We start from the raw sequence: 57,671 nt of genomic DNA on the forward strand, positions 1-57,671 counted from the left end.
ATTTTCCATTAAATTCTCCCCCGAGAGTGTTGCTTTGCAAGTATTAAGCGATTTTTGTGCCATATTTTAAAATTAGCTTAAAAACAATTGCTTGCTATAGTTAAACTACATCCCCTAGTTTAATTGAAGCCGGAGGCCAAATTTGCAAAGTACTAATACTCAATTTTTTGGCTTACTTGTCGTTGCCGTTATTTTTGTGTGGTTTTTTAAGCGCATCGGTTTGCCGCCAATTTTGGCGTACCTAGCAACAGGTGTTTTAGCTGGCAGTCATGGCGTTGGATGGCTTGAACATACGCACGAAATAGACTTTGTTGCAGAGCTTGGTATTGTATTTTTGCTTTTTAGCTTAGGGCTTGAGTTTTCAATATCTCGATTAATGGCCATGCGTAATATTGTATTTGGCTTAGGTTCACTGCAGGTGATTGTAACAAGCTTAGTGCTTATTATAATTTTGTACTGTTTAAACTTCAGTTTGCTTACCAGCTTTACTATTGGTTCGATTATGGCGCTGTCTTCAACGGCGGTAGTCGTTAAATTGCTCAAAGAAAGTGGGGAACTTAATCAGCGTAGAGGGCAATTAGCAATCGGTGTATTGTTGTTTCAAGACATTGCCGTAGTCCCTTTACTTATTATTCTTCCTTTATTTGCCACAAGCGATTCACAAACAATTGGGTGGGCGTTAGCATTTTCTCTGACTAAAGGCGCTTTTGTTTGCGTATTACTGTGGGCTATTGGTAAATGGTTACTGCCTAAAGTGTTCAGCGAAATAGCCTTAGTGCGCACTGATGAGCTGTTTGTACTTACTACGCTACTGGTTGCTTTGTTTGCGGGTTTACTAACCTATATGTTTGGCTTATCAATGGCGCTAGGTGCATTTTTGGCCGGGATGATGCTTGGTGAAAGTCATTACAGGCACCAGCTTGAAGCCGATATACGGCCATTTCGCGATATCTTAATGGGGCTTTTTTTTGTTACCGTAGGCATGCAGCTCGATTTACTCTATGTGTTTAGCAATGGTCTTATTATTGTTGGCGCATTATTTGGATTATTGGTTTTAAAAATAGCTGTGGTTGCCATCAGTGCACAACTTATGGGTGAGCGAAAGCAGGACTCATTAGCGTGTGGCATTATGCTGTGGCAAATGGGTGAATTTGGTTTTGTATTAATTGCCTTGGGTAGGCAGCATCAATTATTAACCAGCGAACACATTTCATTTTTAATTGCCCTTGGTGTGTTATCGATGGCGTTAACACCATTTTTAATTGAAAAAACACCCTATATTTTAAGGCGTTTAGGGTTATTAAATAGCCCAAGCATTGCATGGGAAGGTGAGCCACAAGTAAGTGCACTTTACACAAACCATGTAGTCATCTGTGGTTTTTCGAGGGTAGGGCAAACTATAGCGCGCTTTTTAAAGCCAGAAGCTATTGAATATGTTGCTGTTGAAAGTAACCCCATACTTGTTCAAGAAGGTAAGGCTGCAGGTGAGCCTGTAATATTTGGCCACGTTAAACAAAAAGATATTTTAAAGTGTGCGGGCGTAGAGCGAGCGCGGTTGGTGATTATTACATTTACCGAGTTTGAACAAACACAAATAGTGATAGATGCAATAAAGCAAATAGCTCCAGAGGTAAAAATACTTATACGTACCCGAGACGATAGCCAGCTTGAAAAACTACGAGAGCTTGGTGTCACTGAAGTTGTACCAGAAACGCTTGAAGCAAGTTTAATGATAGTCTCGCATGTTTTGTCTATGTCGGGTGTACCCATGAGCCGAATTATTAGGCGAGTGAGTGATGAGCGAAGAAATCGTTATCAATTTTTGCAAAGTTTTTTTACAGGTGAGCATATAAGCAACGATGAAAGTAATTCAGATAAATTAGAGTATTTGCATGTGGTTGCTCTGCCCGATAAAGCACATGCGGTTAATAAAAGTATAAATGAGCTTAATTTAGTAAAGCGCAAGGTATCTATTAAGGCATTACGACGCCAAGACCGAGAAATAGACGCCCCTTCAGATCAAATCATTTTGCTTGCCAACGATATACTCGTTTTACAAGGTAAACCAAGGCGTGTGGAACGCGTAGAACATTTTTTATTAGACGGCATTGAATAAATTAATCGAGCCCTAAAAAAGCTCTTATTTCAGGTAGCTTAGCCATGCCGTCTTGATACCCTATTTCCATTAAGTGCTGGGTATAGCGTTTTTCAAATAATAAGTAACTCGTTAAACTTGATTGAGAGTGCTTTTTAACACCAATAGTACGCAATAATACTTTTATCGCCCATGGCATATCGTTGTAATACTGTGCTGCAATGACATTAAAGTTTTGTGAGGGGTTAATAATAAAGCTATCTATTTGCTTTAGCTCTTGGTGTTTATCTCGTGCAGGTAAAAGCCCCAAAGTGCGGTTTATTCTATCTAAGCGTTCTAAATCTGACTGCATGGTGTCGGTAAATACACTATCAAGCAAGTGTCCGGCTACAGCAGAAAGCCCAGGATAATGCGCAGTATATCCCGGTAGATGCGGCTCTTTAGGTTCATCTACACCAATGATAAATATTTTTTCGGCACCCAAATGTATTGAAGGGCTAAGTGGCGATAGTTGATGTATAGAACCATCACCAAAGTAATGATTATGAATATTCACGCTTGGGAACACCATTGGAATAGCACTTGATGCCATTAAATGCTCAACATTAATGCGTGTTGGGCGGCCTTCTCGTTTAGCTCTTTGCCAAGCTGTTTGTGTATTTGACTGAAAAAAAGCGACTGAATCACCTGTGGTATAGCTTGAGGCTGTAATCGAAAGCGCTTCTAAATAGTTTCGGTGTAAATTACGCTCTATGCGATGCAAGTCTAAAATTTCGTTAAGTAAACCACGTAAAGGGCGGTTGTTAAGCAAGCTTGCTGGTGGGTGGTTAATATGCTCTGATTGAAAGCTAGTTAAAATATTACGCGCAATATGGCCAAATACACTTAAAAAATCACTTTTATACACCATTGAGGTCGAAAAGTTTTTCCAAACAGATTCTAATTTTCGCACTGCTAAGTGCGCACAAGAGGCATAACAAGCCAAGGCCGCAGAGTTTATTGCGCCTGCAGACGTACCATTTATTATTCTAAAAGGAAGAGGTGCCGTACGTGGCATACTATGCGCTAGCGCTTTTAAAACACCTACTTGATACGCCGCTCGAGCACCACCACCAGTGAGTAATAAGGCTGTTTTAGGTTTTTTGGGATCTATTTGCTTAATTTTCATATTGGTGGTTAAACTGTTCAACGTCTTTACTTTATTTATTAACTGTAAGTCTTTAAGCTAGAAGAATCAAAGGTTAACTGTTCATAGAGTTATAACTGTATAATTTAATGCTGAATTCAGCATGTCTAACTTAAGATAACTATTGATTTAATAAAAAACTCGAACAGAATGAATTTAATCCACTTAGCCCACTCTAAGTGATACCGCATTTTTATTTTTTATGGAGTTCGTATGTCAGACTCACCAGATGTTCAAAAACGCTCAACAAACAGTAACTTACTTCTTGCCATTATTACGCTAATTGTTGTTGCTTGTGTGGTTGCATTTGTATTACTCAAACCAAGTGACGAACCGGTTGCGCGCATAGAAGCAACAGAGCCCGTTAAAGAGCGGCCAATAATGGAACTTAAGCCATTAAATGAACCAGATATAATTGAGCCAGAAGAGCCAACAGCAGTTGAACAGCCGGCAGAGCTCGAAGTGCCAGCGCAGCGCATAGTTGAACCCGAACCAGAAGTAGCTACGTTACCTGCCTTAAACGATAGTGATACTATGGTTGTTGCCAAAATTGACGAGTACCTAAGTGACTCTGTGATGAGCCTATTAGTCACTGATGATGTTATTCGTCGAGGTGTTGTTTTTATTGACAACTTAGCTCAAGGCAAAGTAGCTAAAAAACACAACCCTGTTATTAAACCCCAAGAAAGCTTCAGTGTTACCGAAGGGGATATTTTAACAATTGATCCAAATAGTTATGAGCGTTACACACCGTATGTAAAAATTTTTACTAGCATGAGTGCAGCGCAAGTGGTCCGTATGTTTGAAGAGTACCAGCCACTTATTAACGATGCATACACTGAAATTGGTTATGGCGATGACGAGTTTAAACAAACATTGAACGACGCTATCGATTTACTACTTGATACTCCGGAGCCTGAAGGCGCCTTACCACTTTTACGTGACTCAGTAACTTATCAGTATGCGTTTTCAGAGTGGGAGCAACTTCCTGCTGCTCAAAAACAGCTTTTACGCATGGGTCCAGACAACATGAAAAAAGTAAAAGCAGCACTTCGTAATATAAAAGCGCAATTAGAGAGCAAATAACAGTCACAAATTAAATTTAAAAGCCGCGATTGTATATGAAGTATGCAATCGCACCTTCTTTTTTGATTATCCCTTGAATAACACAGTAAAAGTAGAGATAATCTCTTCCGCGCCAACCAAGGCCCTCAATGGTAGTCTTATTGGTCCTCTCGCAACACTAGCAGGCGAACCTGGTCAGGCCCGGAAGGGAGCAGCCACAGTTTGTGACGTGTGTGCCGAGATGTGGCTGGTAAGACTGCCACCCAAATTCCTCATTTGGGTGACTACAGCTAATCAATTTAAAAAACTTTAACCAAATACACACAAGTTTATTTTCTGATATTCCCTATATTTCTGCCATATAGACAACACTTAGATATTGCGCAATAATGAAATAATACGTTAACGTTAACGCTACACATGTTAAATCAGATGCCCAAGGGTTGTTGTAATGTCTCAAAGAAGTAAGTGGGCACTAGCTATTTTATTAGGGTTAATAGGCGGGTTGGTTAACCTTTTACCCCTGTATTTTTTCGATAGTTCTGAATTTTTATTTGGACAATTTTTTGTTTTATGCAGCTTAGTATTCACTGGGCTGCGTTATTCCTGCCTTACGCTCGCAATTGTCTCAAGCTTTTTACTCTATAGGTGGGGGCACTGTTGGCCCAGCATAGTTTATTTGTTGGAGCTTTTATGGCTTTATATTTTTTGTTTAAGACGCTTTAAACCTATTTTACCCTTAGGTGCCGTATTTTGGTTTTTAGTTGGGCTGCCTATCATTTGGGGTATAGGCCAGTTTGTAATGGATTTAGCATCGCTAACGCTTATTGTTGCAGTGTTTAAATACCTGGTAAATGCATTAATAAGCTTAGCACTCGTTGATTTGATGAGCATATTTGTTCCCTTTGCTAGTCGTGCTTATCAAGGACGCCCACTAGCCCGTATTCTTAGCTATGTTGTCAGCGTAATTATTGTTTTGGTTGTCCTTATTACAAGTGTTTTTTTGGTGAACGATCATCACTCACGCATAGAGTATGAGGTAAATGCTCAGCTTGAAGAAAAAGCAAAATCAATTAGCACACAGTTGAATGACTATTTACAGTTTCATAAAAACGCGGTGGTAATGAGCAGTGATGCCATAGGTGGTGGAATTACTATACAACAACAGTTAACGCAGTTAATGGATTTATACCCAGGTTTTACTACAAGCTTATATGCAATGCCAAATGGCTATGTTGCTAAAAGTATTCCCAGCACATTATTAGAAGGACTTAGTGAAGAAAAGCGTTTTGTTAACGACCGCCCTTATTTCTCTCAAGCTAAACAGTATCCTCAAGGTTATAGCAGTGGTGTGTTTCAGGGGCGTGGCCTTGGTAATGAACCTATAGTTGCACTTTCTGCCCCTATTTACAGAAATGATGAGTTTTATGGTGTAGTGGAAGGGTCGTTAAAGCTTGAACGTTTAGAGCAATATATACCGAATTTGTTTAACCAAACTGGTGAGCTAATTATACTCGATGCTGAGCAAAGGATTGTTTTTAGCTCATTAGCACAATTTGACATTTTGGCTGACTTTAAAACTTTAGATTTTACGATAAGTAACTTGGGCGATAATCAACTGTTCCGTTCTGTTAATAATGAAGTATTTCATACCAATCAGTATGTTGATACTGTTAGTAAATGGCAGGTCATCACGTTTTACAATCGTAAGCACTTAACAAAGGTAGTAGCAAGTGCTTGGTTACCAACAATATTATTTAGTGCAGTGTTGATATTTTTAGTGGTGTTGTTTATACATCATTTGTCTAACTTATTAGTTCAGCCAATTATTGGTTTAACTAACTTAATGCATGGTTTTGATAAATCAGAAAAACAACATTTTAATACAGAGTCTAGTTGGTACGAAGTACTGCAGCTACAAGAGCAGTTTAAGATGCTGGGAAGTGCGTTAAGGGACTCAATAGAGAGCTTACAAGCGTCTAATATTAAAAATCAGGATCTAAATAAACAGCTAAGCCAATTTAACCAGCAATTGGAAGTTAAAGTGGCAGAGCAAACAGATGAGCTAACAAAAGCAGTTAAATCTGCTAATGAAGCTAATAAAGCTAAGTCACAGTTTTTGGCCAATATGAGTCATGAACTGCGCACGCCTATGAACGGGATCTTAGGTATGGGTGAGGTATTACTTCGTGATACCACCCTTACCGATGAGCAGCGTGACCTTCTTGAAACACAACAAAAAAGCTCAAAAAATTTACTACAAATATTAAATGATATTTTAGATTTTTCTAAAATTGAAGCTAACGCTATGCAAATAAGCCCCCGTGCTACTTTGCTTGCTCCGTTTATAGAAAATATACACTCGTTATTCTCACCCATTATTCATTCTAACAATGTTGAGTTTATTATTCAGCGCAGCCCAGACTTGCCTGATTGCTTAAATGTAGATGACTTACGTTTAAATCAAATAATTATTAACTTATTGTCAAATGCACAAAAGTTTACTCAGGCTGGGTTTGTGCGTTTATCGTTTGATTACAAAGATGAGCAACTGACGGTAAGTGTGTCTGATAGCGGAATTGGGATTGAAAAAGAGCAGCAACTATTACTTTTTAGTGAGTTTACCCAAGCAGATGCTAGCGTAGCTCGTAAGTATGGCGGTACAGGGCTTGGGCTGGCTATTTGCCAAGGTTTGATTAAAAAAATGGAGGGTGAAATAACCCTCAATAGCGTGCCAGGTTTGGGCAGTACGATTAAGTTTTCGATACATGCACCTGAAGCGAAAATTGTCGATTTAGCAAAACGTGTACAAGAGCAATCTTTACCAGATTTGATCAATAAGCATATTTTGCTAGTAGAAGACAATCCGATAAATCGCCAAGTAATTGCAAAAATGCTAGAGCCAACAGCTGTTACTATTACAATGGCAAACGACGGTTTAGAAGCGCTTAAAACATTAAAAAGTAATGTGTTTGATTTAATTTTAATGGACTGTCAAATGCCTAATATGGACGGTTATGAATGTACTATACGCATTCGCGAAAATGAAATAGGGGAAGATAAAAGGGTTCCAATTATCGCTATTACAGCCAATGCATATGAAGAAGATAAGCAGCGTTGTTTAGATGTAGGTATGGATGACTTTATTTCAAAACCGGTTAACTCTCAGGGGCTATATAGTGTTATTGCTAATAACCTTACAAAGATAAGTTAAGTATAATTGATAAAGGCCAGACAAAATATGGCCTTTATGAATGGCGCTTTAATTTTATATAAAATCGAGAGTAAGCAGTAACCTAGGGGCGCTATTAGTTCCAGCCAACGGTGGCGAGCGATGCACTAAACCTGCGCCTTCGTTTTCATCCCAGTATTCGCCTTTAAGCAGTGCAACATCGCCTTCTGTTAGCTGGTTAATATTATTTAGGCTTTTAATTAAGCCAGACTCCTCATCAGGCTTACCTAAATTACCAGTACCGAGCTTTGAGCGGCTTACATCGCTGTGATTTAACCACTGCGTTGCAACGCCGTGATAAGTAGTCACTAGCCGACACGGAATTTTGTCTACGTGAAAGCGCGGGCACATGGGTCTATCTAATATTTTTAACCTCAAACCGGCGTGTTTTAAATCAAATAGGCAGCAAAACATTTCAACCAACAGTGTGATGTCTTCACACAAAGCTTTAATTTAATCGCGGTTATTATCTTCTGGCTTAAGCGCTTTTATTAATTGATCAAACGCATCATCGGGCGATACCGCAAGCTCAATTGGTTTTAAAGCATTAGCGCTAATGAGTGTATTAACGGCACTTGTTAATGTTTGCTCAAGGTCTCTTTGCCAAATAACAATGTTAGTATCTTGGTTATAAATTTGTGGCAATACATTGGCATTACTCTCTATAGCTGCTCTTCGGTATAGCGGTTCAGCCGGTTTTACTTGGGCTGTTATTGGGGCTAGGGCATTCATTACTCTTCCTCCCAAATAGGAAACGGGTCATTAAAGGTTTTCCAAAAATCTTTACCTTTTAGAACAGCATCTTCTGGGAGTAGGCAGTCATCAAGCGCTTTAATCATGGCTTTTTTATCTAACGACTGACCAATAAAAACAAGCTCTTGGCGCATGTCACCAAAGGGCTCTAACCACTTACTGTTTATATCAGCAAGTAGTTCGGGCTCTGTGGGCCAGTCTTTTTTAGGAATTGCTTTATAAAACATGCCTGCAAACCCGTAATGCGCTATACCGCCAGCTTGGCTCCACTGCGCGCAAAATAAAGGGCGCGTTGCGAGCCAAAAATAACCTTTAGAACGAATGAGCTTGCCAAATTGCTCGGTATTGTGCAAAAAGTTATAAAACTTTTCTGGGGCAAATGGGCGGCGCGCAGTGTAATTAAAGCTGCTAATACCATACTCTTCGGTTTCGGGAATATGTTCACCACGCATTTCTTTAAGCCAACCCGGTGCTTGTTGGGCACGTTCAAAATTAAATAAACCGGTGTTTAGCACTTCGTTAATATTAATATGGCCGTTTGAAATAGGAATAATGTTAGCTTGAGTATTGAGCGTATTTAAAATGGCAGTGAGTCTATTTAATTCATCGTTTGTAATTAAATCAGTTTTACTAATTAAAATAACATCGGCAAATTCAACTTGGTCAACAAGTAAGTCGGCAACGCTTCGCTCGTCGTCTTCTCCTAATGATTCGCCGGTATCTTGTAAATCATTTGCTTGCTCGTAGTCGTTTAAAAAGTTAACGGCGTCAACCACTGTTACCATGGTATCGAGGGTGGCAACATCACTAAGTGAAACCCCGTTTTCGTCGGCAAAGGTAAATGTTTCTGCAACGGGGAGGGGCTCAGATATGCCTGTAGATTCAATGACGAGGTAATCAAAACGCCCATCATTGGCAAATTTGCCCACTTCAATAAGTAAGTCTTCTCGTAGGGTACAGCAAATACAACCGTTACTCATCTCGACCAGTTTTTCATTACTGTAATTGAGCGATACACCACTTTTAATAGTGGATGCATCGATATTTATATCGCTCATATCGTTTACTATAACGGCGACTTTTTTACCTTGTCTGTTATTAAGAATATGGCTAAGAACGGTTGTTTTACCAGCCCCCAAAAAACCTGATAACACTGTGACGGGCAGTTTATTTATCATTTAATAATCTTACTAAATTGCAATTTGGATATGTTATATTATATCAATACCGTATTCCAGTAATGCTAATTAATTTATTCAAAACTGAGCTGCAGATTTAGTGTATTGCTCAAAACTCTTCATACGAAAAATAAAGGTGAATATGAAATTATTCACATTGCACATAGCAATGATAGTCGTTATCATTTGTATTGCCTTGTAATTATCTTCTCTGGATCAACATGTTTAACCAAAAATATTTGGCGCTCAGTATTGCTGCGTCTTTTTCTGCTTTTTCTAATGTGGCATTTGCCGAGCAAAATAACGAAATTGAAACAATTGAAGTAACAGGCCGTGCTCAGCAGTTTTACCTAGAAACCGAAAGTAAAATTGGGACTAAAACGGATTTAGATCTTATTAAATTACCGCAATCTGCGCAGGTATTAACCGAGCAACTTATTATTGACCAAGCCGCGCGCGATATTACCGATTTATACCGCTCAATAGCCGGGGTAAGTGAGTATAGTTATTCAGGCGTTACTTTTCGTGGTTTTAGAGACGATGCCAATGTATTTTACGATGGCGTACGTGGCGATCCGTACTCGGGCTTTGGTGTACCGCAATTATTTAATGTAGCGCGTGTAGAAGTATTAAAAGGCCCAGCCTCTGCGTTATATGGTGGTGGTGAGCCAGGCGGTATGATCAACTATGTGACTAAAAAGCCTTCGTACACGCAAAGCAAAGAGCTAAAAATAACGCTTGGCAATTACAACACGCGTGGTGCCTCACTTGATATGACCGGCGGTTTAACCGACACCATGGCGTATCGTGTAGGTGGTTATTACGAAGAGCAAGACAGCTTTCGTAATAATGCAGATTCAAAAAACAGTGAGTTTACCGGTGGTTTATTATTTGATTTAACAGATTCAACCACACTAACCACCACTGTTGACTACATCAAACAAGACTTAGGCGGTAACCGTTTACGTGGTGTACCGGTAGATGACAACGGTAATTTTTTAGTTGACCCTAGTTACAACGCAAATGAAGCATTTGACTACCAAGACATGGAAGCGTTAGTGCTGCAAGGTAAGCTAAAGCATTACTTTAATGATGATTTTTCTGTAAGTAGCACACTGCGTTACATGGATAACGAACGCGACCAAGCTTATCATGAGTCGCAAAACTGGGTAGATGTAAACGGCGATGGTGAAGCCAACATTGATGACGAAACCATTAAACGCGAATACCGAAAGCAATACCGCGCCAACGAAGAAACAAGCTTAACCACCGACTTTGTTTATAGCTTTGAGCAAGGCCAATTAGCGCACCAAGTATTGTTTGGTGGCGACTACCACATAGTCGATACCGAGTACGATTACTTACGCGCCCGTTATGAAGCAGACGGTGTGGCTAACTTAAACATATTTGACTTAAATTACGGCGAAACCGACCCAAGTACTTATAACCTGACAGACATGAACCGCGATGGTGTTGATACTGACCGTTTTGGACTATACGTACAAGATGTTGTAAGCATTAACGAGCAATGGACAGTTATTGCAGGCTTGCGCTATGACCATTTTAAAGAGCTAAACAAAGAAACCGGTTACAGTTACTCAGATAACGATGTAACACCGCGCGTGGCTGTTACATACCAACCTGTTGAAAACACATCGGTATACATAAATTACTCAGAAAGCTTTAACCCCGCATCATCAGGCGATCAAGAAGATGTAGAGGGCGAGGGCAATTTAACCCCAGAAACCGGTAAACAAACCGAAATTGGTATGAAAAACCAATGGCTTAATGGCAAAATTATGAGCACCTTTGCTATTTACCAAATTAATAAAGAAAACGTAGTAATGAGTAACCCAGACGACACTGGCGCGGGTGACGGCATTGCAGCGCTTTTAAATATAGGTGAGGTAGAAAGCCGTGGGTTTGAAACAACGCTGGTGGGCGATTTAACCGAGCACTGGACGCTAACTGCTAACTACGCATATAACGATACACTGGTTGTTGAGGGTGTAACGGGCGATACTATTTCAAGCACCTACGGTGATGGCTCTCGTTTTGCTAATGCCCCGCGCCACCAAGCTGGTTTATGGTCGCGTTTTGCGCTTGATAGCATCGACTCGTCTATAGCATTTGGCGCAAATTACGTAAGCGAGCAAATAAGCCAAGACGGCCAAAAAGTTAAACCCTTTACCGTATTTGACATGAGCTGGAGTACCCGCTTTGACGATGTGTTATTAAGCGTAAATATTAATAATATATTTGATAAAGAATATGCAGTAAGTGGCTTTAGTGAGCGTAACGGCCACTTCCCGGGCAGCCCACGTGAAATAGTAGGCCAAGTAACCTATAAATTTTAAAGTAAATTAAGCGCGAGCTTATCTCGCGCTTAATTTTTATCACTATTAAAATTAGCGGCTTCTTGCGCTGTGTTAATAGCTGTAATAGGAAAGGGGATCACAATACCTTCTTGGTTATAGCGTTTGTGCAGCGCTTTAATAAAAGCAGATTTAACCCAAAACCGATTAAAGTACTCTTTTGCGCGCAGCATTACGGTAAAATTAATACTTGAGTTATCAAAGGTGTGATACACCACAAAGGTATTGTAATCATCAACGCCCCACTCATGGTCAATCAGTATTTGGCGCGCAACTTCAAGCGTTACTTGTTCTACAAACTCTAAGTCTGAGCTGTAGTGAACGCTTACATCAACAGGTACACTCAGCTCTTTTTCGGGGTAAAAGTAATTAATAATACGCGATTTAGAAAGCTGACTATTAGGAATAATAATCATATTATTTGGCAGCATTTTAACCCACGTAGAGCGCCAACCAATTTTTTCTACAAAGCCTTGCTCCTTTGACTCAAGCTCAATAAAATCACCTACGCGTATGGGTTTATCTATAACGAGCTGTACGCCCGAAAAAAAGTTTTCAAGGGTGGGTTGCAGAGCAAGTGCCACCGCCAATGACGTAATACCAAGAGATGCAATAATAGGTGTAATTGAAATACCCAATGTGCCTAATAAAACCAACAACCCTACTGAAAACAATGTAACGCGAATAACCCCCTTAATAATACTTTGAGAATTGAATATAACGGCAGATTGTTTAGCGTAGTGATTAACCGTGCCAATAATAAAGTGATTTAAAAAGAAAATAAGTGCAAGTAAAGCTAATACAATATTGATGCTGTTGAACGGAATTCGGTTCGCTAACTCGGGGTCAATAACGAATGTATCGTGCTCCAAAATGGTGATTAGCACAATAAATGTGCAAAGTGTGAGTGGTTTAGATATTGAATCAAGAAGTAGGGTATCGAAGGTAAAAGTGGTTTTTGATGTCCACTTTTGTAACCAATACATTATAAAAAAACGAATAAAAAACAAGAGTATAGTTATGATTGAAAGGTAAGCTACTGTACTCAACCAAGGGGTGTTATTAATAACATCAAGCGTATTTTTGAGCATAACTTAAACCTAATAAATATATTTATATTTATTACAGCAAGTTATGTACCTATGTTTAGAATAAAAAAAGTGTATTGCCGAGACAAGCTCGGCAATAGTCGCTTATATTTTTTTAGCCAACCACATTCCACTCAACACGGAGGCAAAAAACAGCCAAAACTCCATTTTGAGTGACACTAACTGAACCAAGCCTGGGCCTGGGCAAATACCACTCAATCCCCACCCTAAACCAAACAAAACAGAGCCCGTAATTAATCTACGATCTACATTTTTTAGATTACTCAGGCTAAATGTTTCACCAAATAAAGGGCTGTCTTTTTTAGAAACCCAAAACCACGCCAACATCATTATTCCCATGGCTACAGCCATTACAATAATTAAACTGCCATCCCAGTTCTCGCCAAAGGTTAAAAAATTGAGTACTTTATCAGGGTTAGTCATTCCACTAATAATAAGACCAATGCCGAAAATAAAGCCTAAAAACACCGATGTAATTGCTTTCATGTTTTATCCAATTAAGTTAGCAGTGATAACGGCAACAAGCATAAACACACATGTTGAAACCCAAGAGCGAGTAGAAAAACGCGACATACCACACACGCCATGCCCGCTTGTACAACCATTAGCAAGTGAAGTACCTACACCCACTAAAAGTCCCGCTACAATAATTAACCAAGAGGGTATATTTAAATCGCCCTCTAATAATTCAGGTGCAATAAATGAGGTAGCAACGCCTGCAATTAGTAAGCCTGCAATAAAGCATACTTTCCATACATTATCGGATTTTAATGGGGTGAACAGCGATTTAACTAATCCTGAAATACCGGCTACTTTGCCAAATAAAACCAGTAATAGTGCGCAGGCTATGCCTATTAAAGCACCGCCTAAAGCGGCTGAAATGGGCGTAAATTCGGTTACCATTTTAAATCCCCCAAACAATAGATACACCAACACCAGACTGCTGCATTTCAATTGATAATTGTTGGTTAGGCGCTAAAAAGTTTGCACCCGATACTTTTTTAGCTGGCGAGTAAAAAGCCATAGCGTTTAATTGTACTTTTTCGCTAACTTCATGACTAAAACCCGTTGTAAAATGCCACTCTTGTACACCCGGCGCTAAAATATTAAATAACACCTCAGACGATGGAATAGGCTGTTGCGTGTATGAAACACCAAAGCGAATTTTTTGTTTTGCAGTGCGCTGCCACTGATAGCCTAATTTATATATATCCATATCTTCCCAGCCAAACCCTGCACCTGCGCTTGCACCTAAAGGTGCAGACATTAAGTTACTCATTGGATTGGCAATGCTTTTAACTTCACTGTAGTTTATTTTTTGCCAATCAAATACAACTTGGTTTGTAGGCGTTAACTTATAAGCGGCACCAATTTGAATCGAGCTTGGTAAATCAAAGCCACCGTTTTCTGCGAATAAACCTTTATAGCTATCAAACTCTTCCATAGACACCGATGAGCGGTAACTGGCACCCCAGCTAAACGATGTGCCTACGGTTTGAGTTATACCTACTTGTACACCTAAACCTGTGCTGGTGTCGGTGTCATTATTTGTAAGCGCTTGGGGCGATTGCGAAAAAGGCGCAAAGTTTCCAAGGCCTGTCGCTTTAAACTGTTGCACAACATAAATAGGTGAACCCCCACTTTTGTTTGCTCATTTAACTGGTAGTTAATAGTTGGGCTAATAAACATCTGCTTTAAATCAACGCCAGTCGTGCCAGCATAAAATGTGCCTTCGGGTTCTGACTCGGCGTTGTAGTCGGTGTTCATGCCGCCATTGCCGTAAACTAATAAGCCAATATTTATTTTGTCATTGAGCTGGTGGCCAATGGCAAATTCAGGAATGGCAAATAACGTGTTATCACTTTTTTGGGTTTTTGCTTCAAGATAAAGCGCATTAGGATAAAACGTATCTACAGATGAAGCTGTGTATTTTCTATCAGGTGAAAATAACTCTAACCCAACTGAAATTTCAGTGTCATTTACATTAAAGCTAGCAGGATTATTTGCACCCGACATCAACTCTTCCGATAGCGCAACACCCGCACCTGCCATGCCTTTGTGGGTCATGCCATAACCATGAGTAAAATACCCATTGGTAGCAAGTACGTTAAAAGAACCTAGGGTAAAGGTTAGGGCCAAACCAGATACTAACTTATTTTTCATTTTGACAGACATACGTAGTTGGAAAAGGCGGACAATAGCTAATTTTCTATATTCAAAAAAGGAATTTAAATCGATTACTTATAGTAAAAAAGAATATTAAGGGTGGGTAGTGAATCCAATATTTAGCGCAGTAACTTCTTAATCCTTGCATACAACTGTTGAATCAATCATTTAACTAAAAAACACAAAGCGGTGAGAGGGTTCACCGCTTTTTATTGGGCTAATTACATAGACTCAAGTGTTTTACCTCGGGTCTCTTTAATGTATTTAACAACAAAAAATATACTAATAAGTGCCGATAACGCATAAAAGCCGTACGCACCTGCAAGGCCAATATTAGCCAGCATAATAGGGAAGGTCATGGTAATGGCAAAGTTAGCAATCCACTGTGCGCTTGCAGCAACAGCAAGCGCTGCGCCGCGAATACGGTTATTAAACATCTCGCCTAATAACACCCACACAACCGGGCCCCAACTTAAACCAAAAAATACCACAAATAAGTTAGCCATTATAAGCGCAAACGTACCCATGTTATCGCTAAGTGCAAGCTTGCCTGCTTCATCAAGGCCTGCGCTGCCAAATATATAAGTAAGCGCACTTAAGCTAATAAACATACCCACACTGCCCACAAGTAAAAGTGGTTTCCGACCAATTTTGTCAACAAGGGCAATAGCAATAAAGGTCGATACAATATTAGTAGTACCCGCTAATACATTTATAAATAGCGATTGCGACTCGTCAAACCCAGCAGCTTGCCAAAGCTCAGAGCCGTAATAAAATACCACGTTAATACCTACAAATTGCTGAAATACACTCAGCGCAACACCCGCCCAAACAATTGGGTGTACTTTTTTACTGCCATCAATAAATAAATCACGAATACTCGGCTTTTTATCGCTATGCAAAGAGCTTTTAACATCGCTTATTTGCGCATCAGCACTGTCGTTCGAAATTTTACTAAATACCGTTTTTGCATCGTCTACTTTACCTTGCGCCACTAAATAACGAGGCGACTCAGGAATAAACAACACACCCACTAAAAACAGTATTGCAGGCACAAGCTCAACCCAAAACATCCAGCGCCAAGCGGCTATATCAAGCATTAAAATGTTTTGCGCACTACCTGCCGCATCAGCAATTAAATAATTACTTAAAAACGCAGCAAATAAACCCAATACAATAGCGAGTTGTTGTAATGTAGCTAAACGACCACGAAGGGCTGGTGGTGCAACCTCTGCAATATAAGCTGGCGCCAATACCGATGCAGCACCAATACCTAAACCACCAAATAAGCGGTAAAAAATAAACTCGCCCGAGCTTTCGCTAATGCCCGAGCCAAACGCACTAATGGCAAAAATAATCGCGGTGATGATCATAATTGCGCGGCGACCAAACCTATCAGCCAGCGGCCCCGCAGCAAGTGCCCCCACGGCGCACCCTAATAATACCGATGCCACATTGAAGCCCGTAGCCACACTGCTTGAATTAAACGCATTGCCGAGCGCCGACACCGTGCCGTTAATAACGCCCGAGTCAAAACCAAATAAAAAGCCACCAATAGCAGCCACGGCCGATATAAAAATTACATAAAAAAGAGAGCATGTGCCCAATGTGTGCGCCGAGCTATTACTGCTCGGCGAGATAGGTGATGTCATAATTGTGTGTCCTGGTTTTTATTATTGTGTACTTTACTAAATTGAGACGTGTGGTGCAGCGTATTTTAGGCGAATTTTATCTGGGCTAACTCTCTCATAATCAATATTAAAATTATTGTTTAATACTTCTAATAGTCCTTTAATATCGCCCGTTTTGAACATGCCAGCTACTTGTACTTGTTTGAGACGGTCATCTTCTGAAAGCTCAAAATCTATGTTTGTATAGCGGCTGATTTCAGCCATTGCTTCAGCAAGTGATTCACCTCTAAATATTAAGCTACCTTTGCGCCACGATAATCTAGCGGCTACATCCATAGGATCAACTTTTTCGACCGCTTTAGCAATTTTACCTTTAAAGCTTAAATCAAGTTTTTCTCCCTTTGACACCGAAGTTGAATTATTTGATAAATACTGTCCTTGTTTATTAGTCCCCAGGGAAAGGTTGGGTAACGATTCGGCTTTTTGCTCTGCAACAAGGACTTTGCCATCTGTCACAATGAGTTCTATTTGCTTTTGACCTACTTCTACATTAAATGCAGTACCAACAGCCTGAATAACTTTATCACCAGCGATAACACTTAAAGGACGCGTTTTATCGTGAGCTACGTCTATATGAATTTCGCCACGCAGTAAATTTATTACGCGAGAGTGTTGGGTATACCTCACTTGAACGAAGCTATTTGTGTTTAAGGTGATTTTGCTTTTATCAGAAAGCAGTATGTCCTTACTTTCACCTACGTCGGTTTGAAAATTAAGTTGTTTAGCAACCACTGCTGACTGATTAACTGGGTAAAAAAATGAAAAGTTAAACGCTTCTTGAAAAAGGCTAAGTACAACAGCTAATAAAATAGAAGCAGCAGTTGCACCCAACCACATAGGGAGACGTTTTTGTTTTATTGGTGTTTGTGGAAATAAATCTGACAAACGACTGAGATCGTCCATTTTATCCCACAGCTTTGCTACCTCAAGTAACACTTCTACATTTTTATAAGATTGTGCTAACCATTGCTTTAGCGCTTGCTCTTCAGATTTAGTCAATCCACGATCAAGTTTAGCCAGCCACTCACTGGCTTCATCAAGGCGCGAATCGTCGCTAGTGTTTCGCTCGTTTATGTGATGAATATTAGTCATTCCTACCTCCTGCATTTAGCTGGGAAGAAGTATTTGGTTGCTCATAAACACTTTTTTTAGATTGACGCATAAATTGCGTACAACGTTTCATGCCTGTTGCTATATGTTTTTCCACGGTACTTTCACTAAGGTTTAATTGAGCAGCAATTTCTCGCTGCGAATAACCATACACTTTTTTTAATACAAACACTTTGCGGCACTGCACAGGTAAAAGCCGTATGGCTTCACAAAAATTAGAAAACTCACTATCGGTTAGTGCTTTTTCATACATTTCGTCTTGCTGATGCTCCGCTAAGAGTTGCTCTAACGCTTCCATGTTGTCGATCCCATCGACTAGGCGTATATTGGCTTGCTTTTGGTAATCGAGCGCTAAATTTCGCGCCGTTTTATAAATAAAAGATTTTGGTGAGCTTATGTTTTCAGTGTTTTTAATCTGACAAATTCGCACATAAGTTTCTTGCACTATATCTTCAATTTCATGTGGCGGCACTATGCGTGCAACTACATTTGAGAGACTTTTGCGCGAGGCCAAATAGACCTTATAAAAAAGTGTGTCTTTCGTCATTTAGTGTGTGTCTCGTGTGTGTGTTTACGGCAATTATTGTTATTGTTTTGCCACTACAAACTAAGACGAATGGTAAGAAAAAATCCGCCATTAAATTTAAAAAATAAATCAGCATTTTATTTTTTAAATTTAATGTTCATTAACCGCACGGGGCATAAAGCTTGTAATGTAATGGCGAAGTGTACTACAGTTTTTTTCATTACAAATACCTCACCAGGTACTGATTATTCATTTTAAAAACTTTAACTTTTTAATTAATAAGTAAAAAATGGCAATTTGGACTGTATTTTTAATCGTTTAAAAATACAAGTAAACGCGCTAACAATAAAAATAATCAAGGCAAAAACAAATTAGCATGGCAAGTCAAAAAAATAATTTATTTAAAAAAAATAAAAAATATTTATGGAGGAAAATAAAAAGTCACTCGTCTTTGTTCAGTGTATGGCCAAAAACTATACACAAGGAATATGTGCATTTGCCGCTTTGTTTACCAATTTATGTGCTGGTTTTTAGCTTATTCACCACCGAGTTAAAAGCGAGCCCTGTAAACGACAAAGCAGTGTTTAATATTCCCAGACAAAGGGCCGATTTATCGCTAATAAATTTTGCCGAGCAAGCCGATATTACTTTGCTTTTTCCGCTGGATAAAATTCAGCAGTTACAAACAAATACTATTGCTGGCGAGTATTCAATAATAAACGCATTACAGATTTTACTCGATGGCACAGGGTTGCAACCGCATGTTAGCGAAGATGGGCAAATATCTATTTTAATAGATCCAAGCTTCGAGAGAACTGACAACATGGCTAACTATAAAAAAAATGGCGTGTCGAGTGCTGTACTAGCTGTACTAAGCACAATGGCAACGCTCCCTGCAGTAGCAGAGACAGCAGCACAAGAACCAGAAATAATTGAAGTACGCGGAATTAGAGGCTCGCTTGGCCGAGCTATGGATGCCAAAAGAGAAGCGGGTGGCGTGGTTGACTCCATTTCAGCTGAAGATATTGGTAAATTTCCTGACACAAATTTAGCTGAGTCTTTACAGCGTATTACAGGGGTTTCAATAGACCGTTCAGGCGGTGAAGGGCAGCTCATTACAGTACGTGGTTTTGGCCCTCAGTTTAATACAGTGCTCGTAAATGGACGCCAAATGGCCTCTGAAAATCAAAGCCGTGCCTTTAGTTTTGATACCATTGCATCAGAGCTGGTTAAAAGCTTAGACGTATTTAAAACCTCAACAGCCACAAAGCAGTCAGGTGGTATTGGTTCAACAGTCAATGTAAATACAGCGCGCCCATTTGCTATTAATGGCTTTAAAGTTGCGGGAAGTGTTAAGGGTATTTACGATGAAAATAGTGAAGAAACCACACCTGAGATATCTGGGTTAATCAGCAATACGTTTAATGATGACACACTGGGTGTGTTATTTGCTGTTTCTCGCCAAGAGCGCGAAACACGCTTAAACCAGGCGCAGGTAGATGGCTGGTTAGAAAATGTAGGCGTCCCAAACCCGCAAACTCAAAGCGGGCAAGCATACACCGGTAATATTTTTTCGCCGCGTAACTATGATCATAAAGTAACAACAGAAACACGTACACGTACTAATGCAAATTTAGTTATACAGTATGCACCCTCAGATGATTTAGTCATAACAGCTGATGGGCTTTATTCTGATTTCGATGTAGAAGCAGACACCACGTCATACGGGCATTGGTTTACAGCGCCAAACATAGAAGGCTTTGGCGGGGCTGCAGGACCTACTGTTGATGAAAATGGTACTGTGGTTGATTTATATCAAGAGGTAGGCCTTGCTACTGATATGCACGCTAAAAAGTTTGATCGCTTAACAAGCTCTAGCGCATTAGGTTTAAACTTTGATTGGCATGTAAACGATAATTTAAATATGAAATTTGATTTAAGCCACTCAAAGGCTGAGCGTGAGGCTAATAATGGTGGCGGGGATCAGTTATCGTTGATTGGCTATGCTAATCGAGTTCGATTTGAAGTGGATGGCGGTATTTTACCTTATGCGAGTGAGTTTGCCTCTGCTAACCCTAACATTTATAGCGGCCAGCAAGAGCTGGACGGTGTTGCTTATAACCCTGCAGTTACACCTGATGGCGTATCAAACTATTTAGATACAGCCAATAGCCGAGCACATGTAATGCTACGCCGTGGTTGGGCTGTAGAAGATACCGTGGATCAGTTTCGTTGGGATAGCATTTGGCATAACGATGGTAGCTCAGGCCTAGTTTCGGTCAAGTTTGGTGCTATGTATTCAACTGAAACTAAAAACCTTGATCGTTGGGATAACGAAGGTGTTGGTATTCACTGTACTTTTTGTGGTTACCCAGATGACCCAAGTATGGATGGTTTAGCGCAATTTGTATTTGACGCAGGAGATGACTTTTTATCTGATGTGAGCGGCAGCGGTCGTATGCCAACGTCATGGCTTGCACATGATGGTGAGGCAAACTTTGCGTACCTTGAGCAAATAGCTGCAGCGAATGGTCAACCTATTAGTTTTGATGCAGTTAAACGTAATAAGTCGTTTGAGATAACTGAAGATACGTTCTCGTTTTATACTGAGTTTGATTTTGAAGCTGAGCTTGCAGGCATGCCTTTATACGCAACAGCGGGCTTTAGATACGAAAGCACTGATGTAAACGTAAAGGGGACCGATGAGCCGGTTAGTGCGTTAACCATTCTAGATAAAACAGAAATGCTCGCTAACTTTGGCGCTGTAGAAAATATCTCAGCAAGTTCAGATTACGAAGCGATTTTACCTAACTTTAGTGTAAAGCTTGAAATAAACGATGAGCTAATAGCACGTGCTGCGGTATCACAAACAATTACACGGCCAACGCTCGATAGTATGTCGCCTGTAACAGTTATTGAAACAACTCGTCAAGGCGGCAATTTAACATCAAGCTCTGGTAACCCAGCGCTTGAGCCATTTACCTCTGATAACTTAGATTTATCGTTGGAGTGGTATTACGCTGATGCCAGTTATTTATCTGCGGGTTACTTTAGAAAAAATGTTGCTAACTTCATTATTAATACGACCGAAGACTTAACTTTTGAATTGTCTGGCGGCGGATTGTTAACTGACCCCTCTACAGGTAACGATGTAGACAACCCTGATGCTGCCGACTCGACGGCTGTATTCACTAATACATTGCCCAATAATAGCGAATCGGCGATTGTTGATGGCTGGGAAGTCGCCTTACAACATAGTTTTGATAGTGGCTTTGGATTTATGGTTAATGCAACATTTGTAGACAGCGATGCAGAGTTAGACTCTGCAGATATAACTCAAGTTTTTGCATTAACAGGCTTAAGCGACTCTTATAATGTGGTTGGCTTTTATGAGAATGGACCATTTCAAGCGCGTTTAGCCTATAACTGGCGCGATAGCTTTGTACAGTCACTTACACAGCTAAATGGTGATGGTGTGACAATTGTGGAAGATTACGCACAACTTGATGCTAGCGGCAGCTATGACATTACCGAAAATGTATCGGTATTTTTTGAAGGTATTAACTTAACCGAAGAATACGTGCACAAGCGTGGTCGTTTTTCTAATCAATTATTGTTGGTTGAAGATAGCGGACGACGTTTTGCGTTAGGTATTCGCGGTAGTTTTTAACTTTAATTAATAAAGTGGCTTTTACATTTAGTAATAGCCACTTTTTAACTATGCCTTTATAGGTAACAAGTATGAACCAGCAAAATAAAAAAATAAAAACAGTGGTTGTCGTTGGTGGTGGTATAGCGGGCTGGCTAACAGCCGGACGATTAGCGGCGCACCACAAAAGTAATACCCCGGATGGCCTTAATGTTGTTCTCGTTGAGTCTCCAAATGTACCAATTATAGGTGTTGGGGAAGGTACTTGGCCTACCATGCGCAGTACATTAATAGCACTTGGTATTAGCGAAACTGATTTTATACGCGAGTGTGAAGCAAGCTTTAAGCAAGGAGCAAAATTTGCCAAGTGGGTGGATGGCTCCGAGGATGATTTTTATTATCACCCATTAGTTTTGCCACAGGGCTTTTCAAAAACAGATATGGCTGGCCACTGGTTAAATAACGCCGCTGAGTCAACGTCTTTTTCAAACGCAGTGTGTTACCAAGAAGCTATTTGTGAGCAAGGACTTGCCCCTAAAACTATTCGCACACCAGAATACGCAGCTATAGCCAACTATGCCTACCACTTAGACTCTGCAAAATTTGCCATTTTTTTACAAAAACATTGCACGCAGGAACTTGGTGTTAAACATATTTTGGCTGATGTAACACAGGTTAATAGTGCTAAAAATGGCGATATTGCAAGCGTTACCACAAAGCAACAAGGTGAAATTAGCGGTGATTTATTTGTTGATTGCACCGGCTTTTCTTCATTGTTATTAGGCGAGCATTATGAGGTTCCTTTTAAGCCGTGCGATGACGTGCTATTTATTGATACCGCCTTAGCAGTGCAAGTCCCTTATGATAATGAAGATGAGTGTATTGCATCCCACACAATCTCAACAGCGCAAGAAGCAGGTTGGATATGGGATATAGGATTACAGCACCGCCGTGGTGTAGGTTATGTGTATTCGAGTAAATATAGTAGCGAAGCTCAAGCACGAGAAAATCTCAAAGCGTATGTTGGCGATAAAATAGAGTCGTTAACAATTAGAAAAATCCCTATTAAAAGCGGCCACCGCTCACACTTTTGGCAGAACAACTGTGTTGCGGTTGGGCTTTCAGCTGGTTTTTTAGAGCCGCTTGAAGCCTCTGCATTGGTATTAGTAGAAATGTCAGCGCAAATGATAAGCGAACAACTCCCCCAGACCCGCGATATTATGGATATTACCGCCAAACGCTTTAACGAGACATTTACCTATAGGTGGGAAAAAATAATCGACTTTTTAAAACTGCATTATATTTTATCAAACCGTGACGATAACGCATTTTGGCGTGATAACAGAGACCCAAAAACGATTCCTCAAAGCTTACAAGATCTAATGAAGTTGTGGCAATACCGCGCTCCTGCTGATCACGACTTTACAAGTAATAATGAGGTGTTTCCAGCGGCCAGTTATCAATATGTTTTATACGGCATGGGCTTTAAAAGTGATTACAGCACAACTGCCTATATGCTTAAAGACACTGTTTTCGCTAAAAGTCAGTTTGATAAAAATAAGAGTATGATAAATCAAGCAGTCACTAACTTACCTAGTAACCGAGAGCTGCTTAATAAAATTAAGCACCATGGTTTTAGTGTTATCTAGCTTAAAAAATTACACATAAAAACAATAAAGAGACACGCATGGAAAATTTAGTCGCATTAGAGCAAAGTGCTCATCAGCATATAAAAATAGATACACAAAAAGCACAATCACACGCTAAAAATCTTAATATGATCCCCGTAGTTATGGTGGAGCTTAGCCAAATTGCCGTTCAGCAGCCTATAGTTTTTGCAAAAAACTCAGAAACAGGCGAGTTTACACTCAATGCTTTATTAGGCTTTGAGCAACATGAGAACTTGTTTTATCAGCAATCACAGTGGCAGGGCGTATATTTACCGCTTCAGTTACAGCGTCAGCCATTTTTTGTTGGTGATACGCATTCGCAGCAGACGCAATACCCTGTGTGTATTAATTTAAACAGCCCTGCAGTAGTTGATAACTCTGCGCAAAGCGAAAATAATTTAGAACCAATTTATACCCAAAGCGCAGAAGAAAGTGGCTATTTTAAACAAATAAAGCAGTGTTTAGGGCATTTACTACAAGGCGAAATAGACAATAAAAAGTTAATTGATGCGTTGTTAAAGTATGAACTACTACAGCCATTATCGCTTGAAGTAACGTTTGAAAATAACAAAAAAACAAAGTTAAACGGCCTATACACTATTAATCAAGAAAAGCTCTCACAACTTAATAGTGATCAAATTACGCTTTTACATCAAAGTGCTTTATTACCTGCCATTTATACAGTAATAACCTCACTTGGTCAGATATACCCATTAATAGAGCGTAAAAATGCGGTGCTTAATTTAGCCGATGATTGATTTTACACTTAACAAAAATATGGTGTTACACATACACACTGTTGGGGAAGAGCAAACCCCAATAATTGTTATTGATGATTTTGTTAATAATGTAGATGCGCTAATTAATTTTGCTGTGTTTTCTCAAAACGCCAGAGAAACATTTTGCGCACAAGAAAGTGACTTTTACCCAGGAGTAAGAAAAGCAGCACCGCTTAGTTATATAGAGCAGCTAAAAGCACTGTCGCCAATTATTAATTCACACTTTAATATGGCAGATAAAAGCGAGTTTGATGTAATACTTTCTGCCTTTTCAATTGCATGCACAGAGCCTGATAAACTCAGGCCAATACAGATGCTTCCCCATTTTGACACACCTAATATGAACCAACTTGCTATGGTGCATTTTTTATGTGATGAAACACATGGGGGTACTTCATTTTACAAACATAAAGCCCTGGGGTATGAACGCATAACAAAAGAGCGACTTATCCCTTATAGGCAAGCTATAAAGCAACAAGCCATGGCGCAAAGGCTTCACAAAAACCCACATTATATAAATGGCAGTACAGCTTTGTTTGAGCAAATTTTCAGTGTAGAGGCAAAGTTAAACCGGGTTGTTATATATCCAAGCAACTTATTGCATTCCGGGAATATAAATGCAGCTAACGGTTATGCCTGCGATCCAATTAATGGGCGTTTAACTATTAGTAGCTTTGCTGTTTTACGTTAGTTTTTCATTACCCGCTAAAATTCTCAAAGTACTCTTTTTGCAGCTCTATAGTCAGTGCTTTAGGGCGAATACCTTGTACTAAGCTGTACACTTCATCCTTTGTGTAACCTGCTGAATTTAAAATAAGCGCAGCAACCAACCCTGTGCGGCCAGTGCCGCCTTTGCAATGTATGGCAATGGTTTGTTTTTGCTGTATGGCTTGTAGTATGTCTGTTTTGTGGGTGTTCCAGCTTGATGTAAAAGGCTGTCTGGGTGCTTCGTCGTCATTTATAGGTAAATGAAACCAGGTTATATCGTGCTTTTTGCACTCACTATTAATTGTTTGTACGTTGTTTTTTTCAAGCTCCTTTTGCGGCATAAGCGAAAGTAGCATGTGAGTGCCAGCGGCTTTTAATGTAGCTATTGAATCCGCTAGGTTTTGCGTTTTTGTACCAGGGCAAGGCGTAAAAATAATATTTGCGCCGTTATTGAGTGATAAAACATCGTATGGGTGCGCGCTCATGGTAAGTCCTTTATTTTTAATAAATTTACTTTTATACACTCACTATAGCGTGTTTTAGTTACAAGTTTAAGATTGAATAATAAGCACAAATGCTAGATACTGTTTTTATATACAGTTGTGGCGATGTTATGAAAAAAGAATTACCAGCAAAATACTATTTAGCGCATTTTAGAGAGCTTATTGAGTTTGTAACAAGTAAATGTATGCATTTACTTGAGCCCAAGCACAGCCAATTTATTAGTAAAATTAACCAGCTTGATGAGCAAAGCCAATGCATGTTGGCGCGTGTGTATTCGCGCAAACCTTATTTAGTGCAGGCGCAATCGCTCAATTATGAAGAAATAATCTCGCCGCATCAGGCTATTTGTACGCTAAAAACAGCGGGTATTTTATATGAGCCAAACGCACAGCATTACAAGCAGCTTATAGCGCATTTAACCAAGCCCATGCTGATGGAGTTACTCAGTAATTACAGTGAGCAAGTAAGCTTTAAGAAAAGCGCAGCTAAAGGGGAGTTGGTCACTATTGCGTGTCAGTTTTTTAGTGTTCACGCAGATGATTTAGCCCCTTTATATAGCCAATATGTGATAAATAACCGTGAAGATTATTACGAGTATTTTGAGTTTTTATTTGCAGGGCGCTTAAGTAGTGGCGATGTAAACCATCAAAACCGCTTTGTTATGCGCGATTTAGGGTTAACCGCTACCCGCGAAGGGCACAGCGAGAGCTTATCGCGCTTTAATACACTCGCTGAGGCGCAATCTAATTACGTTTTAAATCGTTACCGTTTAGCGTTTAAAAACATCGGCAAAACAGCCGGTAATACAAAAGATGAAACCTTTGATGACAAAACCCCTTACACCGAGCTTGCGCATTTAGTTTTAGCGCAACCGGCGCATGGCGCACAAGCGCACGACATTAAAAACAAACTGCTGGTTAGGCTGTATAAACAACTTAAAAATACCTATAGCGAACTTGCTTTTAGCCTACTTGAAGGCTGCACCGATTACGCCGAAGCACAAGAAATTCAAATAAGAGAGCAATACCGCCTAGGTAATAAAGCGTGGGTAAAAGCGCAGCTAGAGCAAATTATAGAAAACCCGCTCACCGACGATTTACTGTATTTTGCTGATGACTTTTTAATGCGTAAGTTTAATAAACAAACGCGTTCGCGCTTAAGTACTATGCTGGCCGACACCCAGTGTGTGCTTGAAATTGACGAAATTTACCGAGGCGATGTAGAGCAAGGCGTAAATGAGCATTACAGTGCAAAAGGGTTAACGGTTTTTAATACCGAAAACACCTTATGGCAAAGCTTGTTTGGCTTAGTATTTTGGCACGAGTTATTTATTGAATCGCCTTACCCGCCGTGTAATGAATTTGATATTTACCCGCAAGTTTTACAGCTTGGTAATTTTTATGATGCACAAAGCACGCAAATTAACGCACGTTTAAAAAACTGTAGCACTAATCAGGCGCTGCTTAATTTGGTATGTAAGCATGCCACACAGTATTTTGAGCAGCCCAATGGTTTATTTAGATGGCGCAGCAATTTATTAGAGCCACTAGAAGCACTTGTTTTAAACAGTCCGCTTGAAGCGTTAATTGCGCATTTAACGGCTATGAGTAAACACTATTTACAGCTAAAAGACGGTTACCCCGATTTAATGGTTATTAATAATGGCCAAGTACATTTTGAAGAGGTTAAAGCCCCAGGCGATAAGCTTAGGCGCAACCAACTTACCACTATTGATAATTTAAAAAATGTAGGCTTTACGGTACATATTGCCGCAGTTAAATGGTTTGTAGACCCTAATCGTGTTTACAGCGTGGTTGATATAGAAACCACGGGCAGCTTAAAAGGTGGTAACCGCATTACCGAAATTGGCGTAGTTAAAGTGCAGCACGGTAAAGTGATTGATACCTGGACGACTCTTATTAATCCGCAGCGCCATATCCCAAGCTTTATTACTAAATTGACCGGCATAAGCGATGGCATGGTTTACAACGCGCCTGTATTTGCCGATATAGCACAGCCACTACTAGATAAACTTGCAGGCAGTATTTTTGTAGCCCATAACGTAAACTTTGATTACGGTTTTATAAAAAAAGAATGCGAGGTTGCAGGGCACTTTTTTAAAATGCCAAAAATGTGCACCGTGGTTGAATCGCGCAGAGCGTTTAAAGGCTTAAAGTCGTATTCGCTTGGTAACCTTAGCGCGCATTTTAATTTAAATTTAACCAGCCATCACCGCGCATTGGCCGATGCTACCGCCACTGCCGAGCTGTTATTGCTGATCCAAAACAGTGAAACGCTAACGCAGTAAACGAGTAATTTATATTTAAGGGTATGAAACTTAAGTAATTAAGTAACGTTATTATAATTTATTATTTATTTTTGGAATAAAGTGTTTTTGTAAATCGTCTTCTTTATGTCAATCCGACAAACTAGAGGACAAAACAATGACTAAATTAAATAAAATTGTAAGCGTAATGATGTTAAGCGGTGTGTGTACTTTTACAGGTGCAGTGCATGCCGCTGATATTGAACTATCTCAGTCAACGTCGGCGCAGCAACAATCATCTTCATCTATTACGCTTTCACAAAATGGTTTAACAGCCAGTGGTAGCAACGAGTCAAACGTATCTAACGATACACAAGTAACGGCTGATGACTCGCAAAACACAGATTCAACGGCTAGTGACACGCAAACTCCAGCGCAAGAAAGCAGCGAGGCCGCAGAGCCTGCAAATTCATTAGTTGCATCTGCCAGCTCATCTTTAAATAATGCATTAAATGCATCGGCCTCGTCTTTAAATACCACAAGCATTACCACAATCAATACAGCGCTTGATGCAACAGCGCAGTTAACCTCATCGGCGAGTAATTTAACAACCGCTGTGAGCCAGTCGTCATTACTTTCTGTTACCTCTGAGCAAGGCGCTCAGCCAGACACTACCGACGCAGCAGCCGATGCCTCTTTACTTTCAAATGTGGGCAGCGCTACCGATTCAGTTACACAAGCTGATGCAACTAATGCGCTTAATGCGGGTGAGCTTACAAACCAATTAGCAATTACTAATACGGCTGCAAACTCAGTGAGTTCTGCACTGCAAATGGGTGATGCAATTAATACCAGTAATGAAGTAGTAAGCAATGTTCAGCAATCTTTAATTGCCAGTGTGCAAGACAGTACGGTTAGTAGTTTACAAAGCACAGTACAACAAAGTGTTAGCGGGCAGGTGAGTGCAGCGGTTACTGATCAAGTTAGTAACGATGTAGCACTCAGCACCGCAAGTGAAGTAGTAACCAACATTACTAACGATTTAGACCTAGGCCTTTAATACGCCAAGTGCTTGCACAAATGCCGAATGGGGAAACCTATTCGGCCTGTTGGAGAATAAATATGAAAGCAGTTATAACCGCCACATTGTGTGTTTTTAGTGCCAAAGCGGTGCTTGCACAAACTAACCACATTAAAACAGCTGAGCAAAATAAGCCCTTTAAAAGTAGCTTTGAGCTAAATGCAGATGCAGAAGTTGGAGTATTAAGTAACTCGGCGCTGTCTGTTCAGGAGCTTGACGATATTTCGTCGCAAAGCGACAGCGGCATAAAAACCGCAGCCGGTGTTAATGCAAAATGGCAAGTAACCAAAAGCACTAAATTAACCTCAAGCTATAAGTTTGAACAACAAGACTACGATGAGTTTGATCAATACGATTTAGACCTGCATCAATACGGTTTAGATGGCAGTTATAGCTTTAATAGCCATGAGCTAGGGGTTCGTTACGATGGTGCAAAAGCAAATGTAGATGGCGAACCATTTTTACATTTTAACCAAGCCAGCGCCTACTATGGCCATTTTTTAAACCCGCATACGTATTTGCGTATGAGTGTAAAAACCAAAGCTAAACGTTTTGCTACTGCAAAAGCACGTAATGCCGACGGTGTAGGTGCCGATATAGCGCTTTATCATTTTATAAATAATGGCCAAACCATGCTAATGGCAGCGCTAAGTGCCGATAAAGAAAACGCCGACGACAACCAATACGACTTTAACGGCTACGGCTTTACTACTAAAGTTACGCACAAATTTACGGCCTTAAATGTAGCGAATAAAGTGGGCGCAGGCTGGCGTTATCAAAATAAAGATTACGATGAGCAAACAACGGATGATTTTTTTGAGCAAATACCGTCGCGAGATGAGCACCGAAATGTAGTTAATGCGTTTTATAACCTAGCTGTGTTTGAGCACGTAACACTAATAGCCGAGGCTGAATATGGCGATTACCAATCAAAACTTAGTAGCAATACCTATACTCAGTCGGTTTTATCGGCGTCAGTTAAAGTGCACTTTTAGGTGGGTAAATGGCGCCATAACCAAAGGTGGCGTCTTTGCCTTGCTCGCCTAAGTCGACGGCCAGCGATGTAAGCTCGTTAAGTGCTTTGGTTTTATTATTACCATGTTTTAACAATAAACAACTTAATGCCGCGCTTACATGCGGCGCCGCCATTGACGTACCCGACTCCCTCCCAAATTTTCCATTGCCTTGGCTTGTAACAACATTTACACCAAGGGCTGCAAAGTCTATGTAATCGCCTTTATTTGACCATCTATAAATGTGGTTTTTTGAATCAATAGCACTTACCGCTATCACGCTTTTATACGCGCCTGGGTATAACGGCTGCGACGCCGGACCTTGGTTACCCGCAGCAGCTACAATTAAACCATTTTGTTTTATTGCTGCAGTAATACTTGCTTCTAAAATTGCGTTATTTGGCCCCGTTAGGCTCATATTTATTACGGGGATTTTATTACTAACTAGCCAGTTAAGTGCCTCTACTATGGCAAATAATGTAGCCCCTTGTGCATATTCAGATTGCCTATAAAACACCTCGGCACTGTAAAGCTTGGCACTGCCTAAAAGCGGGTTAAGTTTTGCGCCTTTACCTGTAATTAGCCCTGCAATGGCGGTGCCGTGTAAATTTGGCGAGCTTAACCCTTTAGGTAAAAAGCTTTGCGTGGTGATATTGGCGCCTTTAAAAGCACTGTGTTTGGTATTAATGGCGCTGTCGATCATGCCAATTTTTACGCTTTGTGTGCAGTAAGGAGCAACAGACTTATTTTGCGTTACTTTTGCGGTAGGTTCGCCTGTTTGCGCTTGGTATATGTGGTTTCGGTCAAGTATTGCAGACTCATCTAAGTTAAGCACTTTTAATAACTCACTTTTAGAATTAACACCTTGCGGGGCGTTAAAGCGTACTAAGCTCATATTAAGTGCGTTGTAATTTTTTACCGATACAATGGTTACATTTTGCTGCTTTAGGGTATTAAGTTGTTGGCTATTTGCCATTAATAACCATTGGCGCTCTATTGCTCTAAAGCCGTTTTCTAGCTCCACTTCTACAAATGCCGTGTTTTGGCTATTTATATTAATGTTAAGCACATTAGGTAAGCTGCTAATTGGCTCACTTATTTGCGCTTTTAGTTCATCAATCGATATTTGCGGAACAGGCACCGGAAGCGGCAGGCGCTGTGCTCGCTCTATAGTTTGTTCAATACGCTGCTCTATTGGGTTTAGCTGCCCAAGCACCTGATCGACTCTTACTATGTTGGCTGAACTCGTTGCGCTAAATATACAAAGCGAAGCGGCTATTATGTGTTTAACGCGTGTGTTTATAATATTCATAGTGGGTTACTTCTATTAAATTTATCATGCTGGTTAGTTAACGTTTAACACATAAAAATATTTCATTATTTAAATTATTTTGATTATTTGGGAATAAATGCTTTTTTGAATCGTCTTCTTTATAAAAGGGGTAAAAATTAATGAACGAAACTATAAAAATCTTATTGCCCATGCTTAGGCGTTTTGCCTATTCGCTAACGGGTAGTAAAGCAGATGCAGACGATGTAGTGCAAATAACAATTGAAAAACTATTAGTAAAAGGCATTCCGGATGACGTTGAGCCTGCTAAATGGGCATTTAAAATTTGCCGTAATGTGTGGATAGACGAATACCGCTCACGCAAGGTAAGGCAAAATACGGCTCAGGCCGATATTTTACCAGAGCCAATTACAAGCAATGAACACCAAACACTCGAAAATAAACAAATGCTTAAAAATGTAAATACAGCACTTGGGCAATTACCAGAAGAGCAACGCGCCATAGTATCGCTGGTGGCAGTGCAGGGCATGGCTTATAAAGAGGTAGCACATACGCTAGATATACCTATAGGCAGTGTAATGAGTAAATTATCGCGCGCACGCAGTACACTTTATAATTTAATAAAACCCGACTTTAAAAAGGAGCAAGTATGAACATTAACGACGAAACACTTAGCGCCTTTTTAGACTCAGAACTAAGCGAGCACGAAATGGAACAAGTGCGCAAAGCCCTTGAAACCGATGATGAGCTAGTAATGCGACTTGCAGAATTTAGCGAAGTAGACATGTTAGTAAAAGAGCACGCAACAAGTATTGACGACGCACCACTTAGTGACTCATTAGCTAAAACGGTTGCAAAGCTTGATATAGCAACGACAAAAAACACGTTAAACAGTAATGTAGTAACGTTAACGCTTTGGCAAAAGGTTAAGCAATCGGCTAATAAAAGTATAGCAATAGCAGCAAGCGTAGCTGTGGTATTTGGTATTGCAATGACGAGCTATTTACAACCCAGTGAGGCGCAAAACTTAGTAGCCAGCAATACAGCTTCAGCCCTTAATACGCAGCTAAGTAGTGGTGTGTTTGAGCAAAGTGATGGCTCAGTATTTAGCGCACAGCTAAGTTTTAAAAATCAGCAAGGTGAGCTTTGTAGGCAGTATGCACTAAGCTCAAATAATACAACGCAAACAAGCATTGCTTGTAAAACGCAAAGCGGTTGGCAAATTAAAGCGCAAACAGCTACGCAGCAAAGTAACAATGGCGCGCAATATCAAACGGCGTCTAATAACAGTGACTTAGATGCTGTTATAGATAGCATGATCAGCGGCGCACCACTCGATAGAGCACAAGAGCAGCAAGCAATTAGCGCAAAGTGGCAGTTAAACAAATAATAATGTGTATAAAACGAGGTGAACTATGAAAACATCTATTTTAATTATCAGTATTTTACTTATGGCGGGCTGTGCATCTAAACCTGATTATCGCGCCGCAAATAATGGATCGCAAGGTTATAGCGAGCAAAAAATTAGCGACGATCAATACCGAGTAGAGTTTAAAAGTGTGTCAAACAACGTAGCCGATGCCGGTGACTATGCATTATTACGCGCGGCTGAGCTTACACAAGCACAAGGCTACGACTGGTTTGTTGTAACCAACAAAGAAACCTTTGTTGAGTTTAAATCGCAAGCTCCCGCGTCATCTATTAGTGCATCACAAAGCCAGCAATATGAGCGAAGCTGCGGTTTATTAACCTGCGAAACACGCGTACGTCCGACAAGCAGCGTAGGCGTACAAGTGAGCAACAATGATAAACGCAAAGAAGTGCACACCTTAATTGATATTAAAATGGGCAAAGGTATAAAGCCAAGCGACAACAGTTTTAGCGCCCAAGACTTAATTGAAAACTTAAGCAAAAAAGCACAAAAGTAAGCTTTTTTGGTAAAAGTGCTTGATATAAGCACTTAGCTTGTTTTAGCTAAGTGCTTTTTTCGTGGTAAAAATCCAGTAACCAGCATAGTGCCCACAATAACAAATAAAGCGCCTAGTAACGTGTTTGGCCCAATTTGTTCGTCTAAAATTAAATGTCCCCAAAAAATGCCAAATAGCGGAATTAAAAACGTGACCGTTAAAGCTGAGGTTGGGCCTATATCTTCAATAAGTTTAAAAAATAAAATATAAGCAAGCGCTGTACACACTACGCCAAGGGCTAAAACGCCAAGCATAACGTTGGTGGTTGGTACTTCACGCATTGGCATAAAAAGTATAAGGGGCAGTACCATAAAACTTGCTGCCCACATTGAGCCGTGTGCGTTATCAAACGGTGCAAGCTTTGGCGCATTTTTTGTGTAATGGGATGCAATGGCATAACAAAATGAAGCGCTTAGCGCTGCTACAATAGCAATAAGTGACTGAGTATTTAGTATAAGATGGTTTTGCCCAACTAAAATTGCCACACCTACTAAACCCAACAGCAAGCCTAAAACCATACTCTTAGTTGGCTTGGTTTTACTCCAGATAATACCCACAACTGCGCCCCAAATAGGCGTTGTAGAATTTAAAATAGATAACGTAGATGCGCTGATAGTTTGCGCGGCATAAGCAAAAAGTAAAAAAGGCAGGGCGGAGTTAAGAGCGCCAATTATAAAAAAGTGCTTTTTGTGTTTAGTAAACGCCAAGCGACGTTTTAAATACAGCGCAACTATAAATAGTGTGAGTGCCGCAAAGCCTACTCTAAATTCTATTAAGACTGCGGGCCCTAAACTAGTGGCGGCCATGCGCATAAATAAAAATGACGCGCCCCAAATTGCAGCTAGGAAAAATAATCGAAGTAAACTTGCTAAGCCCATGATAATATTTTAATTATACGAATAGAGTTATAGAATAACAGGCTTTACGAAGAGTGTAAGCCAGATTCGGTACTCGCATATTAAAAATAATAAAGGATTAGTTATGGTTAGGTGTTTACTGGCTACAGTAATTTTGGCTGTGAGTTTATTGAGTGGGTGTGGGTCGACCCCAGTTACTTTATACAGCGATAATACAATGAAGAAAAAAGAATACAACGGTATTAAAGCCTATAAAAATGGGCTGTACGAGCAAGCTTTTAATGATTTAAAAGAGCCTGCAACACTTGGGTATAAAAGCGCACAATACACCCTAGCGTTTATGTTTTTAAAAGGTCAATATTTGGATCAATCAACCAAACTTGGCATGGGGTGGTTAGGTGTAGCTGCAGAAGCTGGCGTTGAAAATTGGTCATATCAATATGATACTTTCTATGCCGCTGCAACATTAGAAGAGAAGCAGCAAATAGATGCAATTGTTGCGCTCTACATTAAGCAGTTTGGTGTTAAAGCTCAAAACATGACTTGCCGAAGGTCAACATCAGCTAGAAGAACATTTGGCGAAATTAAAATTGATTGCACTAAACGTGACGGAGCGGTCACTGTGTATGAAGTAGACACAGTTGAATAAAGCTAGTTGTTAACTAGCTTCTTTTCAAAGTCACTTTTTACTATATCGAGCGCTTTTAAGACTTCTTCAGGCTCTACGTTGTGTTGTTCCAGTATCATAATTAAATCAACAGCGAGCTTAATATGCGTTGGCGCTTCCTCAAGAGGGTTGGTCATTTAAATTTTTCTTTTTAGATATTTGACTAATAGCCACATCAATAGCGGTTTGAACACGTTCTTCCATGTGTATGCGTTCAGCTTGTGGTAAATAAAACGCCATATCTACGTCGTAACGAATGTAACGAGGTGGCAGTTGGTTTAACACGGTACAGCAAAAGTCGGCCATAACGTCGTCGTCATATTTTTCGTCTAGTTTTCGTTTTATGATTTCTTCAACAACAATTTTTTCGTAATAGTTATGTATATCGTCGTGTAATCGCATGTTCCTACCGCTTTGTTATGTTCCATTTAAGTAAGTCTATACTAAGGATTGTTATAAATCGATAGCCGCTTTAAATAGTTGTTTATGCACATTGATTAAGCTGTCTAAATTACGTTGGTAACCGCCGCCTAAACCACACATAAGGGGAATGTTATGTTGCTTACAAAAATCAAGAACAAAAAGGTCTCGTTCATAAACACCTGTAATAGATACATTTAATAAACCTAGCTCATCTTTTGTGTAAATGTCTGCGCCCGCGTTGTACAGAATAATATCTGGCTGATGGATACTTACGCACAGCGCAAGTGCGTGTTGTAATGTGTCGATATACTCATCGTCGCCAGATTTAGCAGGTAAAGAAAAGTCGTAATCAGATTGCTGTTTTAAACGCGGAAAGTTTTGCTCGCAATGAATTGAGCAAGTAATGATATTTTTATGGCTTTGCTGATTAATAATCTGCGCTGTGCCGTCGCCTTGGTGCACGTCGCAATCAAAAATCAGCACAGTTTTGACTTTATGAGTATTTAATAAGTGTGTGGCCGCTATGGCTAAATCGTTAAATATACAAAAACCACTGCCGTAATCGCTATAGGCATGGTGATAACCACCGCTTAAATTGCAGGTTAGTCCGCTTTTTAAAGCCTCTTCTGCTGCTTGAATACTCCCACCGACAGACAGTAATGTTCGTTCAACTAATTGAGCCGAATAAGGAAAGCCCATCTTTTTTATCGCTTTATCAGATAAGTTCCCAGTTAAAAAATTATTAATATATTGCTCGCTATGACATAAGGCCAATTGCGAGGGGCGTGCCTTGGCGGGCTGCTTGAATGCGGTTGGTAAAAAGCCTAAATGTTCTATTTCGGTTTTAAGCCGTTGATATTTTTGAATTGGAAAGCGGTGCTTTTCGGGCAAAGGCAAATTTGAATAAAGAGGGTGGTAGTATAGCTGCATGGACAAAGCCCTAACGGAGTTGCTGTTTTTCTACTTGTTGTATTTTATCTTCAGTGGCTGAAATGGCTTTTCTGCATCGACCTAGACGTGCGTGAGTACTTAATATTTCAAGGTTAAGCTTTTGAGCTTTTGCTGGGGATGCATTTTCCATTTGCATTTTACGCTCTTCTATCATCAGCATTAAGCGGCGTTCAAACTCATGGTTTTGTTTTAACTCGTCGTAAAGTTCATGAGAAGACTGCATCACTTTTTTTACAGCTTGCTTATAAACAGCTTGTTTTGGGCGAGGTTTATAGCGGCTTTTATTTTCTTTTTCCCAAATTGGTGTTGATTTAATGACATTAAATACGGCCTGAACTTGCGACGCAATACGTTCTAACGCATAGGTATAAGCATGGCGGTGATCGCTTGGTGGTAAGCTTGCTACTTCTTCTTCTATTTCGTTTACGTAATCAACCAGGTTCATGCTTTTAGTTTGAAAAACAGCGCGGTCAAATAGGCTAGGCTGTGCTTGCATATAACGGTTTTTAGCAAACAATTTAGCTCTGTCAAATTGCTCAGCTTGTTGCTTAAGCGAAGTAACTTGCTGTTGTAGTTTTTCTAATGCATTTACTTGCATGCTAAAAGTAAGCCTCGTAAATGAGTTTTAATGCTAAAAGTATAACCATGGTATTAAAAACAGGGCGTATAAATTTACTACCAAACCTAATTGCAGAGTGCGCACCAAACCAGGCTCCTAACATAATAAAAAGGCCCATTGTTATGCCAAGCAAAAAGTTTACATGGCCTAAAGCTACAAAGGTTATAAGAGAAATAAAGTTAGACACAAAGTTCATAGAGCGGGCTAAACCGCAATTAAGAAGCAAGTTCATTTTATAAAGCATGCCGTTAGACGCGGTCCAAAATGTGCCGGTGCCTGGGCCTGCTAATCCATCAAAAAAACCGAGTGCTAGGCCTTGGACCCACTGCTTTACTTTCATTGCATTGTTGAGTTTTGGTAACTCATCACCTTGTGTGGTGCTCAAATTTCCAAATAAGCTATAGCAGGCAACAATAATAATAATAATTGGTAGCAGCTTATTTAAAAAGTCGATGCTTAAATAATCAACAATAACCGTACCAAGTAGCGCGCCTATTGCGGTTGCAATAATTGATGCCAACCAAAATTTGGGGCTAAAAAGGTTTTTTTTGTAATAGGTAAAACTTGCTGTTAACGAACCAAAGCTCGCAGCGAGTTTATTAGTACCTAATGTTAGGTGCGGTGGTAAACCGGCCGTAAGTAATGCGGGCACGGTTAACATGCCACCGCCACCGGCTATTGCATCTATAAAGCCTGCTGCCAATGCAACAGCACATAAAATTGCCCAAGTTGTCGGGTCGAGTGCGAGTTCAAACATTAATAGTCTATTTGTCTTTTAAATGGTGGTAGGGTGTCGAGCATGGCTTTACCGTAGCGTTTGGTTACTAAACGCCTATCAAGAATAGTAATACAGCCTTCGTCACTCTCTTTTCGCAGCAGTCTACCACAGCTTTGTACCAATTTCTTAGCAGCATCAGGGACTGTAATTGTTAAAAACGGATTACCGCCTTTGCTTTGCACAAATTCTGCTTGCGCTTCTTCTATTGGAGAGGTAGGTACAGCAAAAGGGATTTTTGTGATAATGAGGTTCTCTAAATATTTACCAGGTAAATCAAGACCTTCTGAAAGGCTTTGCGTACCAAATAAAATACTACCTTTACCGCTATCAATATTTTGGCTGTGTTTTTTAAGCAATGCTTCTCTCGACATCTCACCTTGTACTAATAAGTTAAAACCTTTTGTTCTAAGAAACTTTGCTACATGGTCCATTTGCCAGTACGAGGCAAACAAGACTAAGTTTGCCTTTTTAGTGCTTAAATACTCTGGCAAAGTGGTTGCTAAGTGATCGCTAAAGTCTTTATCGGTAGGTTCAACTTTAGACACAGGAATGCGTAATGTTGCCTGTTTTGGGTAATCAAAGGGCGAGGGAACCTTTATAAATTTAACGCCTTCCTCTTTTGCTAAACCACTTTCGTAAGCAAAATGGTCAAACGAACCAAGTGCACTTAATGTGGCAGAACATAAAACAGCGCCGGCGCACTCGTTCCAAAGTTTGTCTTTTAGGTAGTAGCCTACTTCAATGGGGCAGTCGCTTAAAAGGTGGTCATGATGACTTTTATATTCAAGGCGTTTTATCCAACGTGCGTGGGGTATGCCTTCTCCTTTGTTGGCATAACTAAACCATAATTTATTTAGTTGTTCTAAACGATTAATGTAGTGACCGCTTTCAGCAAGAATAGGATCGGCAACATAAGGTTTTATGTCGCCGTCGCTCACATCTTGTGTAAGGGTGTCGTGCATTTTATTTAAACACCGTAGTGCATCTTGTGTGGCTTCGCTTATATCTTTTGCTTTGCTGTGAAGCGACTTGGGGATTTCACCATGTTCAAAACGGTATGTGTCGTCTTTTGAATATTCAAAGTCAGCATTATCAAGAATATCTCTCACTACTTTTAGATCTTTATTTGCATCGTTTATACTATCGCAAAGCTTAAAGTTTTGACCTATGGCTCTTTGTCCTACTAGCACTTTTGCCATTTTTCCACTGAATTTAGTGAGCTTATCGAGCCATTCTATTGTGCCTTTAATGGTTGCTGCAGCAGACGAAAAGTCGCGTGTTATATGGGCTAAATGGTGTGCTTCATCAATTACATAAATAGTGTTGTCTGGTTCGGGTAAAATTTTACCACCGCCTAAATCTAAATCAGCCAGTAGCAAAGAGTGATTAATAACCAACACATCCATTTGCATGAGTTGTTGGCGAGCTAATTGAAATGGGCAAGTCAAATGCGCTTTCATTTGACGTTGGCAAGCATGCTTGTCGCAAGCAATTAAATTCCAAACTCTGTCGGGAATTGTATCTGCCCAGCTATCTCTATCGCCTTGCCATTTTTTATTTACGTAAGCATCGTGTAGCCCTTGCAAGCATTTGCTTTCCATATCACTTAATGGAGAGGTAAGCGTTGGCATAAAGTCCATTTGAGTTTGGCTATCACCATTAACAGCATTATGTAGTTTATGGGCGCAAATATAACGGTGGCGTCCTTTAACTAAATCAAACTTAAAGTCGAGCCCAGAATGTGTTTTAAAAAAAGGCAGTTCCTTTGCAATTAATTGCTCTTGCAATGCCACGGTAGCCGTAGAAATTACTAGCTTCTTTTTTTGTGCCAATGCTAAAGGCAAGGCCCCCAAACAATAAGCAAGTGACTTACCGGTACCTGTGCCAGCTTCTATGACGCAAATTCGTTGTTTTTTGTGATACTCACCAGCCAATGTTTTTGCAATTTCTGCAACAAGGTAATTTTGACTGCTGCGCGGCCTATAATCATTCAGGTTTTTAGCCACATGCTGATGCACTTGCCTAATAGTTTTTTTTAGAGAGTCAGAAAGCATGGAATGATTTGCCTAAAGTATGTATATAATTACAGTGTGTATATTAAGTGGGATCGTGCATTGACACAAGCAATCTATCAGGGCTTTATTTTATCAAGGCAGCAATATTCGTCTAAACATAGTGAGGGGATCACACTATGCTATTGGCTTGCATCCGATCACGGCCCAATTAAAGTTGTTATTGAAAATCAGCAAGCTGTGTTTTTTATATCACAAGATCAACAGCAACATGCCCAGCAGTTATTAGATAAAGCACGTATAAGTGTTAATTTTAAAACAATTGAAATGAGTCACTTTAACGGCAAAGCCTGTGTTGCCTGCTATTTTAATAATACCAGCAGTATTTATAAGGCACGAACATTATTTGAAAACACCATAACTGTTTACGAGGGTGATATTCGCCACAGCGATCGCTTTTTAATGGAGCGCTTTATTAGAGGTGGTGTTTGGGTTACTGGAGATGTTAGTCAAAAAAATGGCTTTTTACTTATACAAAACGCAAAGTTGAAAGCAAATACAGATTACACGCCCAAGCTTAAGTCGCTGTCATTAGATATTGAATGTGATGGGGAAGGCGTGCTGTTTTCAATTGGTCTTGTTGGTAATGGACTTGACTGCGTTTTAATGATTGGTGAACCACACAATCATAGTGAACAAATCAACATTGACTGGTGTTTGGATGAGCTTGAGTTACTTACAAAATTACATACTTATTTAAGTAGTAATGATCCCGATATTATTATTGGGTGGAATGTAATAGAGTTTGATTTTACAGTACTTAATGCCCGTGCTGAAGCGCTTGGAATTTCCCTTAAATTGGGCAGAGATAACCAACCAATTAATATCAATACGGGGCACTATACACGCCTTACGTTGCCAGGGAGATGTGTTGTTGATGGAATTGACACTTTAAAAAATGCGACTTACCACTTCGATAATTACTCTTTAGGGAACATTGCCGAAAAAGTATTAGGTGAAGCCAAGCTAATTCAATCAGACAACCGGTTAGGCGAAATTATTCGCCAATTTAATGAGGATAAACTGACTCTAGCGGCTTACAACCGCCAAGACTGTATCTTAGTTAATCGTATTTTTACTAAATTAAACTTATATGAATTTGCTATTGTTCGCACACAGCTAACAGGTCTAGAGCTTGAACGAATGGGCGGCTCTGTAGCTGCTTTTACTAATTTGTATTTACCCTTGCTGCACCGCAGTGGTTATGTAGCCCCTAATTTAGGCGACCATGGTTTGTCTTTTGACAGCCCTGGTGGCTACGTGATGGACTCATTGCCTGGGCTTTATAAAAATATTTTGGTTTTAGATTTTAAAAGTTTATACCCCTCTATTATGCGCACTTTTTGTATTGACCCTCTAGGATTAATAAAAGGGTTAAATGCCCCTAATGATGCAATACAAGGCTTTAATAATGCAGTGTTTTCTCGTAGTGAGCATCATTTACCAAAGTTAATTGAATACCTAACTAAAACCCGCCAAAACGCCAAAGACACCAACCAACCAATGTTATCGCAAGCAATTAAAATTATTATGAACAGCTTATATGGTGTACTTGGGTCCAAGGGGTGTCGATTTTATGATCCTCGTTTATCAAGTTCTATTACGCTGCGCGGCCATGAAATTATGCAAACGACGCGTAAATGGATGGAAGAGATTGGCTACAGCGTTATTTATGGTGATACAGACTCAATTTTTGTAAAAGTGGATGAGAGCTTAACTGCCCAATGCTGCAATGAAATTGGTAATGAATTGATGACTCATATTAATCATCAATGGGAGCGGCATATAGCGAAGCATTTTAATTTAAAAAGCTATTTAGAAATTGAATTTGAAACCCATTACAGTCCCTTTTTTATGCCTACAATTCGCGATAAAAAAACGGGCTCTAAAAAACGCTACGTTGGTAAAATAGTAAAAGGTGATGAATCTAAAATCGTCTTTAAAGGTATGGAAACCGTGAGAAGTGATTGGACTGAATTTGCCCAAGAGTTTCAAAAAGAGCTATTTGAGGCTTTGTTTGATTCACAATTTGAAATTGCCCAACTTGACGAAATAGTAAAAGATTATACTAAGCGACTTTTTGCCGGTGAGTTTGATCAAAAGCTTGTTTACAAAAAACGCCTTGGTAGAAATCTAAACGATTACGAAAAAAATATTCCACCACATGTACAAGCGGTAAAAAAACACAAGGCAGAACATCCTGACTTTGAAGTAAGGCGCGGGCAAATTATAGAGTATGTTTATGCGATGTCAGGGGCAGAAATATTTAATGGAAAAAATGCACTTAATTATCAGCTATATTTGCAACGCCAACTAACGCCAATTTCTAATTCAATTATTGACTCTATAATATCAAGGTCAGAAAAAAAACCTATCAATGGACAGCTTTCACTTATCAACTTTTAGGTTAATAAGTGGCCAGTTATCACGTAAAAGTTAAATTTTATAGAGATAATAATTTTATATTTAAAATATGATATCTTTTGGATTGTTAAATAAAAACATTTTAGTTTCAATTTTTAATATTATAAACAGAACCTTAGATTGTTTTCTCTCCAGTTTTTTGCAACTGAATCACTTCTTTAATAATTAAATATTAATGCAACGTTAATTCCTTGTTGACCTTGTTGTTTCACTAGTATTATCATTGGTCACACAATCGTAGCGTTTCGTAACAAGTTATGTGCCGCTAGATTGAAAAAATTATAATTAATAAATGTATTCCTGGGAGAATCAAATGTTAAATAGCAAAATCTCAAAAGCAGTTCGCTTAGCGATCGCTTTTGGTGCAGCATCTACAGCTGCGTTTTCAGCAAGTTCTTTTGCTGCAGAAGAAGAATCTGCAGAAAAAGTTGAGCGTATCCAAGTAACTGGTTCACGCATCAAGCGTAGTGACCTTGAAGGTGCTTCACCAGTAATCTCTATTACTGCTGCAGATATCCGTATGGAAGGTGACTTCACAGTTGCTGATGCTCTTCGCTCAAGCTCACTGAACTCTTTCGGCTCATTCTCTGAGCGTTCAGGTAGCTCAGCACAATCTCAAGCAACTATTAACTTACGTGGTGCTGGTTCACGTCGTACGCTAGTTCTTTTAAACGGCCGTCGTTTCCCTGGTTCACCAACTCTTGGTGGCGCATCAGCTAACTTGAACGCTATTCCAATGGCCGCTGTAGCACGTATCGATATCATGACTGAAGGTGCTTCTTCAATCTATGGTTCTGATGCAATGGCTGGTGTTGTTAACGTTATATTGAAAGATAACTTCGAAGGTTTAACTTTCAACGTTGGTGCTGGTCATCGTGACCAAGATGAAGGTACTACATCTTCAGAGTTTTCAGTAGTTGGTGGTGTTACAAACGATAAAGGTAACATTACTTTTGCATTCGACCACCAAAAACGTAAAGGCATTAGTGACGCGGCTCGTGACTACACTAAAGCACAAATTGGCGATTTAGATGGTGATGGCGATATCGAAGCATACACTGCTGATACTGTTGGTTGGTCTTACTTTGGTGCTACAGTTTTATCTCCAGATTTCGCAACTGCTTCTGCTTCTTTAAAGTGTGATGACTTAATCGCAGAATACGGCGAAGATACTTTCCGTCGTGTAGACGCAAATGAAGATTGGGGCCCAGGTTCTGAGTACTGTATGTATGCGTTCGGTAACGTATCTTACAACACGGCTTCAATTAACCGTAACACTTTATACCTAAGCTCTAACTATGAAGTAGCTGACGATATCGAATGGTTTGGCCAAGCAATGTTTGTTCAAAACTCTTCATTTGGTCGCTACGCTCCTCCTGCTGCTGCATGGGAAAATATGTCAGCGGACAACGAACATAACCCTTACGGTGTAGATGGCGCATACGGTTTATTCCGTTGGGTAGGCATTGGTACTCGTGATGGTAACGTTGACGATTACAACATTGACCTTACAACAGGTCTTCGTGGTGAGTTAGATTGGAACAACGCTTCTTGGGAAGTTTACTACCACCGTAACAAAGCCGATAATAAATCAATCGGTGAATTTTACCTATCTTACTCAGGTCTAGCTTATAACGAGCAAAATGATATTGACCTAGGTTCTGATGAAGGTGTTGCAAACATGAAAGCAACAACTCTTCAACAATCTACTTCTACGTTTGACCAATACTTTGGTGGTATCGGTTTTGACCTTGGTGAATTAGATGGCGGCGCTATCGCTCACTACGTAGGTATGGAATACTTTGAGCAAACATACGCAGACATCTACGACGGTCAATCTGAAGCTGGTCTTATTGGTGGTTCAGCAGGTAACTCTGCTGCAGGTGGTCGTGACGTAACAGCTGTGTTTATAGAAACAGTTCTTCCAGTTACAGACACTTTTGAGCTAAACCTTAAAGCTCGTTACGATGATTACTCAGACTTTGGCGATAACGTTGCTCCTGCAGTTTCTGCTCGTTGGGAAGTTTCTGAAGGTGTTGTACTTCGTGGTTCTTACTCAGAGTCTTTCCGCGCTCCTGGTTTAGATTTATTAAACCAAGCACGTTCTTTCTCTGCTGAGTCAGCGATTGATTACAACAATGGTTCAACTGTTTCACGTCAATACGATACATACTACACAGCTAACTCAGAGCTAGGTGCTGAAACATCTGACTATGTTAACTTAGGTGTAGCTTGGGATGTAAACGACAACTTAGGTCTTAAACTTGATTACTTCATGTTAGAAGTTGAAGATGTAATTCAATCTAAATCTCTTCAAGGTCTAATTTCTGACGAAGCTGCTGGCCTAATCAGTGCTGTTAGCGTAGATACAGATACAACAAATGAAACTTTCTACCTTAAGCGTGCAGCATCTGGTGTTTTAGTTGAAGCGGGTACTTCTTACTTCAACGGTGCTGGTTTTGAAATTGAAGGTATCGACTTTACTATCAATGCAAACCTTGAAACTGAATTTGGTGAGCTTCGTTTCAGCAACGTGAACAGCTTCACACTTGCTTATGACTCTGAAGTTGGTGGTGTTGTTCAGGATACAGCTGGTTGGTCTGGTCAACCAGATCTTAAATCAGTTGCAACTATCTCTTGGTCTTATGAAGATCACCTAATCTCTTGGAACTCAACTTACACGGCTGACACTTCAGAAACAGAAGTAGACAGCGATGGTGACGGTTTCTACGAGCAAACAGGTAAACTAGATAGCTGGTTAATCCACAACTTCACATACAGCTACAACGCTGGTGATTACGGTGCGATTACATTTACTGTAAATAACCTTACTGATGAAGACCCAGTATTCTCTTCAGCAGGTACTTGGGATAACCAAGATCTTTACAATAACTTCGGTCGTGACTACCGTGTTAACTACACAATTAGTTTCTAAACCTTAGTTTAAATTTTAAAAAGGGCTGATTTTTCAGCCCTTTTTTTATTTGGAGATGATATGAAATCTTATTGGAGTGAGTATTGGGCTCAGGGGTATATAACGTCATTTGGTCAAGATATTAAAGGTAACTATACGGGGAAACTCAAAGATTGCTGGTTAGAACTAGGTAACGAATTAAAAGAGAATTCTAAAATTTTAGACTTAGGGACAGGCAATGGGGCACTGATCGACCTTATCCAAAAAAATATAAGCAAAGGGTTAAATTTTACGGGGATTGATCCTGCGACTATAAACTTAGATGCGACTAAAGATATACATGGTACTTTTTTATCGGGTGTATTTGCTGAAGCACTTCCTTTTGAGGAAGAGAAATTTGATGCTGTTATATCTCAGTTTGCACTAGAATATAGTGATGTTCAGGTAAGTATAGAAGAAATGCTTAGGGTACTTAAACCTAAAGGAGTGGTTCAGATTATATGCCATGACATAAACTCTGACATTGTTGTTCCTAATGTTCAAATCCTAGAATCTGCAATTAGGGTACAAGCTACTATGGTTCCTGTTATCTCGGAAATTATCAATGCAATCCAAAATAAATCTGACACAGAGAAAGTGCACTCAGCCTATTTAAAGAAATTGATTAATGATGATATAAAAATTAACCCACATGCTATAAATGCAACGTTATTGACCAATTTTTATGAGTTTATTTTAAAAAATCGTTCTATTGATTTAAACAAAGCTTTTTCTTTATTTCAATCAGAGTTAGAAGGATTAATTTTTAGATTAACAGACCTAAAAAGTGCTGCAGCGAAAAACTCAGCCGTATATTCTCTCTTATCAGAATTTTGTGAAATAAAAAAGACTGATTTAATCGACTCTAATAGAGAAAAAATAGGTACTCTTTATAAGGGCTATAAGAATTAGCTTCAAAGGTAACAGCTGTTTATGTATTTTAGTGAGTGATACTGAAAATACACCATTATAAAATTATTCTTTTTTACTGATGATATATTTTACAGCTACAATTATACTACTATATTAACTTTAGAATATTTAATTTCGATGAGATAAGTAAATGAAAGAAGTTCGAGCTTTTATAAAGACCGCATCCTTAACTGAACTTGAAAAAGCAAAACAATTAGTTACTGATGCAATTTCAAAATATACCCAACAGCAAAAAGCAAAACAGGAAGTTTTGGATCTTTTAAAAGAAAAAGGACTTACGTTAGAAGATTTACAAGATATTACCTCAGATAAACGTACTAAAGTTGCGCCTAAGTACCGAATGGAACTAAATGGTGAAGTAATAGAGTGGACCGGCCGGGGTCGTCGTCCCAAAGCGTTTGAAGGCGTTGAGCTTGAAAAGTATTTAGCTAAATAATTATATTAGTGGTTAGAAATTAGTTTTTGAATACCTAATAAGTTAATTAGGTATTCAAATGACTTTTCAGTAACTATAACCCTTTCTCATTCCTTAGTCCCTTGGTTTGATACCACTTCTGCTAACAAAGTTATACTGATCGTAGCTTATAACTTAATAGTAATCTAATAAGCCGCTTATTCCTAAAACGGCGATTAACGTTTCGGTACGCGAGTACCATTAAGTATTCAATCATCGAACATCTCTAAGCTTTTTAGTACTTCATTATTTATAACTTATAAAAGCTACACCTTAACGCAATCTGTGTTGATAAGTTTGTAAACTTGTGGTTAATATATAGATTCAAAACAGGTACTAATGTTAATTTATTTGTTTTGAATCAAAATAATTAAAATACAAACAGGGATTTCAATATGATAAATAATAAAGTTTCAAAAGCAGTTCGCTTAGCGATTGCTTTTGGTGCGGCATCAACAGCTGCTTTTTCAGTAAACTCATTTGCTGAAGAGCAAGAAGGAGCCGAAAAAGTAGAGCGAATTGAAGTGACAGGCTCTCGTATTTTACGTGAGGGGGCAATAGCACCTTCACCAGTTACAGTTATTACAGGTGAAGATCTAGTTAGTACTGGTGCAATGAATATTGGTGAAGTTTTAAATAAATTACCAGCATTAGCTACCACATACTCGCTTGCTAACTCAGGTCGTTTTATAGGCACGGCTGGTATCAGCTTACTTGACTTACGGGGAATGGGCAGCTCTCGTACCCTAGTATTGGTAGATGGTAAGCGTCATGTTGCTAGTGCGCCTGGTACATCATCAGTAGATACCAATACAATACCTAGCGCTTGGATTGAAAAAGTAGAAATAATTACAGGTGGTGCTTCTGCTGTTTATGGTGCAGATGCTGTAACTGGCGTTGTTAACTTTATATTGAAAAAAGATGTTACAGGTTTTAACGCAACTGCTACAAAGGGTTATGCAGATAATAGTAAATATCAAAATGAGAAATTTACATTATCATATGGCACAGATTTTAACGAAGGCCGTGGTAATGCTGCATTTTCAGTCGAATATAATGCCCAGGACTCATTGAATGCGCTTGATAATCCATGGACGGCAACGTCATATGCATCTTTACCTTATGATGTGGTTACAGGTCAAACTCGACCAGATGACCAAATTGACAGTGAGGACTATCCTGATAAATTTCTATTACCAAACGCAGGTTATTACCTAATATCAAACCAAGGCACAGTGTGGAATCCATTCACTGGTGGCATAATGGGTAAGTTTAATGGTGATAGTACACTTGGTGATGTTTACACTGGACCTATTGCGGATGGTTCCTTTTGTGCAAGCCCTGGTTGTGATTATATTAATTTAAGACAATATTCAGAAATTCAACCAAAATTTGATCGTGTAAACTTTAACTTTAAAACGAATTACGATGTTACGGATGAACTGAACGTTTATTTTCAAGCAAAATACTCTAAAACTGAGGGTGAAAATGTTGGACAGCCGTTTTTCCGTTTTTACAGTGGTGCCAACTTAATTCAACGAGACAATGCATTCTTAACACCAGATGTTGCTCAGTTAATGGACGACAACGACTTACCCTTTATTGGTGTTAACAAAATGTTTAATGACATTGGTCGTCGTCTAGAAGAAAACACTCGTGAAACAACGCGCTTTGTAGCTGGTATTCAAGGCGAAATCAGTGAAGACTGGTCTATGGATATTTCACTCGTACATGGTAAATCAGAAATTGAGCGTATTAACGGTGCTAACGTTATTATGGCAAATTATGCTAATGCTATAGATGCTGTATTTGATGATAGCGGAAGTATTGTTTGTCGTGATGAAGCAGCCCGTGCAGATGGCTGTGTAGCTGCGAATATAATGGGTGACGGCGCTATTAGCCAAGAAGCGATTGACTATGTAACAACGACTTCAATTGGTACGTCTGAAATTAAACAAACCGTGTTCAATGCAACATTTAGCAACTCTGCTATTTTTGAGCTACCTGCGGGTATGGTTGGATTTGCTGGCGGTGTTGAATACCGAGATGAAACAAGTGTTACTATTGAAGATGCCTTTGCTAAAACAGGTGCAACATTCTTCAATGCGCTCGGTGAGACTGATGGTGGATATGATGTAACTGAAGCATTTTTTGAATTATCAGTTCCGCTTATTGAAGATGTATTTTTAATTGATACCTTAGTATTTGATACAGCAGTTCGTTATGCTGATTACTCAACAATTGGTGATACAACAAGCTGGAAGTTAGGACTTGATTGGACTGTTACACCAGAGCTTCGTGCTAGGTTTACATTGTCAGAAGCTATGCGAGCGCCAAATATTGATGAGTTATTCTCCGGTCAAAGCCAGTCTTTTGCAGGTGTTGACGATAGTTGTAAGGTGTCAGAGCTTGCTCAATTAAGCGATTCAGGTCGTGCTATTCGAGAGCAAAACTGTGCAGCATTAGGCGTTCCAGCAGATTTTGATTCAAACTACGATAGCGCAACGCTTGAAACTTTAGTGGGTGGTAACCCTGATCTTCAACCCGAAGAGTCTAGATCAATCACTGCAGGTATTGTTTATCAACCTGAGTGGTTAGAGGGTTTCAGTGTAACAGCTGATTACTGGGAAATTGATATTGATGACACAATTAGCGGTATCGGCTTTCAAACAATTATAGACCGTTGTGTTGATTCACCAACAGGTATTGATAATCAGTTTTGTGGCCTGATTACTCGTGATCCAAATACAAGTGAAATTACGCTTCTTAAAGGGTTTGCATTGAACATTGCTCGAAGCCTAAATTCTGGTGTCGATTTTGAGTTTGGTTATGATTTTGATGCGCTAGGCGGAAGTTTTGGTACTAGTTTTATTGGTACTTACTTAATTGAAGCAAAAGACTTTCCATTCTCAGCTGAGCCTGAAAATTATACTGATTATGAAGGTGTGTTAGGTGATGAAACATGGCAAGGTAGTATCTCAGTTGATTATACATACGAAAATCTTGTATTAGATTTTAGTACTCGCTTTATTAACGGTGTTGAGTTGTACGATCATAAGTCTATCGAGACAAATCCAAATCCATCTAACCAGATGCGTTACGGTTCTTACTTTATAACTGATGCATCAGTTGCTTATAAGTTTGATAGTGGAGTTGGCTTTAAGTTAGGTGTTGATAACCTATTTAATCGTGGCTTACCTGGTAGCACTACCGGTACAGGTGCAGGATCGGCAATTTACGACAATATTGGTCGATTTGCTTACCTACAAGCTTCTTATAAGTTCTAAGTTTAATGTTTTGATGCATAAACTGAACGTATAAAAAGCAATTACATTTTAAAGTAATTACAAGCCCTCTTAGTTTTTATTAAGGGGGCTTTTTATATTAAGGTACAATAGTAAATACATAATATGAACTCTTACATTTATGAGCTATAAACTTAGACCCTATCAGCAAGAGGCGGTTGAACGCACCGTTGTTCACTTTAGAAAAACCAATGATCCCGCAGTTATTGTGTTGCCAACAGGTGCAGGTAAAAGTTTAGTTATCGCTGAGCTTGCCCGTATAGCTAAACAAAAAATATTGGTCCTTGCTCATGTTAAAGAACTTGTAGAGCAAAATTCACAAAAATATAAAAGTTTTGGTTTAGAGGCGAGTATATTCTCCGCAGGTTTAAAAGAAAAATCTTTAGCGCATCAAGTCACTTTTGCTAGTGTGCAGTCACTTTCACGTAATTTGGATAAACTCAATGAGCATTATTCTTTACTTATCATTGATGAATGCCACAGGGTGAATGGTGATAAAAAAAGCCAATACGGTAAAGTTATAAGTGCATTACAGTCGTATAACCCACATTTAAAAGTATTGGGTTTAACGGCTACGCCTTATCGTTTAGGCATGGGGTGGATATACCATCACCATTATCATGGTTTTGTTAAAGGAACTACAGAAAGCCCATTTAAATACTGTATATTTGAATTACCGCTTAGGTACATGATTAAAAACGATTACTTAACGCCACCCAGTGAAGTTGATGCTGCGATTAACCACTACGATTTTTCGTCTTTAGAAACGAATGCGTTTGGTCAATACACTGCCGATGATATGAACGCGCTTTTAAAAAGTAACGAGCGAGCAACTCAGGCTATTCTTAAACAAGTGATTGCATATAGCGAGCAGCGCAAAGGTGTAATGGTTTTTGCGGCAACAGTTATGCATGCCCAAGAAATATTAAGCTACTTACCAACAGCCCAAAGCGCGCTAATTACAGGCGATACGCCTAATATTGAACGCGATAAAATCATTTCTGCATTTAAAAGTAAAACGTTAAAGTATTTGGTTAATGTTTCTGTGTTAACAACCGGCTTTGATGCGCCACATGTAGATTTTATTGCCATCTTGCGTCCTACAGAGTCTGTAAGCTTATACCAACAAATTGTAGGTCGGGGCTTACGATTATCAGAATCTAAAACCGATTGCTTAGTGATTGATTATGCCGGAAATGGTTTTAATTTATTTCACCCTGAAGTAGGGGATAAAAAAGGCGACAGCGATAATGAACCTGTACAAGTACTTTGTCCAGGTTGTGGGTTTGCTAATATATTTTGGGGTAAAACGGACTCTGCTGGCAAAGTTGTTGAGCATTTTGGTAGACGTTGCCAAGGGTTATTAGAAGACGATGAAGGTAGCAAAGAGCAGTGCGATTATCGTTTTAGATTTAAAGAGTGTGAGGAATGTGGTGCGCAAAACGATATTGCTGCTCGAAAATGCCACGACTGCGGCGCTATAATGGCTGATCCTGACGACAAGTTGCGTAATGCGCTAAACTTAAAAGATGCATTAGTGCTTCGTTGTAGTGGGCTAACAGTAACTCAACTTAAAGACGAGCTAATCAAAGTTACTTATTTTGACGAAGACGGCACTAGTTGTGATGAAGTTTACAACCTTGCCAGTAAAGGCGGTCAGTTTATCTTTAATAAACAATTTGGTAAACGGCTTGCGCATGGACAAAAACCAACAGACTTTAAAGCAGCAGAACAGGTAATTAAAGCGCAGTTAGACTTGGTGCCCCCTGACTTTGTGATTGCGCGAAAAAGTAAAAAATATGGTTGGAAAGTAGCAGATAAGCTATTTGATTATAAGGGGAGTTTTAGAAAGGCAAATCAGTTAAGTCGTTAAGCTTAACTGATTTTTAATATATTAAGCGGCGTCTTCGTCCATTAATCCCCAACCGTCACCGTAACCGTTATAGCCATTCGCTATACTTTCTAGGTACTGTTCAGCTTGGCCTAGTAATGTGTGCTCTGGTACCATTTGTACATGAGTGATTACTTCCCAAACGCCAGTGTCTTTGCATTTTTCGACGTCAGCGGTTTGTACTAATGCATCAGAAACAATATCTTTAGCAAACTTATCAGCATCGGCTTGTTGCTCAAATAAAATGAAAAAGTCGATTTGTTGCATTTTACTTAAATCGACGCCTGCAGCGGCTATTTCGGCTAACAGCTGGCCGTTTTCGTCATCTGGAAATTGCATTAAAAACTCATCTAAAAATAATTTTGTGTTCGTTGGCACTATTGTAACTAAAATATTGTCTTAACGCGTACTAATTTTATCTTCTTCACATTTCATATTTAAATTGAGTTTGTCATTAAGTTAATGTGTTGCTCATTATGGCTATGTTAATATGCACCACATTAGCTCGTTTTAAGTAGTATATAAGAGTAAGGATATTTGCTTGTTTATTAAGTTTTTACGTTGCATGTGCATCGTCACTGTTTTTATGGCTGCAAATTCCTATGCGGTAGAAAAAGTCATCGAAGACTACAAAATTAAAGGCATAAATGGTGATTTAGAAAAAAACGTAGCGCTTTACTTAAAGCAGCTTACAGATGAAAAACCAACAAGAACCCTTCAACGTTATGCTAAAAGTCAGGTACAAAACAGCATAAAAGCACTGGGTTACTACAGCCCAACAGTTGAGGTTGAATTTGATAAAGACGATAGTGTACTCGTTGTAAAAATTGAGCGTGGTCCTGCAACACGGATAGACGCCATTAATATTACATTAAATGGTGAAGGGAAGAACGATAAACAATTACAAACCCTTATTAAAAATACCAATTTAAAACAGGGTGATGTGCTAAACCATGGTGACTATGAGTCAGCGTATAAAAAAATAGAATCTATGCTTTTGGAGCTTGGCTATTTTGATGCTAAATGGCCTGCCCGCAAATTAGAAGTTTCAATTAAAAAAAATAGTGCCGTTGTCACGTTTGCGATTAATACTGGTGTGCGTTATCAATATGGCAGTATTGAAATTACCAGTGATACGCTAGCTGAAAAATATATTCGTTCTTTGTCACCATTTACTCAGGGACAACCTTATAAATCAACTTACATAGCCGACTATAACCTTGAGCTTTCGAGCACACCTTATTTTGCTAGTGTGCGTGTTTATGCTGATATTACAGCGCGCAAAAACGCCCAAGTTCCTATCAAAGTTGAGGTTGTACCTAAACCTGCAAATAGCTTTGAAATTGGCGGCGGTGTGTCTGAAAGTGAGCCTAGGTTTCGTTTTAAGTGGAGTAAACCTTGGATCACAGAGGATGGCCATTACCTCGATACAAATATGAATATAGCCGAAAAGCAACAAGATCTCTCAATGGCATACACCATTCCTGTAGACGACCCTAATGATGATTTATGGCGTTTTTCAGTGGGTTATAAATTAGAAGACGAACTTGCAGATGATGTCTACAGTGAGATATTAACCGCACAATTACAAAGGCAGTGGCTTACAGAAGAAAAATGGGTAAGAACTGCGTTTTTACGCAGAGACCAAGAGACGTATCGTTTGGGCGATGATCCAGAAGAATCAACCGAAATGTTAATGCCCGGGATTAGTTATGCTCGCAAAAGTTTAAAAGGCGGAACGACTCCATATTGGGGCGAGCAATGGCTTATATCAGCAGAGTTTGGCCTAGATGATGTGCTTTCCAGCACGAATTTATTGAGGGTTCAATTACAGCATGCATGGCTTCGTACATACCTTAATAAGCATTTAGTTTTTCTTAAGGCAAACATTGGCGCAATGCTAGTTGATGACATAAATAATGTACCGTATTCACTGCGGTTTTATGCCGGCGGTGATCAAAGCGTTCGTGGTTTTGCTTATCAGTCAATTTCGCCAGAAAATGATGATGGTGAACTAATAGGGGGTAAATATTTGCTTGCTGGCACTATGGAGTACAACTATCAGTTTGCTCAAAATTGGCGTGCAGCATTATTTGTTGATGGTGGTACTGCTACGAATGATTTTTCAGATGAATTTGAAGTGGGTGCTGGTTTTGGTTTTCGATATTTAACGCCTGTGGGCCCTGTACGAATAGATCACGCTTGGGGCTTAACTAAAGATAGCAAAAGTACCCGTTTGAGTATTACCATAGGGCCAGAAATTTAATGCCAATATTAAAAAAAATAACAGCCACAGTAAGTGCAATTTTAGTTTCGCTAATTATTAGCGTATTTTGTTTATTATTTACTGCACCCGGTAATCAATTTATTGCCTATACGGCAAATAAAGTTGTTGATGGATTACACATAGAAATTAAAGATGGCCGCTTTATTTATAACGATGTGTTTAATGTTCGTTTTAAAAATAATGGTCTAGATTTTAATGCCCAGCAATTAAAAATCGATTTATTTTGGTGGCAGTGTGATGGTATCTGTGTTGATAATTTAAGCGCTAAATCTATTAAATTAACCTTGCCAAAAATAGTTGAAGCAGAAGATGAAACACCCTCTGAGCCCCTTGAAAAAATTACTTTACCTTTTAATGTTTCAATAAAAAATATAGCGGTTAATGAGTTTACATTAAACCACCCTAGTGCAGATGTGAGCGTTAATAACTTTAAACTATCAGCTAAAGCTGAAGGTTCAAAACTCACAGTAAAAAGCTTAAATATCCCGAGTATACTTGTTGCTTTAAAAGAGCAAGAACAACCTGCCAAGGCGCAAACTGCTCAAAGCAACAAAGCTGCACTTACGCAATTACCAGCACTTCCTGATATTGAATTTACATCACCCATTGATTTGGCCATTGAAGCCTTTGATATCGCAAAGGTAACAATTGAGCAGGGCGATGCGCAGCATAATATCGAAAACATTTCGCTGCTATTAAGTGTAGAAGATGCCGTGATTAATTTGCAGTCGCTTTCGGCTACCTATGAGCAGTGGCAGTTTAATACCCAATTAGATGCAGAGCTTTTAGGAAACTTGCCTGTAAAAGGCTTAGTGACTTTAAAAAGTGACGAGCACCAAGCAAACTTAGAGTTAAACGGTGATTTAGCTGACTTATCTATAGATTTAGAAACGAGAGGCCAATATCCGCTCACGTTAACAGCGAATGCTAATTTAAAGCAAAAAAATTACCCATTTGAGCTAAGCGGCAAAATTAACCAATGGCTTATTGATGCGCAAAGTAATGAGCTTAAAGTTAAAAATGTAAGCCTTAAAGCAACTGGTAATGCTGATGACTACCAACTCAACTTACAGGCAAACAGCCAATTAGGTGCTTATCCGGCTGTTAATCTTAATACTCAGCTGACTGGTGGTTTAACTCAAGCCGTGCTCAAAACATTAAGTATTAAAGCCAATGAAAGTAGTGCGATTATAAAAGCTAATATTGATTGGCAACAGGGCATTAAAGCGAGTTTTAACGGCTCGCTTTCAAACCTAAAAGCGCAGTATTTGACAGATGCTGCAACTAGCGATGTTTCAGGGCAATTTAAAGGTTCATTCAAGGCTGCAGAAAGCTCGTGGCAACTACAAATGGATGATACTAAGCTAAGCGGATTATTAAACGAGGTACCCCTTGAGTTTGCGTCAAACTTTCAGCTAAACAATACACTAGAGGCAAATATCGACAGCCTTTATTTAAGTAGCGGCACTAATAAATTAGTACTCAGTGGGCAAGTTAATGATAGCTGGAAAGTTGACGGTAAAATAACACTTAAAAGTAATAAAGAGGCAAATATGCCATTTATTGCCGATGGCAACGCCGATTTAAAAGTAAGAGGGCAGAGGCTAACACCTTCTGTCGATTTAGCGTTAATGCTTGATAGCTTCATTTTTAATGAAATCAATATAAATAAACTGACGGTAAAAGGGCAGTTAGATACAGCCGCTGATTGGCAAACTGACGTATCGTTAAGTGTTGGCTCGGCGCTTGTGGCTGATGAGCAAATTAATAGTGTAAAAGTTGATATTAGCGGCGATAAAACAGATCACCAACTTACAGCATCTGTAGATGCCGAGCAGGGTAGTGCAGAGCTTGAAGTAAATGGCAAAATTAGTAACGCTACCTGGAATGGTGAGTTTAGTAATGTAACGCTAAGCGACAAAAAGTTAAGCTTTAGCAACACTAAAAATATTGCTGTTATGTTTAACTCGCAAAACGGTAATTTTGATGTGAGTGCGCACTGTTGGGCTTCTCAGCAAAGCGAGCTTTGTATAGACACGCTTGCCCAAACTAAAGCGCTAGGTCAGTTAAATGCTAAGTTAAACAATTTAGCGCTTGAAGAGCTTAAACACTTTTTACCCGATAACATTCGCACCCGTGGTGATATAAAAGGTAATGTGGCGCTCAATTGGAATGCAGGCGCTCTTAAAACATTACGGGCAAGTTTAAATTCAAGTGACTTGACCACTGTTTTAACCTCAGAAGAAGATCGCTTTAAATTACCGATAGAAACACTCAGTATTAGTGCTTTTTCAGACTCTCAAAAGGGGCAGCTCGAAGCTAATATAGAGTCAAGCGTACTAGGTAAAATTGATACATACATTAATATTGACGACATACAAAATACGCAGGCGCTTAATGGCACTATTAATATTGATAAAATATTACTTTCAGACTTACAACCATTTCTTGAAACTCTTGAGCAATTAAAAGGTGATATTAGCGGTAAGGTCGCACTTGCGGGTACGTTAAAAGATCCACTATTAAATGGTGAGCTTAACGTAAACGATATAAACCTTGAGGGTGAACAGCTTCCTATTGCGCTACAAAAATCAAATATAAACATATTATTTGATAAAACGACCGCCACAATAGAAGGCAATATAAACGACAATCAAGGTGGCAATGTAAAGCTAAATGGTGATGTTGATTGGCAAGGTGAACAACCTGAAGTAAATGTAAATGTGCAAGGCGAGCAGTTTTTTGTGCGCGCACAGCAAGGCGTTACTTTTAAAATATCGCCAGATTTAAAAATAGGGTTAGCCAATAATGCACTTAAATTAGCGGGTGAAGTAGTTGTACCTTATGGTCGTATTACGATTGAAGAGCTTCCAGAAGGCGCTGTGCAGGTTAGTGACGATGAAATTATTGTTGATCAAAAAACTGAAACCAGCGAAAAGGTACCATTTGACTACGACATAGACTTAAATGTGATCGTTAAAAATGACGTCAAAGTAGAGTCGTTCGGATTAGAGTCTAAAGTGGCTGGTGATTTAGCGATTAAAATGAGTCAAGGTGTTCCAATTATTGCAACGGGTGAGCTCAATTTAATAAATGGCACTTATTTAGCATTTGGCCAAGATTTAATTATAAGAACTGGCCAAGTGGGCTTTAGTGGCTCCATTGAACATCCCTATTTGAATATAAAAGCAATCAGAAACCCAGCTAATACAGCAAATGGTGTTATAGCTGGTGTTACGCTTACGGGAAATGTTAAAGAACCCACTCTAAAGCTGTTCTCTGAGCCTGCAATGGATCAGGCCCAAACCTTAGCATACTTACTCAATGGACAGCCGCTAGGAGAGGGGGAGGGAGCATCAAGCAACGCTATGCTTGCCCAGTTATTACTTTCTCAAGGGGTTAGTAGAAGTGAAGGGGTTGTGTCTAAGGTAGGTGAAACGTTTGGTCTTTCTGATGTTAGCTTAAGTTCGTCAGGAAGTGGTGACAGCACTAAGGTAGAAATTTCAGGCTATGTTGCGCCTAGCTTGCAAGTTAAATACAGCGTTGGGGTATTTGAGTCACTTAGTGAAGTAGCCATTCGTTACCAGTTGTTGTCGCAACTCTATATAGAGGTAACCAGTGGTTTATACCAAAATGTTGATGT

General features: G+C 39.4%; 44 protein-coding genes, 1 other RNA gene and 1 pseudogene (2 of these 46 cut by a window edge). 24 read left to right on the forward strand and 22 right to left on the reverse strand.

Translation table 11 applies throughout. The features are described 5' to 3' along the window. Positions 1–9, reverse strand: the start of a protein-coding gene (locus tag CWB65_RS05610; protein WP_006793611.1) for a GGDEF domain-containing protein. It extends 888 nt beyond the left edge of the window; 9 of the gene's 897 nt are visible here — the first part of the coding sequence; its start codon is at positions 7–9; its stop codon lies beyond the left edge, outside the window. A 133-nt stretch (positions 10–142) separates the two neighbouring features. Between CWB65_RS05610 and CWB65_RS05615 the strand changes: the two genes are divergently transcribed. Continuing rightward, complete coding sequence (locus CWB65_RS05615) at positions 143–2,116, forward strand: monovalent cation:proton antiporter family protein (RefSeq protein ID WP_138740108.1); 1,974 nt, start codon at positions 143–145, stop codon at positions 2,114–2,116. A 1-nt stretch (position 2,117) separates the two neighbouring features. Here the strand turns inward: CWB65_RS05615 and CWB65_RS05620 are convergent, their stop codons facing one another. Further along, positions 2,118–3,263: a patatin-like phospholipase family protein gene (locus CWB65_RS05620; RefSeq protein ID WP_033019545.1), complete on the reverse strand. Its 1,146-nt coding sequence runs from the start codon at positions 3,261–3,263 to the stop codon at positions 2,118–2,120. Positions 3,264–3,494: 231 nt separating this feature from the next. Between CWB65_RS05620 and CWB65_RS05625 the strand changes: the two genes are divergently transcribed. From CWB65_RS05625 to CWB65_RS05635, 3 genes are all read left to right on the forward strand, one after another. Continuing rightward, positions 3,495–4,367 carry a DUF3014 domain-containing protein gene (locus CWB65_RS05625; RefSeq protein WP_008126701.1) on the forward strand — a complete coding sequence of 291 codons (873 nt, stop codon included), beginning with the start codon at positions 3,495–3,497 and terminating at the stop codon, positions 4,365–4,367. A 138-nt stretch (positions 4,368–4,505) separates the two neighbouring features. Further along, positions 4,506–4,602, forward strand: an RNA gene (gene ffs, locus CWB65_RS05630) — signal recognition particle sRNA small type. A 195-nt stretch (positions 4,603–4,797) separates the two neighbouring features. Continuing rightward, the gene (locus CWB65_RS05635) at positions 4,798–7,560 is read left to right on the forward strand and encodes a response regulator (RefSeq protein WP_138740109.1); all 2,763 of its coding nucleotides are present in this window, start codon (positions 4,798–4,800) and stop codon (positions 7,558–7,560) included. A gap of 54 nt (positions 7,561–7,614) precedes the next feature. Here CWB65_RS05635 and CWB65_RS05640 read toward each other — a convergent pair. Both CWB65_RS05640 and zigA read right to left on the reverse strand, forming a co-directional pair. Continuing rightward, positions 7,615–8,310 (reverse strand): annotated as a pseudogene (locus CWB65_RS05640) (DUF1826 domain-containing protein). Beyond that, a complete protein-coding gene (gene zigA, locus CWB65_RS05645; protein ID WP_138740110.1) occupies positions 8,310–9,509 on the reverse strand; it encodes a zinc metallochaperone GTPase ZigA in 1,200 nt (399 codons plus the stop codon). Before zigA ends, CWB65_RS05640 begins: the two are co-directional and overlap by 1 nt. A gap of 221 nt (positions 9,510–9,730) precedes the next feature. On the opposite strand from zigA, the gene CWB65_RS05650 reads away from it, so the two are divergent. After that, entirely contained in the window at positions 9,731–11,866 is a 2,136-nt protein-coding gene (locus CWB65_RS05650) for a TonB-dependent siderophore receptor (protein WP_138740111.1), read from the forward strand. Between the two features lie 29 nt (positions 11,867–11,895). Here CWB65_RS05650 and CWB65_RS05655 read toward each other — a convergent pair whose 3' ends face one another. The 8 genes from CWB65_RS05655 to CWB65_RS05685 form a co-directional block, all read right to left on the reverse strand. After that, positions 11,896–12,975, reverse strand: coding sequence for a mechanosensitive ion channel family protein (locus CWB65_RS05655; RefSeq protein ID WP_138740112.1), 1,080 nt, complete (start codon positions 12,973–12,975; stop codon positions 11,896–11,898). Positions 12,976–13,077: 102 nt separating this feature from the next. Continuing rightward, complete coding sequence (locus tag CWB65_RS05660) at positions 13,078–13,479, reverse strand: DUF6691 family protein (RefSeq protein WP_008129258.1); 402 nt, start codon at positions 13,477–13,479, stop codon at positions 13,078–13,080. A 3-nt stretch (positions 13,480–13,482) separates the two neighbouring features. Next, entirely contained in the window at positions 13,483–13,896 is a 414-nt protein-coding gene (locus CWB65_RS05665; RefSeq protein ID WP_008129261.1) for a YeeE/YedE family protein, read from the reverse strand. 1 nt (position 13,897) lies between these two features. After that, entirely contained in the window at positions 13,898–14,611 is a 714-nt protein-coding gene (locus tag CWB65_RS20160) for an OmpP1/FadL family transporter (protein ID WP_256438041.1), read from the reverse strand. Beyond that, the gene (locus CWB65_RS20165; RefSeq protein WP_008129266.1) at positions 14,512–15,156 is read right to left on the reverse strand and encodes an OmpP1/FadL family transporter; all 645 of its coding nucleotides are present in this window, start codon (positions 15,154–15,156) and stop codon (positions 14,512–14,514) included. The genes CWB65_RS20160 and CWB65_RS20165 overlap by 100 nt, the downstream gene beginning before the upstream one ends. 224 nt (positions 15,157–15,380) lie before the next feature. Further along, the gene (locus tag CWB65_RS05675) at positions 15,381–16,811 is read right to left on the reverse strand and encodes a sugar porter family MFS transporter (RefSeq protein ID WP_008129267.1); all 1,431 of its coding nucleotides are present in this window, start codon (positions 16,809–16,811) and stop codon (positions 15,381–15,383) included. Positions 16,812–16,847: 36 nt separating this feature from the next. Beyond that, positions 16,848–17,942 carry a FecR family protein gene (locus CWB65_RS05680; RefSeq protein WP_008129270.1) on the reverse strand — a complete coding sequence of 365 codons (1,095 nt, stop codon included), beginning with the start codon at positions 17,940–17,942 and terminating at the stop codon, positions 16,848–16,850. Further along, positions 17,935–18,507, reverse strand: coding sequence for an RNA polymerase sigma factor (locus CWB65_RS05685; protein ID WP_033025389.1), 573 nt, complete (start codon positions 18,505–18,507; stop codon positions 17,935–17,937). Before CWB65_RS05685 ends, CWB65_RS05680 begins: the two co-directional genes overlap by 8 nt. A gap of 355 nt (positions 18,508–18,862) precedes the next feature. Between CWB65_RS05685 and CWB65_RS05690 the strand changes: the two genes are divergently transcribed. From CWB65_RS05690 to CWB65_RS05705, 4 genes are all read left to right on the forward strand, one after another. Beyond that, positions 18,863–22,156, forward strand: a complete 3,294-nt coding sequence (locus CWB65_RS05690; protein ID WP_138740113.1) for a TonB-dependent receptor — start codon at positions 18,863–18,865, stop codon at positions 22,154–22,156. A 71-nt stretch (positions 22,157–22,227) separates the two neighbouring features. After that, on the forward strand, positions 22,228–23,784 hold the full coding sequence (locus CWB65_RS05695) for a tryptophan halogenase family protein (RefSeq protein WP_008129276.1): 1,557 nt from the start codon (positions 22,228–22,230) through the stop codon (positions 23,782–23,784). A gap of 38 nt (positions 23,785–23,822) precedes the next feature. Further along, positions 23,823–24,563, forward strand: coding sequence for a SapC family protein (locus CWB65_RS05700; RefSeq protein WP_008129278.1), 741 nt, complete (start codon positions 23,823–23,825; stop codon positions 24,561–24,563). Further along, the gene (locus CWB65_RS05705; RefSeq protein ID WP_138740114.1) at positions 24,556–25,275 is read left to right on the forward strand and encodes a DUF6445 family protein; all 720 of its coding nucleotides are present in this window, start codon (positions 24,556–24,558) and stop codon (positions 25,273–25,275) included. Before CWB65_RS05700 ends, CWB65_RS05705 begins: the two co-directional genes overlap by 8 nt. A 7-nt stretch (positions 25,276–25,282) precedes the next feature. On the opposite strand, the gene CWB65_RS05710 is transcribed toward CWB65_RS05705, so the two are convergent. After that, a complete protein-coding gene (locus CWB65_RS05710; protein ID WP_008129281.1) occupies positions 25,283–25,777 on the reverse strand; it encodes a phosphatase domain-containing protein in 495 nt (164 codons plus the stop codon). A gap of 89 nt (positions 25,778–25,866) precedes the next feature. On the opposite strand from CWB65_RS05710, the gene CWB65_RS05715 reads away from it, so the two are divergent. From CWB65_RS05715 to CWB65_RS05725, 3 genes are all read left to right on the forward strand, one after another. Beyond that, a complete protein-coding gene (locus CWB65_RS05715; protein ID WP_008129283.1) occupies positions 25,867–28,104 on the forward strand; it encodes an exonuclease domain-containing protein in 2,238 nt (745 codons plus the stop codon). A gap of 136 nt (positions 28,105–28,240) precedes the next feature. After that, the gene (locus CWB65_RS05720) at positions 28,241–29,122 is read left to right on the forward strand and encodes a hypothetical protein (protein ID WP_008129285.1); all 882 of its coding nucleotides are present in this window, start codon (positions 28,241–28,243) and stop codon (positions 29,120–29,122) included. A 62-nt stretch (positions 29,123–29,184) separates the two neighbouring features. Further along, positions 29,185–30,138 carry a hypothetical protein gene (locus tag CWB65_RS05725; protein WP_138740115.1) on the forward strand — a complete coding sequence of 318 codons (954 nt, stop codon included), beginning with the start codon at positions 29,185–29,187 and terminating at the stop codon, positions 30,136–30,138. On the opposite strand, the gene CWB65_RS05730 is transcribed toward CWB65_RS05725, so the two are convergent. Further along, on the reverse strand, positions 30,122–31,468 hold the full coding sequence (locus CWB65_RS05730) for a S8 family serine peptidase (RefSeq protein ID WP_138740116.1): 1,347 nt from the start codon (positions 31,466–31,468) through the stop codon (positions 30,122–30,124). The genes CWB65_RS05725 and CWB65_RS05730 overlap by 17 nt on opposite strands. A gap of 140 nt (positions 31,469–31,608) precedes the next feature. Between CWB65_RS05730 and CWB65_RS05735 the strand changes: the two genes are divergently transcribed. Genes CWB65_RS05735 through CWB65_RS05745 form a run of 3 tightly spaced genes read left to right on the forward strand, consistent with a single transcriptional unit; the run spans position 31,609 to position 33,375 of the window. Next, on the forward strand, positions 31,609–32,100 hold the full coding sequence (locus tag CWB65_RS05735) for an RNA polymerase sigma factor (RefSeq protein WP_008129292.1): 492 nt from the start codon (positions 31,609–31,611) through the stop codon (positions 32,098–32,100). Then, entirely contained in the window at positions 32,097–32,837 is a 741-nt protein-coding gene (locus CWB65_RS05740) for an anti-sigma factor family protein (RefSeq protein ID WP_138740117.1), read from the forward strand. Before CWB65_RS05735 ends, CWB65_RS05740 begins: the two co-directional genes overlap by 4 nt. 25 nt (positions 32,838–32,862) lie before the next feature. Further along, complete coding sequence (locus CWB65_RS05745) at positions 32,863–33,375, forward strand: CC0125/CC1285 family lipoprotein (RefSeq protein ID WP_008129297.1); 513 nt, start codon at positions 32,863–32,865, stop codon at positions 33,373–33,375. Between the two features lie 32 nt (positions 33,376–33,407). On the opposite strand, the gene CWB65_RS05750 is transcribed toward CWB65_RS05745, so the two are convergent. Then, positions 33,408–34,292, reverse strand: coding sequence for a DMT family transporter (locus tag CWB65_RS05750; protein WP_008129299.1), 885 nt, complete (start codon positions 34,290–34,292; stop codon positions 33,408–33,410). 103 nt (positions 34,293–34,395) lie between these two features. On the opposite strand from CWB65_RS05750, the gene CWB65_RS05755 reads away from it, so the two are divergent. Beyond that, entirely contained in the window at positions 34,396–34,920 is a 525-nt protein-coding gene (locus tag CWB65_RS05755) for an SEL1-like repeat protein (RefSeq protein ID WP_138740118.1), read from the forward strand. 2 nt (positions 34,921–34,922) lie between these two features. On the opposite strand, the gene CWB65_RS05760 is transcribed toward CWB65_RS05755, so the two are convergent. The 6 genes from CWB65_RS05760 to dinG are packed head-to-tail and all read right to left on the reverse strand — an operon-like array spanning position 34,923 to position 39,763. Then, a complete protein-coding gene (locus tag CWB65_RS05760; RefSeq protein WP_008129305.1) occupies positions 34,923–35,075 on the reverse strand; it encodes a YbaM family protein in 153 nt (50 codons plus the stop codon). Then, positions 35,059–35,340 (reverse strand): late competence development ComFB family protein, encoded by a 282-nt coding sequence (locus CWB65_RS05765; RefSeq protein ID WP_006793580.1) that lies wholly within the window; start codon positions 35,338–35,340, stop codon positions 35,059–35,061. The genes CWB65_RS05760 and CWB65_RS05765 overlap by 17 nt, the downstream gene beginning before the upstream one ends. A gap of 51 nt (positions 35,341–35,391) precedes the next feature. After that, entirely contained in the window at positions 35,392–36,291 is a 900-nt protein-coding gene (locus CWB65_RS05770; protein WP_138740119.1) for a histone deacetylase family protein, read from the reverse strand. A gap of 10 nt (positions 36,292–36,301) precedes the next feature. After that, positions 36,302–36,910, reverse strand: a complete 609-nt coding sequence (locus tag CWB65_RS05775; protein ID WP_008129307.1) for a primosomal replication protein — start codon at positions 36,908–36,910, stop codon at positions 36,302–36,304. 1 nt (position 36,911) lies between these two features. Continuing rightward, a complete protein-coding gene (locus tag CWB65_RS05780) occupies positions 36,912–37,688 on the reverse strand; it encodes a TSUP family transporter (RefSeq protein ID WP_138740120.1) in 777 nt (258 codons plus the stop codon). After that, positions 37,688–39,763, reverse strand: a complete 2,076-nt coding sequence (gene dinG / locus CWB65_RS05785) for an ATP-dependent DNA helicase DinG (RefSeq protein WP_138740121.1) — start codon at positions 39,761–39,763, stop codon at positions 37,688–37,690. Before dinG ends, CWB65_RS05780 begins: the two co-directional genes overlap by 1 nt. Positions 39,764–39,823: 60 nt before the next feature. Between dinG and CWB65_RS05790 the strand changes: the two genes are divergently transcribed. The 6 genes from CWB65_RS05790 to radD all read left to right on the forward strand — a co-directional run bounded on the left by CWB65_RS05790 (position 39,824) and on the right by radD (position 51,723). Further along, a complete protein-coding gene (locus CWB65_RS05790; RefSeq protein ID WP_138740122.1) occupies positions 39,824–42,187 on the forward strand; it encodes a DNA polymerase II in 2,364 nt (787 codons plus the stop codon). A 331-nt stretch (positions 42,188–42,518) separates the two neighbouring features. Beyond that, positions 42,519–45,140 (forward strand): TonB-dependent receptor domain-containing protein, encoded by a 2,622-nt coding sequence (locus CWB65_RS05795; protein WP_138740123.1) that lies wholly within the window; start codon positions 42,519–42,521, stop codon positions 45,138–45,140. Positions 45,141–45,200: 60 nt separating this feature from the next. Continuing rightward, positions 45,201–46,070: a class I SAM-dependent methyltransferase gene (locus CWB65_RS05800; protein WP_138740124.1), complete on the forward strand. Its 870-nt coding sequence runs from the start codon at positions 45,201–45,203 to the stop codon at positions 46,068–46,070. Positions 46,071–46,221: 151 nt separating this feature from the next. Further along, positions 46,222–46,527: an H-NS histone family protein gene (locus CWB65_RS05805; protein ID WP_138740125.1), complete on the forward strand. Its 306-nt coding sequence runs from the start codon at positions 46,222–46,224 to the stop codon at positions 46,525–46,527. 413 nt (positions 46,528–46,940) lie between these two features. Next, positions 46,941–49,832, forward strand: coding sequence for a TonB-dependent receptor domain-containing protein (locus CWB65_RS05810; RefSeq protein ID WP_138740126.1), 2,892 nt, complete (start codon positions 46,941–46,943; stop codon positions 49,830–49,832). A gap of 139 nt (positions 49,833–49,971) precedes the next feature. Further along, positions 49,972–51,723 carry a DNA repair helicase RadD gene (gene radD, locus CWB65_RS05815; protein WP_138740127.1) on the forward strand — a complete coding sequence of 584 codons (1,752 nt, stop codon included), beginning with the start codon at positions 49,972–49,974 and terminating at the stop codon, positions 51,721–51,723. Positions 51,724–51,744: 21 nt separating this feature from the next. Here the strand turns inward: radD and CWB65_RS05820 are convergent, their stop codons facing one another. Continuing rightward, positions 51,745–52,080 (reverse strand): ribonuclease E inhibitor RraB, encoded by a 336-nt coding sequence (locus tag CWB65_RS05820; RefSeq protein WP_008129315.1) that lies wholly within the window; start codon positions 52,078–52,080, stop codon positions 51,745–51,747. 202 nt (positions 52,081–52,282) lie between these two features. Between CWB65_RS05820 and CWB65_RS05825 the strand changes: the two genes are divergently transcribed. Continuing rightward, positions 52,283–54,007: an autotransporter assembly complex protein TamA gene (locus CWB65_RS05825; protein WP_138740128.1), complete on the forward strand. Its 1,725-nt coding sequence runs from the start codon at positions 52,283–52,285 to the stop codon at positions 54,005–54,007. Beyond that, a protein-coding gene (gene tamB / locus CWB65_RS05830; RefSeq protein WP_138740129.1) for an autotransporter assembly complex protein TamB crosses the window boundary here: on the forward strand, positions 54,007–57,671 show its 5' portion. 25 nt of this gene lie beyond the right edge of the window; 3,665 of the gene's 3,690 nt are visible here — the first part of the coding sequence; it begins with the start codon at positions 54,007–54,009; the stop codon falls past the right edge of the window. The genes CWB65_RS05825 and tamB overlap by 1 nt, the downstream gene beginning before the upstream one ends.

This window comes from Pseudoalteromonas sp. S554, from assembly GCF_005930865.1.
GTDB lineage: Bacteria > Pseudomonadota > Gammaproteobacteria > Enterobacterales > Alteromonadaceae > Pseudoalteromonas > Pseudoalteromonas marina.

Coding starts and splice junctions, on each gene's coding strand:
- CWB65_RS05620 (WP_033019545.1), bottom strand. CDS start 3,263: ATGAAAATTAAGCAAATAGATCCCAAAAAACCTAAAACAGCCTTATTA.
- CWB65_RS05625 (WP_008126701.1), top strand. CDS start 3,495: ATGTCAGACTCACCAGATGTTCAAAAACGCTCAACAAACAGTAACTTA.
- CWB65_RS05635 (WP_138740109.1), top strand. CDS start 4,798: ATGTCTCAAAGAAGTAAGTGGGCACTAGCTATTTTATTAGGGTTAATA.
- zigA (WP_138740110.1), bottom strand. CDS start 9,509: ATGATAAATAAACTGCCCGTCACAGTGTTATCAGGTTTTTTGGGGGCT.
- CWB65_RS05650 (WP_138740111.1), top strand. CDS start 9,731: ATGTTTAACCAAAAATATTTGGCGCTCAGTATTGCTGCGTCTTTTTCT.
- CWB65_RS05655 (WP_138740112.1), bottom strand. CDS start 12,975: ATGCTCAAAAATACGCTTGATGTTATTAATAACACCCCTTGGTTGAGT.
- CWB65_RS05660 (WP_008129258.1), bottom strand. CDS start 13,479: ATGAAAGCAATTACATCGGTGTTTTTAGGCTTTATTTTCGGCATTGGT.
- CWB65_RS05665 (WP_008129261.1), bottom strand. CDS start 13,896: ATGGTAACCGAATTTACGCCCATTTCAGCCGCTTTAGGCGGTGCTTTA.
- CWB65_RS20165 (WP_008129266.1), bottom strand. CDS start 15,156: ATGAAAAATAAGTTAGTATCTGGTTTGGCCCTAACCTTTACCCTAGGT.
- CWB65_RS05675 (WP_008129267.1), bottom strand. CDS start 16,811: ATGACATCACCTATCTCGCCGAGCAGTAATAGCTCGGCGCACACATTG.
- CWB65_RS05680 (WP_008129270.1), bottom strand. CDS start 17,942: ATGACTAATATTCATCACATAAACGAGCGAAACACTAGCGACGATTCG.
- CWB65_RS05685 (WP_033025389.1), bottom strand. CDS start 18,507: ATGACGAAAGACACACTTTTTTATAAGGTCTATTTGGCCTCGCGCAAA.
- CWB65_RS05690 (WP_138740113.1), top strand. CDS start 18,863: ATGGCAAGTCAAAAAAATAATTTATTTAAAAAAAATAAAAAATATTTA.
- CWB65_RS05695 (WP_008129276.1), top strand. CDS start 22,228: ATGAACCAGCAAAATAAAAAAATAAAAACAGTGGTTGTCGTTGGTGGT.
- CWB65_RS05700 (WP_008129278.1), top strand. CDS start 23,823: ATGGAAAATTTAGTCGCATTAGAGCAAAGTGCTCATCAGCATATAAAA.
- CWB65_RS05705 (WP_138740114.1), top strand. CDS start 24,556: ATGATTGATTTTACACTTAACAAAAATATGGTGTTACACATACACACT.
- CWB65_RS05710 (WP_008129281.1), bottom strand. CDS start 25,777: ATGAGCGCGCACCCATACGATGTTTTATCACTCAATAACGGCGCAAAT.
- CWB65_RS05715 (WP_008129283.1), top strand. CDS start 25,867: ATGCTAGATACTGTTTTTATATACAGTTGTGGCGATGTTATGAAAAAA.
- CWB65_RS05720 (WP_008129285.1), top strand. CDS start 28,241: ATGACTAAATTAAATAAAATTGTAAGCGTAATGATGTTAAGCGGTGTG.
- CWB65_RS05725 (WP_138740115.1), top strand. CDS start 29,185: ATGAAAGCAGTTATAACCGCCACATTGTGTGTTTTTAGTGCCAAAGCG.
- CWB65_RS05730 (WP_138740116.1), bottom strand. CDS start 31,468: ATGAATATTATAAACACACGCGTTAAACACATAATAGCCGCTTCGCTT.
- CWB65_RS05735 (WP_008129292.1), top strand. CDS start 31,609: ATGAACGAAACTATAAAAATCTTATTGCCCATGCTTAGGCGTTTTGCC.
- CWB65_RS05740 (WP_138740117.1), top strand. CDS start 32,097: ATGAACATTAACGACGAAACACTTAGCGCCTTTTTAGACTCAGAACTA.
- CWB65_RS05745 (WP_008129297.1), top strand. CDS start 32,863: ATGAAAACATCTATTTTAATTATCAGTATTTTACTTATGGCGGGCTGT.
- CWB65_RS05750 (WP_008129299.1), bottom strand. CDS start 34,292: ATGGGCTTAGCAAGTTTACTTCGATTATTTTTCCTAGCTGCAATTTGG.
- CWB65_RS05755 (WP_138740118.1), top strand. CDS start 34,396: ATGGTTAGGTGTTTACTGGCTACAGTAATTTTGGCTGTGAGTTTATTG.
- CWB65_RS05760 (WP_008129305.1), bottom strand. CDS start 35,075: ATGACCAACCCTCTTGAGGAAGCGCCAACGCATATTAAGCTCGCTGTT.
- CWB65_RS05765 (WP_006793580.1), bottom strand. CDS start 35,340: ATGCGATTACACGACGATATACATAACTATTACGAAAAAATTGTTGTT.
- CWB65_RS05770 (WP_138740119.1), bottom strand. CDS start 36,291: ATGCAGCTATACTACCACCCTCTTTATTCAAATTTGCCTTTGCCCGAA.
- CWB65_RS05775 (WP_008129307.1), bottom strand. CDS start 36,910: ATGCAAGTAAATGCATTAGAAAAACTACAACAGCAAGTTACTTCGCTT.
- CWB65_RS05780 (WP_138740120.1), bottom strand. CDS start 37,688: ATGTTTGAACTCGCACTCGACCCGACAACTTGGGCAATTTTATGTGCT.
- dinG (WP_138740121.1), bottom strand. CDS start 39,763: ATGCTTTCTGACTCTCTAAAAAAAACTATTAGGCAAGTGCATCAGCAT.
- CWB65_RS05795 (WP_138740123.1), top strand. CDS start 42,519: ATGTTAAATAGCAAAATCTCAAAAGCAGTTCGCTTAGCGATCGCTTTT.
- CWB65_RS05800 (WP_138740124.1), top strand. CDS start 45,201: ATGAAATCTTATTGGAGTGAGTATTGGGCTCAGGGGTATATAACGTCA.
- CWB65_RS05805 (WP_138740125.1), top strand. CDS start 46,222: ATGAAAGAAGTTCGAGCTTTTATAAAGACCGCATCCTTAACTGAACTT.
- CWB65_RS05810 (WP_138740126.1), top strand. CDS start 46,941: ATGATAAATAATAAAGTTTCAAAAGCAGTTCGCTTAGCGATTGCTTTT.
- radD (WP_138740127.1), top strand. CDS start 49,972: ATGAGCTATAAACTTAGACCCTATCAGCAAGAGGCGGTTGAACGCACC.
- CWB65_RS05820 (WP_008129315.1), bottom strand. CDS start 52,080: ATGCAATTTCCAGATGACGAAAACGGCCAGCTGTTAGCCGAAATAGCC.